Genomic DNA, 57,671 nt, shown 5'->3' on the forward strand with positions numbered 1-57,671 from the left:
GCCTGTTTGTTTGTGACAATAGTGTATAATTCTCCATTAGACAAGGCTGTTTCATCAATACTCAAATGGCTACCTACATTATCACAGAATAGCATCCAATCTTCTGCATGTTCTTTTTGAGGCCATCCGCTATAATCACTAATGTGTTCTTTGTACTGGTGTTGAAGCTGTTTACCATCAACTTGGAAATACTCACCAAGATGATAACAGCTGATGGGATAATTATCCAAATATCCCTTTTAAAAAAAGACCGAATTCCGTAGTCATTCGAGCTCCTTTTATTACTAAATCCCAGTCCCTGCTGATGATATCACCTGTCTTCTTAACTGTCCAGCGACGCCTCTTAATCCGTAAAGCGACTTTTTGCCCACGGATTGGAAAGTCTTGGATGCTTACCTCTGGAAAGAAACCCTTGGATTCAAGGTCTTCTTTCTGATAACCCGAGGGTACAGTATTCTTTTCTTCAAGATAAATCTGAAGTTCTTTCTGCACCTTTTCAACTTTGGTCAATTCGAAATATTCCAGAATACCTTCTGGTAAGAAAAAACTAAGGAGACTTTGTTCTGATGGATTCAAGGGAAATCAGTATTGGTTTACAATGCAAAGAAAAGAAATTATTCGATGCCCCCAAATATTTGACTTGAGCCAAAATATATGCTTGAAATTTTTATCCCCCAAAAAATCCGCTTGAGCCATATAAACCCCGATAAATTTAAAAAAGTTTTCTGGATATTCATTCAAAATAAAAGACCTGTGACATTTAAATTTCACAGGTCTTTGAAATAATCTTTGTAAAGTTACTTATTTCGCTGCCAAAACAGCTTTGGTCAGTCTCGGTAAAATATCAAAAACATCTCCAACGATACCATAATCTGCTGCTTTGAAGAAAGGGGCTTCTGGGTCTTTATTAATCACCACAATTACTTTTGATGAGTTAACACCTGCTAAATGTTGGATAGCTCCAGAAATACCAGCAGCAATGTACAAATTAGGAGAAACCTTTATACCCGTCTGTCCAACGTGCTCATGGTGAGGTCTCCAATCTAAATCAGAAACTGGTTTTGAACAAGCCGTAGCTGCCCCTAAAGCATTCGCTAAGTCCTCGACAATGCCCCAGTTTTCTGGGCCTTTCAATCCGCGTCCAGCCGATACAACTAAGTCGGCCTCTGGTAAAGAAATAGTGCTTGATGCTTTATGAGTTTCAATTAATTTCACGCCAAAGTCGGCATCATTTAATGCTGGTGCGAACACTTCAACGGTAGCTGAATCATTTGTTTCAACAGGGCTCACCGCATTTTTCTTAATCGCTATGATTTTTTTATCACTTTTCAGTGACACACTAGCAAAAGCCTTACCTGTATAAATGCTCCTAGTTACCACAAAACCATTGGTTAAATTTGGCAACGCCGTTACATTAGAAACGATTGAAGCCTTTAATTTGCCTGCTACCCTAGCAGCAACAGCATCTCCCAACGATGATTTTGCCAGCACAACAATATCAGCACCATCGGTATTAACAGCTTCAGTCAATACAGAGGCATAAGCTTGAATATTTGAAACGGCTAAACGAGCATCACTAGCATGAAGCACTTTGGTTGCACCAAAATTACCAGCCTTCGCTAGTTCGCTTTCAGAAGCTTCGCCAATGGCTAATACCGTAGCAGAAGTGCCTTGCAACTTAGCAAGTTCTGAGCCATAAAAAACGGCTTCGAGCGAAGATTTTTTTATCGCTCCATTATCTAATTCTGTGAATATTAAAACAGACATTTTATTTCAGATTTTAATGATAAGAAGATAAATTCACTAAGCACAATATCGCTTACAGTACCTTCGCTTCAGTTTTCAATAGCGTGATAAGTTCTTCAGCATTTTCGGCAGGAATCATTTTGCAAGCTCCTTTTGGTGCAGGTAATTGATATTTATCTGTACTTGTTAAGCCTTCACCTACTGGCTCTACTACTTTCAAAGGCTTGGTTCTTGCCGTCATGATACCTCTCATGTTCGGAATCTTCCATTCTGCAATAGGCTCCTGACAGCCCAATACTAAGGGCAAGCTAGCTTCTAAATCTTCTTTCCCTCCTTCTATTTCACGGGTGATTTTTGCAGTAGTACCTTCAATATTGAGTTTCATCACAGGTGATAAAGAAGGAATTCCTAACATTTCTGCTACCAGTCCATGCACTACGCCGCTATTGAAGTCGATTGATTCACGTCCCATCAAAATTAAATCGTATTTTTCCTGAGCAGCAATACTAGCAATTTGGCTCGCTACAAAATAAGAATCAGTAGCCTCGCTGTTCACACGAATAGCATCATCTGCACCAATTGCCAAACATTTACGGATTACAGGCTCAGCATCTGCTTCGCCCACATTCAGCACGGTTACAGTGCCTCCATGTTGTTCTTTTAATTCTACTGCACGCGAAAGTGCATAATCGTCATAGGGTCCAGTAATATAGGTTACGCCCGCTTTATTGAATTTTGTATCTCCGTCCGTGAACGAAATTTTCGCTGTGGTGTCGGGTACACTTGTTACACAAACTAAAATTTTCATTGTATATCGTTTATTTTGTTAATCTTTTGAGTTTTGTTTCAAGAATTACATGATAAATTTAACTTTTAAAGGTTTAATTTGTAGTATTCCTTATTTCATCACAATAATAACGAAAAGTTTTAATAATAGTATGCAAGCATACTATTATTTATAAATATTTTATCAAATGTCATTTAACAGATTAGCTTTACTAAAACAGTTTCTGGAAGAAGAACCCGAAAACCCTTTTAATCACTATGCATTGGCAACTGAATTGTTGAAATCAGATGCTATAAAAGCAGGTAATATTTATTTGTTTCTCTTGAAAAACCATCCAGACTACCTGCCTACTTATTATCATGCAGGGGCTTTATTTTCTGAATTTGGAGAAACGGATTTAGCTGAAAAGATTTATACTGATGGGATAGTCTTAGCTCAAAAAGTAGGTAATGAAAAAGCCTTGAAAGAATTGAAAGGGGCTTATCAGTTATTTTTAGATGAATTAGAGATGTAATAGAGATTGTCTGAAAATGAAAATAGCTTACTTTCTATTAGCGGGTGACTTAAGTCCTACTGATTACCCACATCTTTTAAAAAGTTGAAATAGAAATGTTATTATTGATCAAATTAGCTTAAATGTACATAAATAGTCTTTAAAACCAAGCGTTGAAGCCCTCATCTCTAGCGAGGGGCTTAAGCCCCTCGCTAGAGATAATCATCTGATTATTAATAATTTATAAACTTATGGGTAATCAGTAGGACTTAAGTCACCCGCTAATAGAAAAGGTCGGAAATATTCCATTATTCATGGCATGACTTTTAAACTAAATCCGTGGTCTGTGTGCCAAAGACCACAGATTTAGTTTTAGGATTCTTTGATTAATGCACTGATTATCTTAGTCATCATCGGCTCTGATTTACTAGCAGCAGCAATAATTTTATCTAAACTTGCTTTTTGTAAGGTTTCAGGAATACCCATGTCTGTGATAATAGACATCCCAAAACATTTTATACCCATTTGATGTGCCACGATAATTTCAGGAACGGTTGACATTCCCACGGCATCGGCACCTAACATTCTCAGTAATTTATATTCTGCACGGGTTTCTAGTTGTGGTCCAGAAGCCATCACATAAACGCCCTTTTGAACGGTTATGTTCAATGATTGTGCGATAGCTTCGGCTTTGCTGATTAAAGATAAATCATATGGGTCGCACATATCAGGGAAACGATCACCAAAGGTGGAGATATGTTTGCCTGTCAAAGGGTTTTCAGGCATGAACAAACTGATATGGTCTTGGATAATCATCAAGTCGCCAACTTTGAAGGCTGGATTCATTCCACCCGAAGCATTTGAAACGATTAGCTGACGTACACCCAATTGTTGCATTATTCTCACAGGCAAAGTAACTTCCTTCATAGAATAGCCCTCATAAAAATGAAAGCGTCCTTGCATACAAATTACATGCTTCGTGCCTATTTTACCAAAAATCAATTTGCCTTGGTGAAACTCAACTGTTGATACAGGAAAATGTGGAATATCCGCATAGTTAATGCTTTTTATGATGTCTATCTCGTTCACCAAAGCCCCTAAACCTGTGCCAAGAATAATACCAAAATCAGGATTAAAATCAGGTACTTGTTGCTGAATAAATTCAGCAGTTTTTACTATTTGTTGATAATACATTTCGGTATAAATTAGCTGATTTTGAAATAAGTATTTATTCTTTTACAATCGACCTCCCTACATATTTTTGCCTGCCACAAAGCCCGTCGTCCAAGCAGCTTGAAAATTAAAGCCTCCTGTTACGGCATCAATATCCAAGACTTCCCCAGCAAAGAATAGGTTTTTGATGTATTTACTTTCCATCGTCTGCTGATTAACCTCTGCCAAATTTATTCCTCCACAAGTAACAAATTCTTCTTTGAAAGTCGTTTTTCCTTTCACCTTCTGTGGGCAATTCAGCAAATATTCAATTAATTTATTGGTTGATTTATTAGCAATATCTATCCAGCGAAGGGTTTCATCAATATCGGAAAGCTCACAAAGTTTTTTCCAAAGGCGTGATGGTATTGAAAACTGAGGGTTCGATTGAATAATTTTCTTCGGACTTACCTTTTTTTGTAATAAAAAGTTTTCTCTCATTTGGTTCTCTGAAAACTCAGGATTCCAATTAATCAGTACTGTAAAATCATAATTCGCTTCGGCTAATTCTCTAGCGCCCCATGCCGAAAGTTTTAAAATAGCTGGCCCTGAAAAACCCCAATGGGTAATCAATAAAGCACCTTCTTGTTGCATCTTTTTTCCTGCTATTCTTACAGATGCGTTCTGAACACTCACCCCCGAAAGTTCAGTAAAAAGAGAATCTGGGACATTGAAAGTGAATAAAGAAGGAACAGGTTCGATAATTTGATGTCCTAAATCAGCTAGCCATTGATAAGCAGTTTTTTGCGGATTTCCACCCGTAGTTATCAATAGTGCCTCACAGGGCAATGTTTCGCCACTAAGCAATTCGACACCTGTGACTGTTTTTTCATTTGTTAATATAGCTTTCACACCTGTAGAGGTAATTACTTTTACACCTACCTTTTTAGCTTTTTCTTCCAAGCAACTAGCAATTGTTTCAGAACTATCAGTATCTGGAAACATCCTACCATCTGGCTCTGTCTTTAGCGTAACACCTTGTTTTTCAAACCACTCAACAGTATTTTTAGCATTAAACTGAGTAAACAAATTTTTCAGAAAGCTCCCTCCTCTCGGATAAAACTTAGCGAGCTGTTTATTATCAAAACAAGCGTGTGTAACATTACAACGCCCACCACCAGAGATACGAACTTTATTTAAAACAGTCCTATTTTTTTCTAAAAGTGTTATTTTCGCATCAGGATTACTTTCAGCGGCCGAGATTGCACCGAAATAACCTGCGGCACCAGCCCCAATCACTATTATATTTTTTTTTGACATTGATTCTTATCGAAGCCACCTTTATGTACTTCCTTGAAAAACAAAATTACTAAAAATGTAATGGTAAATTTCATTTGAGCGTTTTCAAAAATCTATTAATAATCTAAAACGGTGCTTAACAATACCTAAAATCATGGGCAAAATCAAATTTCTTTTTTTCCTACTCCTACTTGGCATTGTTTTATATTATCTAGGAAAGCCTGCCCCCTTAAAGTCGCTACAAAAAGATTTTGAGAAAATAACCACTCAAAAAAAATCATCCGAAAAAGAAAAATCCATACCAGAGGAAACTGAGGAAGAAACAGACAAAGAGTCGGGTGGTATTAGTGATAATTTATCTAAAAAAATAGAAGATAAAATAGAAAGTTCGGTCTTAGAAACCATCAAAGAAAAGCTTTTTGGCGACAATAAGAGTAAGCCCCAAAATAGCGACGGCGGTAGTTTAGACGATTATATTCCTTCTTCAAAATTCAATCAAGAGATTGTTCGTCATACAGCCTTTATTTTAAATTATCGTGAAGAATATGAGCAAGCTTCTTGGGTTTTACATCGTTTGATTAAAGAAGCTGTGGATGGCAACGCAACACGCTCTAATGAATTTATCGAAGACCCCCTCGTTGAAACAGGTTCGGCTCAGACACGAGATTATTCACGTTCTGGCTACGACCGTGGGCACTTATGCCCTGCGGCAGATTTTAAATATGATAAGGCATTGGAAGACGAAACTTTCTATATGTCGAACATGTCCCCACAAACCCCCGATTTTAATCGAGGAATTTGGAGTAATTTAGAAAGCAAAATTCGTCAGTGGGTGATTCGTAGAAATGAATTGATTATCATCACAGGGCCAGTATTGAAAAAAGGGCTCAAAACAATTGGAAAAATCAATTTAGTGGCTGTTCCGACACATTTTTATAAAATAGTTTACGACCCTTACAACGAAAAAGCCATTGCATTTGTCATTCCAAACGAGGGTTCTGTAAAATCTATCAATTCGTTTTCTGTCAGTATTGATTCCATTGAAGTATTAACTGGTATTGATTTTTTTGAGAAACTGCCTGATAGTTTAGAGCAAAAAATTGAAACAAAAAATAGACCCGAAGATTGGTTCTAAGTTATTTTATTGACCATCTTAAAGATATTTCAAGTCTGTTTAATGATAATGTTGTAACTTTATTTTCGAAAATATTATCTTTTTGAATAGCATTATAATGTTATTTGTGATAAAATATTAGAAAAATTAAGTTTATTCCACAAAAAACACACTTATTCTTACTTTTAAATTAACCCTAAACTTTATTACCATAGTAGTAGCTTAAATAAAAAAAAACTATGACGTTAGCCTTTACAATTTGTTCCATAAATTATCTTGCCCAAGCCCAAACACTGGGGCAGTCTCTACAAAAAACTAACCCTGATATAGAATATGTAATTGGATTAGTGGATAGGCTTGATCAAGTAAATTTAGATAGTGAAAAAACTCCTCCTTTTCAGCTACTAGAGATTGATAAGATTGGTATTGATTGTTTGGATGCTATGTGCGAAAATTATGACATTACTGAACTTAATACTGCTGTTAAACCATTTTACTTTGACTACTTTTTCAAGCATAGAAAAGATATCAAGAATGTTATTTACTTTGACCCTGATATTATAGTTTATCAAAAATTAAGTAAATTAATAGAAAGCTTACATACAAAAAGTATTGTAGTTACTCCACACATCACATCGCCGATTCTCGACGATTATGATACTAAAGAAATTGCACATCTAAACACTGGTATTTATAATTTAGGCTTTATTGCTGTTGCTAGAAGCAAGGAAAGTTTGGAGATGATTGACTGGTGGAAAGAGCGCCTTACAAATGACTGTAGAATAGATTTGTGCAATGGCTTGTTTGTAGACCAACTCTGGATAAATTTCGTTCCTATTTATTATAAAAATGCTGTATTGATTGAAAAACACCCTGGCTATAATGTTGCTTATTGGAATCTTCACGAGCGGCAAATTACTAAACATGAAGACGATTTCTATAGTAACAATGAGCCTTTAATCTTTTTCCATTATAGTGGTTATCAATTAAGTAAACCCGATAGTGTTTCAAAATATCAGGATCGTTCAACTTTTGAAAAAAGACCTGATATCGTTCCTCTTTTTAAAGACTATGCCCATAAATTAAAAGAAAACTTTAATGACTATTATATCAAGATTCCTTGCTTTTATATTAAACCGCCAAAAGTAAAACGCTATAAAAGAGTACGAAAAGCATTACAATTGCCTTTTAGGAAAGTAGTAGAATTAATCAATTCGGACAAATAAGTACTATTCGGTAGTAATCTAACCCCTGTTCATAAAACATTATGCTAAAAAGAGAGTATTGTGGAAATAGACCAACTAAGCTAAGACTAAGAGTATTAGACTTATTTGTTGATTTCTTTGTTTTTATTTTCCGAAAAACTAAACATAATAAGTATATAGTACCCAACAAAATTTTACTTTTTAATTTTGGTCACCTTGGCGATATGCTGATGATGAGTTATATGATAAATGCGCTGAAGAATAAGCATCCACATATTGAAATTCACATAGTAGCAGGTAGTTGGTGTAAAAATTTAATTGTAAATAATCCTCTATACGATAAAGTATTTTTTATTAATCATTACCGCACCAACAGAAGCGCCATTTCTATTTTCGCAAAATTCAAATTATATGTAAATGATATCAAGACATTTTTAGCTGAACATAAAAATTTATATTATTCTCATTCTTTCGACTTTAGGTATTCTGGTTATAATGCTAATTTACTGTTACCATTTTTAAATGCTGAACAGAAAATAGGCTTTGGTACACGAGGAATGGGTAGTTTACTAGATATTGAATATTATATGCTTCCTACACCCTTCCATTCGATTGATCAGCAGATTCAAAGTTTAAGAAGCTTAGGAGTTGCACAAACGGGTAAAAACATTGAACCTATTTTATTAATGCCTGCTGACGAGAAAAATACACTCGACATCCAAAAAGATTATTTTATCATTTTCCCAGAAGCTGGCACAAAAAACAGAATGTTTTCAAATGCATTTTGGATAACAATCAGCGATTATATCCTTGAAAAAAGACCAGACGTTCAAATTATGATATGTGGTCTTACAGAATATTCTAGCAAGCTAAATGTTGAACTTGAAAAAAAATATCCTGAAAAAATTATTGATGCAGTGGGTAAACTATCCATTTTACAAATGATTCCTGTGCTGAAAGAATCAATCGGCGCCCTTACGCTAGATTCTTTCCCTGCTCATATTGCCTCCACCTTAACAACTACGCTATGTTTGTTTAAAGAAGGCACGGGTTTAGAGTATTTCCCGATTAATGCCAAACCTACTTATATCATTCATGACCATAAGTATTCAAAAGACGTTAAATCATTCAGAGAGCAAATGACGATTCATTATATTACCTCTTTAAACGAGCGAATTTTACAAAAAATAGTCCCTCAAGCAATGGACGAATTATTTAAGTTTAAAAAATCTTAACATAACAAACTTAATTTAGTTATATATGAATATTAGATGAAAGTAGTTTGCAAAACACCTTTATTGGCATTATTTTTGCTTAAATTTCCTGACAACCAATATAATTTATCAGCGTATTATTTTCAGCTTTGAACACTGTTCCCTTTTATAAAAAGATATTTTGAGTTTTTTATAAGTTTTTATTGAATGGATAACAAAATCATGACAAATCCTTCTAATCCTTCTGAATTAAATGAATCGGATAAAACTTATCGGGCTTTGGAAAACTCTATTTTAAAAATACAGAGATCCCTTAATAAATTAGCCAAAAAGTCAAATCCAAGCCACGAACTTCAAGCTTTCTGGGAACTCGGAGACCTTTCTCTCATTAACTGGATTAGTGATACAAATTGTTATATCAGTCGCAGGGGTCAAAAATTACAATATTTAGCCAAACCTGCTAAATTAGAAATGATTACCTTTCACTTAGAAGAAGGGGATAAAATATTAATCTGCGGAGAATCGCTGATTAACAAAATCTCTGAGGATGAGATTGACGAAATTCTTCATAACAGTACAGGTGTTAAAGATTCTTGTTTGAATTTATTGAAAATCGCTAATATCGATACTCCTTATAGCGTATATAATGTACACAATGTAATAGTGTTGGAAGTAATAGATCAGAAAAAGGTAGTAACGCCCGTCATCACTAATGACAATAATCCATTCATTACTAAATCAAATGATAAATACTTATTTATTCCAATTGTTTTAGTAATAGCCAGTCTGTTAGCTTATTCTTATGGCAGGAAAAACACTTTTGATATTTCAATGATGTTTAATCGTCAAGAAAATAAAGTAGTTGTTGAAGATACTGTTAATATAACACCCAAAGATTCATTGCAACCTATCCAAAACAATCAGGCTGTAGTTGATGATTTTGAAGATAATAAACCAACTGAAACAGCTAAAAATTCGACAAATAATTTTGAAGAATCAAATCCTAAACAAAGCACAAATAAATTAGAAACATCAAAGTCTGATTTTTCAACCTTTGATGAGCCTAAAAGTACTGGGCCTACTGAAGGTTCCAAATCAAAAGCACAGCCTTTCAGTTATTCGAAAGAACAACATAACTACACTGCTTTATTGGAACAAAAAGACAAATGGACAGCTATCAGAAAAGACTTACAGGACAAATACAATAGCGGAGATTTGTCAGTGAGTGATCAATTAGAGAATAGTAAAAAAGTGCTAGATAGAATTGGACAAAAGATAAAAGAAAGCACTAAAAAACTAAATCAAGACTAAGCTTTAAATGCTTCTTCTGTCTCTGGTTTTTCAGTTTCAACTTCCGATTTAGTCTGTTTTTGTAGCTTCAATAAACGCTTTTGGTTATTTGTTTTTAGTAAATGTGCTACTGTCATATAAACTACAAACAATAAACATAACAAGTAAAGGGAAGTAGTATTTTCGGCGTTCTTGCTAATAAAAACAAATAGTAACGTAGAAATAATGGTAAAACACCAAAGTACCAACGACGCTTGAAAATGACTTAAACCACTATCAATCAAAAGGTGGTGAAGGTGGTTTCTGTCCGCTACAAAAGGAGATTTCTTATTTTTCAATCGAATAATGAACACTCTTAGTGTATCAAAAATTGGCACTACCAATACGATAATTGCTAGTATGGGTGCTGCAAAAGTACTGTTAGGGTCGAAGCGATATTGAACATTTAACTGAATAAATCTCACGGCGAAAAGAGCCAAAATAAAGCCTACAATCAATGAGCCAGTATCACCCATAAAGATTTTGGATGTCTTTGAAAAGTTAAATCTTAAGAACCCTAATAATGCCCCAGCCATTGAGGCTGCTAAACAAGCCAAAGCATAATGTTCATTTAAATAAAACCAAATTCCAAACAATCCCCCTGCTATCATACCAATTCCCCCCATTAGTCCATCGATACCATCAATTAGGTTTACGGCATTAATCAACGCAATAAAGACAAAAACTGTAAGCGGTAAACTGATGATATAAGGAACGGAGTAAATGCCAAAAATACCAAAAAGGTTTTCTATTCTTAAATCTCCAAGCACTACTACTAATAACGAAGCACCAATCTGTACATACATCTTTTTCTTTGGAGCCAAAATCAGAATATCATCTTTTACGCCTAAAAAGAACAAAATAACGATAGAAGAAATAGAGAGGTGTATTAACTGACCTTCGTCAGGGTTTTCCCATAGAAAGTAACTAATTAACATCGAAGCAAATACTGCTACGCCTCCTAAAGTAGGAGTAGCTTGTTGATGGGAACTCCTTTCTATCGGACTTGCCATTAAGTTTTTAAGTGTCGAAATATTAATAATAACAGGAATGGCTGTAATTGATGTAGCACAAGCAACCACTGTTGAAACAATGACATGAAAAAGGTTACTATTGTAAAATGTCCAAAAAGAATTATTCATTGCTATTATACATTCAAAATTATTCAAGCCTATTAAGCGTTATACTAATAGAATCTACGTTGGAGGGTTTAATGCCAGTCAAATTACAATTAAAATACAAAAGCACCAAACGGTTTAATCGTTGATGTGTCGTTGTCTTATTTCTTTCGCAGGATTTCCCTGATATATCATATAAGGTTGCATCTCTTTAGTAGCAACAGAGTTTACAGATAAAACAGAATGCGATTTTGCTACTACACCCGGACATACAACAGATTTTGCTCCTATCCAAACGCCATCTTCTAAATGTATTTCAGCTACTTTTAAATCAAAGGTACTCTTGGTATAATCATGATTCCCTGTTAACAACATGGAGCCTTGCGACAAACAAACATGATTTCCTAAGCTTATTTTGGTTAGATTATCAATCCAAACCATTTCGCCAATCCACACAAAATCACCAATTTCTAAAAACCAAGGATATTTTATACATACCTGAGGTTTTATCATTACACCTTTGCCAATTTTTGCTCCAAACAATTTTAGGACAGAAATCTTTAACGATACAGGAAAAGGTATGTTAGAATTAATGAGTATTGAACCTACTATATGCCAGAGCGTTCTTAGTAAAAAATTGCCCGGTTTGTACCAAGAATTATCGTACTTAGATAAGTCGGTTGTTTTCATTTTGTTAAATCTTTATTAAACTCATCTTTAAAGAATTTTTCAATCGCTTTTTTATCTTTTCCGACACGATGATACACTTCGTACACTTTAGCATCCACTAAAAATCTATACCAGAACCCCTGTAAAAAATGCCAAATAAATCCTTGTTTGCCATCTAAAAACCCAAATCTAACAATGTATCGATAGATAAAGTAAATGATAGGGCGAATAAACAGGGGAATAGAAGCATACTTCACTTTCAAGAATCTTGTTCTTTGTTCCTGAGAACCAAAAAATTTAGGTTCAACCGATTCGAAGTTGCGGAAATTGTATTTGATATTTAACAAGTCAATTACTTCTCTGATGGCATATAAATTATGTTTTTGAGTCCACCACGTAAGGTTATTCAAATTATGATCTACAATATCATTTTCCATTTGAATAGTTTTCCCGCTAGTCAGCGTAATGTGTTCATCCATCCAGCTTTCCTCACAAGCCCCTTGTCCGCTTCGCCAGATTCTCAGTAACCAGATAGGATAATATGCACCATGACGAATCCATTTATCAAAAAATATCACCCTCCTTTTAATATACATCCCTCCTATCTCTGGAGCAGTCCCTGATAATTTTTGGTTGATTTCCTCCGCCAAAGCCGGCAACACATACTCGTCAGCATCCATCCTCATCAACCACGTAGTATTGTATGGATTATGCTGAATACCATAATTGAACTGAATAGCATAATTCACCCACGGACGCTGTACTACTTTCGCTCCTAGTGATTCTGCAATCTCAACAGTTTTATCAGTCGACCCTGAATCTACAATGAATATTTTATCTGTAAATGCCAACAAAGATTCTACACATCGTTTGATGTGTTTTTCTTCATTAAAAGTTAGGATGATGACGGAAATATCTTGCATTAATTTTTGTTAGCAATTTTCTTAAACTCTTCAAATAAATTTTTAGCAACCAATGCTATATCATATTTTTCTTTGACCAAAGCTTTTCCATTATTGGCCAGATACTCACGATATTTTTCATCATCAAGCATCTTATTCAATCCCTCCACAATACTTCGGGTATTGAGCTCTACTAAATGAGCGGCATTTGTTTCACGAATACTCTCTCCAAAGCCTACTCTATCAGATAATAACGAAGGAATGCCAGAAACTAAAGCTTCGAGCGTAGCAATCGAAAATCCTTCAGAATGTGATGGTAACGTAAAAATATCAGCATCAGCAAAAGCAGCCAACTTATCGTCGCCCACTAGCATTCCTACTAGTTTTATATTTTCTTGTAAAGACTCTGTTTCAATAAATTTTTGTGTTTCAGCCAAATAGCCGTCGTCTGGCCCCGCTAATACTAATATACAATCGTTTCTTGTAGCCAAAACTTCTTTGAAAGCTGGCAGAAGCAAATCTAACCCTTTTTTAATATTTATTCTGCTTAAAAACAATATCAGTTTTTTATCATGCTGAAGCTGATACTTTTTTCTAAAAACTCCTTTCTTTGGCAATTCTTTGAAATTACTCAAATTCATCCCATTCGGTACAATTTTCACATTTGGGTGAGTATGCCCTAAAAAGTTTTTTAAATCTTCTTGTTCATCTAGGTTGTTAATCTGAATCAGTTCGGTATTATCCAATACTCTTTTTTGAAAAAGTACCCCAAAAAGCTTTTTCTTCCAATAGCCATTTGCCAAAGCCCAACGGTCTAATAAACCATGAATCGTAATACATTTTGCGGTAGTAACTCCTGCTAAATAAGGCGCTAGCCCTGCAAAATGCCAAAGTCCATGAATATGGATAACATCGTATTCATTACCATGTTTTTTAATCCAAAAAAACAATTCAGGAGAAAACTCTGCCCAAAATTTAGCCAACCAGTGTCTTTTACAAACTACTATTTTAGCACCCTCGGGTAATTCATATAGTTTTTGTCCTTCGGTAAATGGCGTCAAAATTGTTACCTCTGCCCCTAGCTTTATTTGTTCTACGGCGTGGTCATAAATAATTTTTGGGGGGCCTCCGATGTCCCAAGAATATGCACAGATATTTAAAATCTTCACAGGTTTTATCATTTTGATAAATTCATCAAGTATTTAGAAAGTGGCTTTTCTATCATTTTATGCATCACAATACTCGCTAAGATAATCATGATGCCTATTAAATAATTATAATAAACAGTTTGGTTGACAGATAAAGTGCTTCCAATAATTGATGGAATTTTATTCAACAAAAGTAACATAGGAAAATGTATCAGATACAAAACATAGGATGCATCGCCCAATAAAATAGTAAATTTAGGGATTATGATAGCCTTATTAGCTTCCAAGTTTAGCAAAGCTATCAGGATTAGCCCTGAGGGGAATCCAAATACCAAAACACGTTTCCAGTAGTCGTAATCACTAATTTCGAAACCCAAGCTAACGATTATGATAAGAGCGAAAATTAAAATAAATATTGAGACAATATTATTCAATTTGAATCTTTCATAATATCCACAAATCAAGAATCCAAAGAAAAATTCAAGGTTATAACTGCTAAAAACAAAATTGAAATATCTACTATCGAAGTTATTACCGACTATCATATTGATGATAGAACCCAGCAAAATAGCTACTGGAATAAACCAAAGCCTTTTAGAAAGTATTAATAATGAAAAGCATAAGTAAAAGAAAAGCTCGAAACTGAGTGTCCAAGTAACAGGATTAATAGCAAAGTGAAAAGGGACGAGGAAATAGGTTTGGAAATAGGCTGAAAATGTATGTGGATAAGCGGTACTAAAAACATCTTTATTCAAAACATTGCTGATGAGCCATCCTAATAAAAATAGCCCCGTCATTACAACCCAGTAAATCGGGAATACTCTTAGAAACCTCTTTTTTAAGTATTCAGTAAAGTAGGCTGGTTGGTCTAAATATTGTTTGCTCGTGAAATGAATAATAAAACCACTTATTACGAAGAATAAATCGACACCTGCAAAGCCAAAACCAAAAAAATCTCCTAAAAAACTAACAGGAAAATTCTTTTTTATGTAGCCTCCAATATGATAAAATACTACCACAAAAGCCGCAAAACCTCTTAAAAATTGTATTGAATTAATTACTTTTTTGGATGACATAATCTTTTATATCCATGAAACATTTCTTGGGCAACATTACTGGGTGAATACGTCTGAATAATATCTTGAGAGGCCTCTCCCATTTTTAATAAATCCAGTTCGGTATTCATAAACTTTATCAATGTTTCAGATATTTCGTTTACACTACTTGGATTAAAGGTAAATCCATTGACAGATTCTTTTACTAATTCATTAGCACAACCGCATTTCTTTGAAACTGCTACGGGTAAACCACAAGCCATAGCTTCGTTGACTACTAATCCCCACGGCTCTGAATAACTTGGCAGGACTAATACATCACTCAGGGCTAGATAAGCGGGTACTTTTTGCCAATTTACACCTTCAAAAAAGAAAACTTTATCAATGGTTTCTTCTTGTACATATTGTTGTAAAGGAGATTTCAAGTCACCATCGCCTAGTATTATTAAACCCCAATCTTGGTCTGCTGCATTTCCCATAGCAACTTTAAAAGCATCTAATAGCTTGAATAAGTTTTTAAATTCTATCAGTCGCCCAACAAAAATAAAGTTGTGCTTTGGTAAATTTAAGATGGTCTTTTGTTTATCGCTGTCTTTATGATTTTCTAGGTAAATTTTTCGGAGCAATTGATTATCCACACAATTCCTATTCACAAGCATTTGTGCGGGTTTAGCGCCTAAAGCTAACATATAATCTTTTGATAATTGCCCAAAATTAAAGAACCCATCAAATTGTTTGATGATGAACGATTTAAACGATTCTTTCAAAAAACTCCGCTGATGGTCGCCTCCTGTAGATTCATTTGAAAGCACCGTTTTGATACCTTTTAACTTGCAATACAATAAGATAAACCACGACGCTATATCATAATAACCAGTCAGGTTGACAATATCTGGCTTAAAAGTCTTAACTGTCTTTAAAATGCCTACTATTCGCTGTTTTAAGCCCAATTCTTCAAGCACGCCATCATGAAGTAGTTCATAATTATATTCATGCTTAAACAAGCTAGTATCATCAAACTTCAAACGGCTTTTTTCAATTTTAGCTAACTGCAAAACTAATAGTTCAAAATCATTTTCCTGATTTGAAATTAATTGCAATTCATTAAAAATAATCGCTTTGTAGTGAGCCCAAAGTTGATTATGAACAATTAAAACCTTCATTTTTTAAGAAGCAAATTAGCTTTATGAATCTCATCCACGATGCTATAAGCCTTGTTTGCTGGCGATTATTAATAGAAATTAATGATGTTACTTAACGGCTGGTTCTAAAGGAGCAAGCTCATTTTCTTTCAAGTCGTCTTCAGGTTCTTCTTTTATGTATTTTATTCCCAAGAAGCGAATGGCGACAATGAATATAAACCAATAGGAAGTTCCGTAGGGTTCTCCACCTGTAAAAATCCCGACGAAGTAGGTCATATAGAAATAGGCTACAAAACAAGCAAATGGATTTATTTTCCTTTTTAATGTATAAACAGCTTCTTTAAAAATCATATAGTTCATCAAACAAAATGATACTACGCCAGCAATTCCTAAATCTACAAAGGTTTCAATAACAGGTACATCTACATAAAAAAACCTAAACCCACCACCCAGAATAAAGGCATAGGGAATTTCGGAAAAGAGAAAAATAATTAAATCGATATTATTAACCCTACCCATCGCCGACATATCGACGTTTTTTTCACCCCCAAGTCCAAAAGCTGTTAGTAATGCTTTTGAAAAAGTCTCCAAGAAGGTATTATAGTATAAATCAATAATATCTATTATCCGCTGTTGCGTACTGATAAAATAAAGCAATCCAGCAAAAAACAGACAGATATAAATTAAATTTAGCGGCTTGAATAAGGCCCTTAAAAATACTTTAACAGTATCTTTCCCAACATTGAAGTACACAAATAACGCTACTGAAAATAAGAAAGCAAGTAAAATAGATCTTGCTTGGGCTAGAATCAATACTACTAATGAAAGAATAAGGTTAAAAAAAGCAAATAGCTTCCACAGAATATTTTTAGACTTTAAGAAGAAATAAGAAGCAAACACGCCTGCAAAAGCATTTCGTGCATACACGTGGGGGTTTCCACTGGCTGTGCTTGTTCCATCTCCAAACACTACCGTTGCTCTTTGTCCAATAATAAATAAAGGGTTGGTAGCCATTGAATAGATTAAACAAACACTTCCGAAAAAAGTAAATAGCAGCGCTATAGGCAGAAAATAATTGGCTACTTCATTAGATACGCCTACTATCAAGAAATAAAAAGCGAAAATAAAAATAAAGTTTCCTATATCTCGGGTAAAGGCAGTACGGTCGTTATCGTATCCAAAAAAGGGATTATAGAATAAACACGCTAACAACGAGATGATTAGGAAAAACATTGCGACCCTCGTAATAGGAATATTAGGTTTATAAAATTTCCTAAAGAGGTCGCCTGGGGAAATCAATAATACTAAGCCTATAAATAAGCTCCCGATAGTGAAAGTAGAACTACCCCCAAAGCCTAAGTATTCTTTAAAAAAGAAAATCAATGGGTTTCCCATAAATACTATGAACAAACCTAAAGATTGACGACTATATTTAAAATTGAAGTACTCTTTCATATTACAAAAATAATAAATCTAAGCTGTTACTCAGCTAGTACTTTCTTAAAACCTTTATTTTCATACACCCAATATTTTGCACCTCCATCTTTTTCAAATGCTTTAATGGGTTGGTATTGATTCAACTTTTTGGTGGTGATGATATAATGGTACTGGTTTTGTTCAAATTGCTGATATGCTTTTTCACGGAGCATACAGTGGCTCATCATACTGCTTGTATCGAAAAAATAGTATGTATTAAAACGCTTTGAAGTATCAGATTGAATGTTTTTCAACAATACTTGATATTCTACATCCATCAACTTTTCATCTTCGCTCGCAAAAGCCTGAGCTATAACTGGCATGGCTTGTACTCTTTGCAAAGAATCAGTAATAGATACTTTCAACAGTTTGCTAAGTTTATCAATTTTATAGGCTTCGCTAATATTCGCTTTTTTCTCTCTTTCTAAACAGGCTAAATTTTTTGGAATAAATCCATCAAAATCTAATTCTAACGCAATTGTCTCGTTGTTATCTAAAGATTTTACCCAACTGATGGCATCAGAAAGGTTTTTTTCTTCTGCATTCATCTTTTTGTTATTGTAATATACGCCATAGCTTGAATTTATTACTAATAACATACAAAAGATAAGCACTAATTTGTTTTTGATAGCTTCTTTTTGCTTGTGAATAATACCTATAAAACCAAAGCCTATTAAAATTACAGACATCATGGTGGCAGGGAAAAGATGAGAATAATATAGTTGTGCTGATTTTAAAGAGGTGAATAGGAACAACAATAAATTACCAACGTATAAAAGAATAATTATTTTAGAAGGATAAACCTTTAATAAAAACCATGTTCCGATAATAGTGCAGATAGTAAAAAACACATTTACAGGACTTGACAAAAAGTCCATAATAAATGAATAATTAAAATACGTTTGCATCGGGCTTTGGTGCATTTTGATGAAAATTACCCCAAAAAATGACTTCAATATTACAAATGTATCTGTAATGATAAAGGGTATTAAAGTAAATACAGCAAATAATATTACTAAAAAATAGTTGCGGTAGGTTCTAAAAGAGATTTTCTGTGCACGTAAATGAACGATTAAACTTCCGATGATAAACGGAGTCATGAATAAAAAAATCAATCGCTGAGCCACAGTGGCAATAAAAAGTATAAATATGGTCGTAGCAATTTGAGGTGTAATTTTTTCTGTAAATAAAATTCTCAGTATTAAGTAAATAAACAAGCTCCCTGAAATAGCCTCTGGGCGAATAACAGCCATTGAAACCCAGATTGTTTCTATGCAGATGCATAAAAATACGATGACAATTTTGGTTTCTTTGGTTAATAAAAAATGTGATGCCTTAATAATGAAGCGAACAGTCTTAAAAAAGATAATGCCTACTATTACTATTTGTGCGGCACGCTCCCAAAGGATAAATTCTTCACGATGATTCAAATAGTAGTACGCATTATCATCAAATACTTTTAAAATATCGGTAAGCTGATGTATCTCTGAAAAATGGGTAATAATGTGTATGATACACTGAAAAATAAATAAGAAGTAGGCAATAAAGATACTCGGTATACCTGCCCATTCTAACGTTCGGGGAGTGCAACCGTACCAAAGAAAAACGCCTGATTCACTAATGAAATTTTCGTCGGTAGTATAAGTGACTAATGGCGGAGGAGAAATGATTCCGTAATAAATACTTAATATTGAAAATAACAGCAAAATTACTGTAGCGACAATCAGTAGGTTTTTATAAAGAATCATAGGACTAATTTGCGTTATCGAAAGTATTTCTTAACAAAAAAAAACCGCTTAGAAAGCGAATCTAAGCGGTTTTTTTTTGTAATTAAGTGATTCCATCAGGATTCGAACCTGAGACCTACTGCTTAGAAGGCAGTTGCTCTATCCAGCTGAGCTATGGAACCGAAAAAAAATGTGTTAATCTGAGATTATTTAAAGTTGAAAATCAAGGAAATGTAATTTTCAAATTTTCAAATCTTCAAACTAACACATTTAAAAGTCGGGGTGGCAGGATTCGAACCTACGACCTCTTGGTCCCAAACCAAGCGCGATACCGGGCTACGCTACACCCCGAAAATATTCCCTTGCTTAAAATTAATATTTCTAAGCGGAGAGTGAGGGATTCGAACCCTCGGTACCCTTGTGAGGTACGGCAGTTTAGCAAACGGCTCCTTTCGGCCTCTCAGGCAACTCTCCTTAACACATTTTGTATCGCTTGTGATACTGTCGTTGTGTTTAGGTGATGCAAAGGTACGCCTATTTTTTTTAATAAAACAAGCCTGTTTGCAAAAAAAATTGAAATAATTTTAACCTTTTATGCTAACTTTCTGGTACAGAATTGAGAATCAGAAGGTTATTTACACCCTTATAAGTCTAAAAAATTTTAATATTTTTTTCATTTTCTTACTCTCTCTACAACATTTCTATAAAAACTCATCTTTGGCAATAGGGGAAAACTTTATTTTGTCTGTCAATGTTCTGTAAATAACATTTAAAATTTTGCTTTAAAAATGAACAAATACCTCATCATACTACTATCTGCCTGTTTATTTACTTCATGTTCATCAGTAAATATCATGAAAATGCGTCCTATCGAACAAGAAAGTATTGTTGACGGAGGCAAAGAAATCGTCAAACAAGAAAATAATGGCGTAAAAATAGTAGCCTCTTATGACGGCCGCTATCAGAAATACATGGTTTTTGATGTCGAACTATTTAATAATACAGACGAGCCCCTGACAATTTCACCAAAAGACTTTACTGCGCTGCCTCTTGATATAAATAAACAACAACTTGTTTCAACCGACGGACAGTATACTTATAGCTACCAAGCCGTAGAACCAGAAGAAGAACTTGGGAAAGTGCGTGCGGAAATGAATTATGAGGAAACAAAAATCAAAAGGGCTAAAACAGTCAATACCGTTTTATTTATTGGGGGAATTATAGCAATGATAGCAAGTTCTTCTAATAAAACTCCTGAAAGAGCTTGGCGATCTGCTAATATTGGTGAAACGATGGTTCAGGTAGCACAAATTAAACGTATCGCAGACCACGAGCATTATTATTCACGAATGGACAAACTGAGTAATGAACAGCATACGTGGATAAACGAAAACTTTAAAGCTACTACGTTGGCACCGCATACTTCTATCAGAGGAGGAGTATTTCTGGAAGCAAACTCACAAGCAAAATTTGTTCAGCTCAATTATACCTCTGACAAAACTAACCTTAGCTTTTTGTTTGAACAATGGTTTGAAAAACGGTAAAATAATACAAAAAACATCTTTTCATAAAGGTTTATTGAAACAACTTAGCTTTCAATAAACCTTTTTTGATTTTCAAGTAAGTGTATTTGCTTATTTTTTATCACCTTTGCAAACTTAAAATTGGAAACCAGACAATTGTAACCTTAATAATTAATTGAATGGTTTTCAATCAACAATGAAACAATAATATTGCATGGAAATCTTAAAAAGTAGTCGCCTTGATTCGCTACGCTACGATATTCGTGGGCCAGTTTACGAAAAAGCTCTTCAACTACAACGTGAAGGCTATAAAATCACTTCGTTGAATATTGGCAATCCGGCGGCATTTGGTTTTGAAACCCCTGAGGAAATTATTCATGACATTATCATGAATATTCGCAACGCACAAGGCTATGCCGATTCTCGAGGACTTTTCGCCGCCAGAAAGGCCGTTATGCAATATTATCAAAGTCGTGGTGTAAAAGGTATTGAAATCGAAGATGTATATATTGGTAATGGTGTAAGCGAGCTGATTAGTTTAGTGATGACTGCCCTGTTGAATCCGAATGATGAAATATTGATACCGTCACCTGATTATCCTCTTTGGACAACCTCTGTAGGGCTTGCTGGGGGTACTCCTGTGCATTATGTTTGTGATGAAGCGTCAGACTGGAATCCTGATTTAAAAGATATTGAATCCAAAATCACTAAAAAGACTCGTGGAATTGTTTTGATTAATCCGAACAATCCGACTGGAGCTGTTTATGACAAAGAAATTGTCGAAGGAATTGTTCGATTGGCAGAAAAACATAAACTTATTGTTTTTGCTGATGAGATTTACGACAAAATCCTTTTTGATGGCACTATCCATCATTCTACTGCGGGGATGTCTGAAGATACTTTGATTGTAACAATGGGCGGAATGTCTAAAAATTACCGTGCTGCGGGTTTCCGTGGAGGTTGGATGATTCTGACAGGGGCAAAACATAAGGCAAAATCGTATGTGGAAGGGCTTACCTTCTTGGCTTCTATGCGTTTGTGTGCCAATGTGATTACGCAATATGGTATTCAAACTGCTTTAGGAGGCTATCAATCTATTAATGATTTGGTGATTCCTACAGGGAGGTTATACAAGCAAATGAATTTGGCACATGAAAAACTAGTATCCATTCCAGGCATTAGTTGTGTGCGTCCGAAGGGAGCCATGTATTTGTTTCCTAAAATAGATTTGAAACAATTCGATTTCAAAAATGATGGCGATTTCGTATTGAGTTTGTTAGAAGACCAACGCATTTTGGTAGTAGGTGGACGTGGTTTTAACTTTAAAGAACCTGACCATTTCCGCATTGTCTTTTTACCTCATTTGGAACAACTTGAAATAGCGATGAACAAAATTGCACTTCATTTTGAAAATCACCGTAAAAAGTAATGATGTAGAAGTAGATTCCCAACAATTTTTGACATAATTTGTTATCTTCGTAAAGAGGTTAGGTGCTTCAAACATCTAGCCTCTTTTTGCATTAAAGGCTTTCAATATTAAAAAAAATATTCATTCGTATCAAAATGAACTCTAAAACACCCGTCCTTAGCTCTAAGAGAAACAAACTATTTATTTTCCTTTTTGGTATCTTCTTGACCAATGCTATCGTAGCAGAAATTATAGGGGTAAAAATATTTTCAGTAGAAGCTACTTTTGGTTTTCAACCACTTCATTTACAAACCTTTTTGGGCACATGGGATATTAATCAAACAGCGGGCGCATTAAACTGGCCTTTTGTTTTTATTACTTCTGATATTATCAATGAATATTTCGGGAAAAGAGGCGTAAAGCGTGTATCATATCTGGCTGCTGGTTTTATAGCCTATAGTTTCATTATCATTTATGGAGCTACGCTGCTCTCTCCTGCTCCTTTTTGGCTTGATGTCAATAAAGGCAACGATAATTTTAATATTGATTATGCCTTTGGGAAAATTTTCAGACAAGGGCTAGGAATTATTACTGGCTCGCTGACGGCATTTTTGATTAGTCAATTGTTAGATGCTTATATTTTCCATGCGATTAGAAAAGTAACGGATGGCAAAAAAATCTGGCTCCGTGCTACAGGCTCAACGCTGGTATCTCAATTGATTGATAGTTTTGTAGTAATCGGTATCGCTTTTGTATTGTTTGGGAACTGGACTATAGAACAATGGCTTTCTACTTCTTTAAATACCTATTTGTATAAATTCATTGTGGCTATTTTATTAACCCCATTGATTTATCTAGCGCATACTTTAATTGATAAATACTTGGGAGATGATTTAACGGATAGATTACAAGACCAAGCAGCACATCAGGAATAGCTTTACTTGAAGACTTTAGGACTAGAAGACTGTAGGACTAAAGGATATTGGATAAATACAGGACTAAATGATATTTAAGCGATATAGCAATCTCCTTTAGTCCAATATTTAATAAATTAACATCTAATATTTATAGTTCTATATCTTTTAGTTGAATGCCAACATCTTCAAGTCTTAAAGTCCATAATCCTAAAGTCTAGCATCTAGCGTCTAATACCTAAAGTCTTATGTCTTCAAGTCTTACATCTATAAATAAAGCTGCACCATTTTTCTCCAATATTTTGCTTTATGTGCTTCCTCATCCCATATATACAATTTGTTCACAATTCCTTTTCTCCACAAAATATCGCTGAAGTATTTGTTGTTTTCAAGAAAGGCATCATCTTGACCAATGGCTAAAATAAACTCCATTCGTCTCAATTCAGTGAGTATTTTTTCATCATTCAGATTCGGAATAAATTGAACAGGATTGTTGTAGTAAATATTTTCGTCGTGATAGCCATCAAATAAATCTTTGAAAACTCCCACCTGCCATGTAAGGTCAAAACGGCCACTCATTCCAACAACCCTTGTAAAAAACTGAGGGTATTTTGTCGCCACATTCATGGCATGATAAGCCCCTAAACTACAGCCTGCCGAAATCATGGTCATGTCTGGATTGAGTTCCCGTGTAAAAGGTAATACTTCCTTAATGATGTAGTCTTCGTATTGCATGTGCCTTTGAATACGATAACTCGGCGAACTTTCTGAACTATAAAGACTTTCAGCATCTACACTATCTACACAAAAGATTTGTAAATAACCTGCTTCAATTTTATCCTTAATAGCATCAATCACACGCCAATCTTCATAATCATAAAAACGAGCACCCCGTGTTGGAAAAAACAAAACCCTTGCCCCTGCATGACCAAAGACTAGCATTTCCATATCTTTTTGTAAATAATTACTAAACCATTTATGATATTGTCTTTTCATTATTTTCTAAAATTTAGGTTTAGAAATTATATTTGATTCAGAAGGATTATATGATAATATATTGATAGTCATAAGGAATAAATGATGTGATGGTCAGAATTCATTATTTTCTTATTGTAAAACAAGCGCTGAAAGATGTTCAACTAGCTTATCTCTGAGGATATCATGCCCCATCTTATTGAAATGTAATCCATCTGACTGAAAGAATTTTGAATCAGGGCGATGATCATCATCCAAATATTGGTCGTAAATATCTATGTAGTAAAGCTGGTCTCCTCGTTTTTTGATTTCTTTCTCAATAATCATATTGGTATATTTTACCTGATCATTCAAATACCAACGTTGTGGGCTAGGCTTAATCGATACATACGTGCAATCAATCGTTCCATAACGTTTTTGAATGACATCAAATAATTGAAAAAGAAAAAGATATATTTCTTCAGGATGGCGATTATTACTTAAATCATTATCACCAGCATAAATAATAACAGAATTAATTTCATTAAATTCAGCAAAGATTCTCTCAAAATACCAAGCACATGCAGCCAATGTTGACCCCCCGAAACCTAAATTAACAGGAGAAAAATCTTTGAAATCTTCATATAAACTTTCCCATAGCGTAATCGTTGAGCTTCCATAAAAAGCCGTTTTAGGTTGATATGGTAATTTCGAACGCTCCTGCTCTAATCTTTTTACTTCGTCTTCGTACCAAAACATAGCCTTAAAGTTTATATAAATGCAAAAAAAACAAAAATGATTTTTTTCGTGGTTAGTAAATAATTAATAAATCGTTACCTATTCTATCATCCTTTAAATTTAAATAAAATATTGAAAATCAACCGATTAAACTACATAAATTCATAAAAAAACCTCTGATTTTAATATTTCTATCGTCTAAGATTATCACAAATAACGGCGGTTGCTATTCCTGCATTCAAAGACTCCGCTCCCCCAAAGCGTGGAATGGTGATTTTATCAGTTACCAAGCGTTCTACTTCAGCCGAAATACCATTAGCTTCGTTGCCAATAATAATATAACCAGCCTCCGCAAATTGTATTGTATGAACGTTAGCCGAATTCAAAAAAGTACCATATACCTTCAGGGAGGTATTACTCAGATAACTTACCAAATCGGTATAATAAATACCTACTCTTGTAAATGAACCCATCGTTGAGGATATTACCTTAGGACCATAAAAATCAACCGTTTCTTTAGAGCAAACAATCTTTGTGATACCATACCAATCAGCCACACGGACAATCGTTCCGAGATTACCGGGGTCTCGGATATCATCCAAGATTAATACATATTCATTTGCTTGGGCAAATAATTCTTGATTCCCCTTCGTTTTGACAGTAGCCAAGGCGGCATTGTTGGAGCTGAACGAACCTACTCGCTCTAATTCGGCCTGACTAACAATTTCTGCCCGAAGTGGTTGTTTCTCTAAAAGGCTTTCGTTTTCTTTGTAGAAATCATCGGTAACAAAAAGTGATTCTACTTCAAAATCAGATTGAATAAGTTCGAGTACGCTTTTTGCTCCTTCTACAATAAAAGATTGATGCTCTTGTCTAAACTTTTTTTGTTGCAGAGAATTAATGTATTTAATTTGATTTTTTGATAGCATCAGTCTAAAAATTATTGATTATTTATAAAATCTATTTATCGTTATTATCCTTGAAAAAAACGCTTTTCCATATCTCATTATTTTCGTTAATCATCTATTTATCAGGATGTTCACCCAAAGGTACTTTTACCGAACCTTTGTTGTATTCACAGACTTTTAAAGGAAACAAAATTGTTACTACCGAAAAACTAGAAGCTTTACTCCCACAAAGACCTAACAAAAGAATCCTTAAAACTCCCCTTACCCTTGGTCTGTATTTTCATCAACTTTTTGCTCAAAATTACCCTAAACAGAAGATAAAATGGCAAAACGAACTGACAAAGTTAAACGAGGAATTCGACCGTGAGGCAAATAAGATAGATAATAATTCTGTAGAGTTTTTGCAATTATCAAAAAAGAAGGAAAGTAAAGCACAAAAACTAACTAAAAAAATCAACGAAGGAAACTGGGGTATGCGTACTTTTGGCGAGCCTCCTTCTTATTTTTATGAAGAAGACGCCAAAAAAAATGTAGAAAAAGTAAAAACTTATTACAAAAACCACGGTTTTTTCAACTATTCGGTGAGTTATAAGGCTGATAGTCTTTTTTTTAAGAAAAGAAGTATTGCGGTTACTTATCTGGTAAACGAAGGAAACTATTATCCTTTTTATAAAACAGATTCGTTGATTACACCCGACAAAGCGATTTATGCTATTTTGAAGGAAAATCAAAAACAAAGTCTGTTGAAAAATGGGAATCGCCTTGAAGTAGAAACCTATAACGCTGAAAAAGCCAGAATAGAGGAATTGTTAAAAAATAATGGATATTACCATTTCACAAAAGATAATATAAGCATTAGAATCAATGATTTGGATACGGCCATTACCAAAGGAATAGCGGCTATTACGTTTATTCCAAATCCTGACCGACCTCCTCAAAATCTGAATTATAATAAATCTTATCTCTTAAATAAAGTTACTTTTATTTCAGATGGTACGTCTCCGAATATTCCCAATTCAAAAGTCGATACCGTCGTTTTTAATAATATCAAGTATCTGTTTGTAAATAAAAGATTCTCTGAAAAACTTTTAGATACCAAAATAGACATTCGCCCGAATGAACACTACAGTCTTCAAAAGGTATTATTGACTCAGAAGAAATTATATGGACTCGACCAATTTCAGTTTACCAGAGTAAACTTTGATACAACAAAAGGCGTATTGGACGCCACCATTTATGCCAAACCATTGGATAAATACCAGTTTACGGCAGAAACGGGCGGAAGTATCTATAAGCTGGTGTTAGGCCCATTCTTTAATACATCATTCAAACTAAGGAATCTTAGAGGAAGTGCGAGTTCATTAGAAACCAACTTTCGTTTCGGATTTGAGGCGCAAGCTGGTTTTATTCGTCCTGATATTGTAAGTAGAAATCTGGAATTAGGGTTTAACTCATCCATTATTATTCCTAAAATTTTAGCCCCTAATTTTATAGCTCAACGTTTGAATGACTATACGCCACAAACTCGTTTAGGGGGTGGTGTAGAGTTTGTAGGAAGGCAAGAATACAACCGACTAAATTTCAAAATCAACGAAACGTATTTATGGCGACCTTCGCCTAATAAGTTTTGGCAGGTTTCGCTGATTGACTTAAACTTACTCTCTACTTCGTATCCGAATAATCAGCAGGCTCGGGATTTTAAAAACTTTTTGGATAGCCTTCAACGATATGCAGGAAACAATTTAGGACGAAGCTTTAACAAATCTTTTGTATCGAGTATCAGTGCTTCTTATACTTATACCGATAATCCTTATGGCCAAATTACCAAAGGTAATTACCTAAGACTATTGTTAGAGTCTGGTGGAACTACACTTAATTTTTTCCCAAAGGGCAAAATAGGTTTTGTTTCTGATATTTTTGGAGATAGTTTGCAGTTTTACAGGTTCTTGAAAATCAACGTCGATTATCGTAAATACTTCACCCTTAATCCTACAGGAAACGCTATTTTCGTTTATAAAATCAACACGGGGCTAGCCTATGCTTATGGTACTGAAAGGGGACTTCCTTATGAAAAAAACTTTTTTGTGGGTGGACCAAACAGCTTGCGTGCTTGGAAACCTAGAGGTTTAGGGCCAGGGTCGGCACAGGGGAATTTTGATCAGCCTGGCAGTATTTTGTTAGAAGCCAGTGCTGAATATCGCTTTAAAATTTTAAGATTTTATGGCGATTACAATATCAATGGAGCTTTTTTTGTGGATGCGGGTAACGTTTGGCGCTTTAAAGGGCAAAATACCGAAGGGGTTTCAGGAAGTGATTTTCAGTTTAATAGATTTTACAAAGAAATTGCAGTAGGTACAGGTTTTGGTATCCGTGTGGATTTATCATTTTTTGTATTACGCCTAGACTGGGCGGTAAGAATGCTGGATCCATCTTTACCAGAAAACAATCGTTGGGTTTTGTTTAAACCAAGCGAAAAATTGCCTTCAACGTATCGAAATCCGTTGGTTTTAAACTTTGGAATTGGTTATCCTTTTTAATTACAACAATTTACTGACATTCTGTCAGACATAACAATATTTCTTCGTAATTTTGCCCTTCATCACAGATTGTGATTCCATTAGTCCAAAAATAATATTCACGTTTGCTCAATCATTTTTAGCAAAGCTTGTGAACAAAAAGATATGAGAAATTTAGAAATACTTACTGAAGAAGATAAAGAAACCCTAGATCTTCCACGCACTACCATTGATGAAATAGGAAAACAAAACAAAAAAAAACTTTATATTGAAAGTTACGGTTGCCAAATGAATTTCTCAGATAGCGAAATTGTAACGTCAATTCTACAAGAAAATGGTTATGCAACTACCTCTCAGTTTGAAGAAGCGGATGTAATTCTGGTAAATACTTGTGCTATTCGTGAAAATGCTGAGCAAAAAGTAAGAAATCGTTTAAAGAATTTTACGCACATCAAAAGAAAACGCCCTAACCTAGTAGTAGGTGTATTGGGTTGTATGGCTGAACGCCTCAAAACGAAGTTTTTGGAAGAAGAAAAAATAGTTGATATCGTAGCTGGTCCAGATTCTTATCGTGATTTGCCCAATTTATTTGAAGAAGTGGAAGAAGGCAACAAAGCCATCAATGTTTTCTTATCAAAAGAAGAAACTTATGCTGATATATCGCCTGTTCGTTTGAACTCAAACGGAGTAACAGCCTTTGTCTCTATCATGCGTGGTTGCGATAATATGTGTTCTTTCTGTGTGGTACCCTTTACGCGTGGTCGCGAGCGTTCACGTGATGTGTATTCTATCTTGAAAGAATGTCAAGATTTGCTAGACAATGGTTATAAAGAAGTAACATTATTGGGACAAAATGTAGATTCATACAAATGGGCTTCGGCAGACGGCACTGAAACAGTAAACTTCGCTCAATTATTAGAAAGAGTCGCCTTAATCAATCCATTGCTAAGAGTTCGTTTCTCGACTTCACACCCAAAAGATATTACCGACGAAGTACTTTATACCATCAAAAAACACGAAAACGTTTGTAATTATATTCACTTGCCAGCACAAAGCGGCAGCAGTAGAATATTGAAATTGATGAATCGTACCTACGACCGTGCTTGGTATATCAATCGTGTAGACAAAATTCGTGAAATACTTGGAGAAGAATGTGGTATTTCACAAGATATCATCGCAGGATTCTGTTCGGAAACAGAGGAGGAACACCAAGAAACGCTTTCGTTGATAGAATACGTTCGTTATGACTACGGCTATATGTTTTCTTATTCAGAGCGTCCGGGTACGCCTGCTGCTAAAAAATTAGTAGATGATATTTCAGAAGATGTAAAACAAAGACGTCTGGCTGAAATCATCGCTCTTCAACGTCAGATTTCACTTGAACGCAACCAGATGTCGGTAGGTACTATTCAAAAAGTATTGATTGAAGGTGATTCGAAACGTTCAGAAGATTTCTTACAGGGACGCAACGACCAAAATAAAATGGTGATTTTACCAAAAGGCAATCACAAAAAAGGTGATTATGTCCATGTAAAAATCACTTCTTGTTCGTCGGCTACTTTGTTTGGAGATGTAGTGTAAAAAGTAAAAGCTATACAGAGAAACACCTAAAATCTATATCAATGAGTAAATTAAACAAAATAAGTCTTTCAATCTGTATTCTAGCAATAGTTGGAGCTGTAAGCTTTATTAGTTTATTAGGTAAAAGTGACAGAACTCTAATTAATATTCTTTCCATTACCGGAACACTAGCTTCTTTAGTAGGGTTAGCAATAACTTACATTCAAGTAAAAGAGATAAAAAGCATTTCAGAAGCTAACAAAGAGGTCATTACAGAAACTAAAGAATCTATCAACTTTGTTTTATTATTAGCTGATTCAGTTCATGTATCACACTTAATAGAGGAAATTCAAAGATATCTAAGGGAAGACAAGCTTGATTTAGCCCTTGTGAGAATGAAGGATTTGAAGAAATATTTAATCAGTTTTAAGCTTACTGAAAGGTTCAAAAAAAATATCTCTATGCCTAAAATCAATTCTAAGTTGATAAGCTTAACTACACACATCAATAATATTTCTGATGTTGTCAGTAAAACGGTGTCTGATATACAAATAGATACGCAAGCTATAAACCAAGATTTAGAATTACTATTGGAGTTGATTATTGAATTTGAACAAAAAACAAAACATGAGAAATTAAAACAATAAAGATTATGAACGCTACAATAGACTTATATAATATCATTGAATTAATTAACAAATTAATATCAAAAACAGATAGAAGTGAAGTAAAATGGGAAGCTACCAGCCGCACTAATCAATTTTTGTTAAAAATGAATAGCGGAGCATTTATAATTGAAAAAAACACTTACTTAACTTCTCGTGATAAGCCATTTTATTCATTTAAAATTCTCAATGAAATTGGAGATGAAATTGAACGTGTGGAACAAACGCTCCCTTCGTCATTCGGAAAAGATAAAGACTTATCGACACTAGAAAAATTGGACAAGTTACTCTATGAACTTTACTTTTTAGCAGAAACAAATGTTCAAAAGCCAATCAACGATTCTCTTAAAAAAATATTAAATGAATTAGACACTTTCTCTAATTCTAAGTAATGATACAATCCGAACTACAATCCATAAAAGCCCGATTTGGTATTATCGGCAATTCGCCTGCTTTAAATCATGCTATAGAGGTGGCGTCGCAGGTGGCACCAACCGATATGACAGTGCTGATTACAGGTGAGAGCGGTTCTGGGAAGGAATCATTTTCTAAGATAATTCATAATTTATCTGCCCGTAAACATGGACAATTTATCGCCTTAAACTGTGGGGCTATTCCAGAAGGCACCATCGATTCAGAGCTTTTTGGTCATGAAAAAGGAGCGTTTACTGGAGCTATAGATGCCCGAAAAGGATATTTTGAAGTAACTGATGGCGGTACTATTTTCTTGGATGAAATCGCTGAAATGCCCTTGGGGACACAAGCACGCTTGCTAAGGGTACTTGAAAACGGGGAGTTTATCAGAGTAGGTTCATCTAAAGTCCAGAAAACGAATGTACGTGTAGTAGCTGCTACCAACATTAATTTGATGACTGCCGTTGAGCGTGGAAAATTCAGAGAAGACTTGTACTATCGTTTGAATACTGTTCCGATTTTTGTACCACCCTTGCGTGATAGAGGAATGGATATTGAATTGTTGTTCAGAAAATTCAGTAGCGATTTTGCGGAAAAATATAGAATCAAACCGATTCAACTTACCTCTGATGCGCAACAAATTTTGTTAACTCAGCGTTTCCCGGGGAATATCAGACAACTTAAAAACCTTGCCGAACAAATATCAATTCTTGAAACAGATGATAGAACGGTGGATGGTGAAAAGTTATCGCATTATCTTCAGATGAACAACGGCAAGATGATGGGGAATAATGGTTTGGTTAGACGAGATTTTGAAGCCCAACAAAATGATAATTTCACAGAAAGAGAGTTGTTGTATAAGATTCTCTTTGATATGCGTAAGGATGTTACTGAATTAAAAAAGATGTTTTTAGAGGTGCTTCAAAATGGTGAAGTGAGTCCTGATATACTAAAACAAAATGAAAGCCTTTTTCAGAATATCGACAAAGAGCGTTCTTTCCCTTATCAGCCCGATTTTGCAACGCCTAGAACATTACCATCGGTCAATAATTTTTCGAACAATCAGCCCGATAACGAATTAACAATTATTAACTTAGGAAATAACAATCCTGAGAATAAAAATGCGTTCATAGACGTTACCCATGAAGCCGAGGAGGTATCTTTTTCCCTAGAAAAACAAGAAAAAGACATGATTATCAAGGCTTTACAGAAAAATAAAAACAAGCGTAAATATGCCGCACAAGATTTGGGAATTTCAGAAAGAACATTGTACCGAAAAATCAAACAATATGACATCGAAGAAGAGTAAACTATATTTTTCAAAGGCCTTCTCGAAAATCAGTATCGTAGCACTTTTATCATTAAACATTGTGTTACTGAGTGGTTGTTATTCTTTTAAAGGTAACAGTATTGACGCTACTTTAAAAACGATTCAAATTCAAAACTTTGCCTTTCAAACGGCTGGTGGTCCTGCCAATTTGAGTTTGACTTTCAACGAAAAAATCAAAGAGTATTTTCAACGAAATACTTCTTTGAAAATGACAAATGCTAATCCTGACTTGATGTTTGAAGGAGCTATCACAGGCTTTGAAGTAGAAGCACAAGCACCTACTGCCAATGATAAAGGAGGATTAAACAGATTGACTATTAGAATTCAAGTGAAGTTTACTAATGCAAAGGATGAAAACAAAAACTATGACCAAGAGTTTTCGTTTTATCAAGACTTTCCGCAAACGCAAACAATTACGGCTGTTCAGGGAACTTTAATCCCAAAGATTCTTGACCAGATTGTACTAGATATTTTTAATAAGACCGCAGGGGAATGGTAGGTTTAGGCTTTGGACTATAGGACTTTAAGATTGTTGGACTGTAGGACTTAAAGACGCTATACTCTAAGACGCTAGATACTTGACTTCAGACGCTAGATGTTAGACTTAAAGGCTTTAGGTATAAGATTTATCGACTGTAGGCTTTTTTTGACTCTTTGATTGTAGGGTCATAATAAGCCAGTCTTGATATAAACTTAAAGTCCTATAGTCAAAATTCCAATAATCCTAAAGTCCTAAAATATAGTGTCTTTAAGTCTAACAACATCTAGCGTCTAAAATCTTAAAGTCCTACAGTCCAAAGTCCTAAAGTCTAAAAACCCTAAAGTCTTAAAAAAGAAAAATGACCAAAGAAACCTTTACATATCTTGTTGCCAATCCGTCTGAGGTTTCAGCACTTGAAATTAATGGACTTGAAGAAACCATTAAGAATTATCCTTATTGCCAGCTTGCCTATACATTATTAGCCAAAGCTTATGACGACAATGATGTTGAGAAACAAGCGAAACTGAGAAAAGCTGCTGCTTATACTATTAGCAGAAATGCCCTACGTCGTATTATGAATGGTACTTTTGTGAACCATTCAAATGTACCTACTATTACTAAATTTGATTCAGATTATATCCGCAAACTGGAAAATATTATTGAAGCAAAAGAAGACGAGGAAAAACGCAAACAACAAGAGTATCAGCAAGAAGTGCTTTCAGACAAAGAATTTTTGAGCTATTCGACCGTTGCTGAAGACATATTGCTAAATGAAATTGCCCAGAAACAACAATTACAAAACAGCATTATTGATAGCTTCTTATTGAAAGACCCGGGGCTGATAAGATCAAGTAAAAGTCAATTAGAAGCAATGGGTAAACAAGAAGATTTATCATCGAATAGTGTAAAGCTAGATAAAGGCATAATTACAGAGAGCTATGCAAAAATTCTGACGATGCAAGGTAGAAAAGAAAAAGCAATAGGAGTTTATGAGAAATTAATTTTGAAATTCCCAGAAAAAAAGGCGTACTTTGCATCCAAAATTCAGGAGCTATCAGAATTTTAAATTTACAGGAATCATTTAAGCCTTGTAATCTCGTTTAAAAGCATAAAAACAATATTTAGAATTTCAAATTTTCAAATTAAATAAAAGATGTTCGGAGCAATTATCGTAGTTATTTGCATCATTGCAGTGTTATTAGTATTTGTAGTATTAGTTCAAAACCCTAAAGGTGGTGGTTTATCTGGAGAATTCGGAACTGCTGGTGCAAGCCAGATGTTTGGTGTTCAACGTACAGGAGACCTTTTGGAACAAATTACTTGGGGAGGTGCCATTTCTATTGCACTATTGGTTTTAGCTACAAAATTCATCACTCCTACAGAAAGTACTGAAGCTTATAAATCAGTAAACACTGAAGCGGCTTCTAAAAAAGCAGGTATTCCAGCAGCAGCACCTGCATTAGGAACAAACCCAACTGATACTTCAAAAAAATAATATTATAGTTACGAACTAAAAAGGGGAAATTCAGCTGAATTTCCCCTTTTTAGTTCGTAACCACTTCTACTACTTTCTTCTTAGCAATTGGCAAAAAGGTTTCTTCCAGCGGTAGTACATATTTTGATTCTACTAAATACGTAGCAGGATTAGGAAGGTGTTTGTACCGTTTCACTAAATCTAGCTTGATGTTCTCGAAAGTACTTAGCGTACTTTTTTTGATGGTCTCTACATAAAAAGTTTTTAGTCCTCTCAAACGCTCGTGTTTGTTTTCAAAAATGGTTAGGTTGTATTGATACACCCGTGTTTCATTGATACATGGCTCATGCAATAACAAATAGCCATCATTTTTGTAAAGTGGCAATATTCCAATCGGAGCAATCTGAATATCCTTCTGTACTTCCTCTACAATTTTTTCACCTTCGCTTAACGCATTTTTAAAGCGAGGTAAGGCATATTCCATGATAGATTGTATCTCGGACAGATACTCACTCTCTGGTTGGTGAGATGACTCATATTCCAAATTTAAATTTTCAGGATTAACGCCCTTGATTCTCTTTGGGAACTGAATGCTCATCTGAGTGATACCATCCTTGAAATACATAGAATAATCGTAATGATACTGTAAGTCTCGTAAGTCAGGGTATAACTTCTTACTTTTAAAATTACTTTTAACCTGTTGCAAATATGCCAGTAAAACATACTTTTTGTACTCAAAATCAATGAGTCCAGTGGTTAGCCAATCTTTCTCTAAGCTTTTCATAGGCGACATCATTTAGTGAAGGATTATTAATTAAGCAATATTCTAAAAAAGTAAATACAGACGGCACTTTATTAGAATGAAGCTGTTTAAACTTTCCGTTTCTGAGGTGAAAGTATTGTATTTTTGAATTGATTTTTTCAAAATTTGCAAAGCATAGCATCGCTACGTTGAGTAAATTTTGGAACAAGCTATTCTAAAAGACTTAGTTTAATCCGAAAGGGAAAGTTTAAACAGCTTCAATACTTAAAGTTAATAGTTTTCATGAAAATGCCAAGATTTCTGAAAAATATTTTAAAGTCTGTCAAATAGTAATGCGTCTATCCTAAAAATTCTTATTTAGTCTCAAAACCTGACAATTTTACCGTTTTTCAGACAATGGCACAAAATATGATTAAATTTGAGAAGTTGAAGCTCGAATTGGTTTGATTAAGAGTTCATTAACGTACTCAGAAAATCAAATCTAACTTCAACAATTACCTAAAAAATCAAATACAAAAAATAACTTATCAAAAAAACAATGTCAACAGTTAGTATCAAGCCTTTGGCTGACAGAGTTCTGGTAGAACCAGCAGCCGCAGAAGAAAAAACATCATTTGGAATTATCATTCCTGACACTGCTAAAGAAAAACCACAAAGAGGAATTGTTGTAGCAGTAGGTTCTGGTAAAAAAGATGAGCCATTGACAGTTGCAGTTGGCGACACTGTTTTGTACGGTAAATACTCAGGAACTGAAATTGCAGTAGAAGGTAAAGATTACCTTATCATGCGTGAAAGCGATATTTTCGCAATTTTGTAAGAAAGTGATTGATAAATAGTGATTAGTGATTAGACACTATCATCATTTATCCTCAATTTCAACTCAAAAATTTACTATTAAAATATTTTTTGAAAAAGACTATGATTAGTAATTGTGAATTTCCTCTTAGCTATTCACCAATCACTAATCACTAATAACTAAACAAAAATGGCAAAAGAATTATTTTTTGACACAGACGCTAGAGATAAATTGAAAAGAGGCGTCGATACTTTAGCTAACGCTGTTAAAGTAACTTTAGGACCAAAAGGTCGTAACGTAATCATTGACAAGAAATTTGGTTCACCTTCAATCACGAAAGATGGTGTTTCAGTAGCGAAAGAAATCGAATTAGAAGACGCCGTTGAAAATATGGGTGCTCAGTTAGTGAAAGAAGTAGCTTCTAAAACTGCTGATCAAGCTGGTGACGGTACTACTACTGCTACTGTATTGGCTCAAGCTATCTACACTATCGGTTCAAAAAACGTTGCTGCGGGTGCTAACCCAATGGATTTGAAACGTGGTGTTGACAAAGCTGTTACGGCTGTTGTTGCTTCGTTGAAATCTCAATCAAAAGCAATCGAAACTTCACAACAAATTGCTCAAGTTGCTACTATCTCTGCTAACTCGGATGCTACAATCGGTACAATGATTGCTGACGCGATGGACAAAGTTGGTCGTGAAGGTGTTATTACTGTTGAAGAAGCTCGTGGTACTGAAACTGAAGTTAAAACAGTAGAAGGTATGCAGTTCGACCGTGGATATTTATCTCCATATTTCGTAACTAATACTGAGAAAATGGAAGCTGAATTAGAGCGTCCGTTCATCTTGATTTCTGAGAAGAAAGTATCTTCAATGAAAGAATTATTACCAGTATTAGAAGGAGTTGCTCAAACTGGTCGCCCTTTGTTAATCATTGCTGAAGATGTAGACGGAGAAGCTTTAGCTACTTTAGTAGTTAACAAAATCCGTGGTGCGCTGAAAGTTGCTGCTGTTAAAGCGCCAGGTTTCGGTGACCGTCGTAAGGCTATGTTAGAAGATATCGCAGTATTAACAGGTGGTACTGTAATTTCTGAAGAACGTGGTTTCAAATTAGAAAATGCTACAATTGAATATTTAGGACAAGCTGAAAAAATCATCATCGACAAAGACAACACTACTGTTGTAAACGGAGTTGGTGCGAAAGATGGTATCGAAGCTCGTGTTAACCAAATCAAAGCGCAAATCGAAAATACTACTTCTGATTACGACCGTGAGAAATTGCAAGAACGTTTGGCTAAATTGTCAGGTGGTGTTGCTATTCTTTACATCGGTGCTGCTACTGAAGTAGAAATGAAAGAAAAGAAAGACCGTGTTGACGATGCTCTTCACGCTACTCGTGCCGCTGTTGAAGAAGGTATCGTAGCTGGTGGTGGTGTTGCTTTAATCCGCGCTATCAAAGCATTAGACGGTTTAACTGGTGACAACGAAGACCAAACAACTGGTATCAACATTATCCGTCAAGCAATTGAGTCTCCATTGAGAACTATCGTTGCTAACGCTGGTGGTGAAGGTTCAGTAGTTGTTAACGCTGTTAAAGCTGGCGAAGGTGACTTCGGTTATAACGCTCGTGAAGACAAATACGAAGACATGATTGCTGCGGGTATCATCGACCCTACTAAAGTAACTCGTTTAGCATTAGAAAACGCTGCTTCTATCGCAGGTTTATTATTGACTACTGAATGTGTTATTGCTGACAAACCAGCTGCTGAAGCTCCACACGCACACGGTGGTGGCGGCGGAATGGGTGGAATGATGTAAAATCAGTTTTGAGTTAAGAGTTTAGAGTGAGGAGTTGAATATTTTACGCTACATTCTAAACTTTTAACTCAACACTCAAAAATATTAGTTTGGAAATTTGAGTTTGAAGATGGAATTAAATATCAATAATATATTTTCATTCCGCATTCGAAACTCAACACCCCACACTTAAAAAAGCTCCTTCAAGACCAATGGTTTTGAGGGAGTTTTTGTTTATTGCAGGAATATTCAAAATCAAGCGGTTTATTTTATGGGAATCACCAAACATTGGGCAATATTTTTATCAAACAGTGCCAATAAACAAGTATTTATTCAACAGTTATTATCTCAAAAAGCAAAGGATATTTTTGCTGAATTGAATTCATTAGAAGGGATGCTGTTTTCAAGCCTTACAGTTAATGAATACATTGATGAAGAAAACAGGCATGGATTTACGGTGGTGACAAAACACTTGAACAGAAGTTTAAAGTCGATGTCTAGTGGTGAGCAGAAGAAAGCATTATTGAATTTTCTAGTCTCTCAAAAACCTGATTACCTTATTTTAGATAACCCTTTTGATAATTTAGACGTTGAAGCACAAGCATCTTTATTAGCAATGTTGTGTGAAATCAGTAGCCATACATCTTTGATACAATTGGTAAATCGTGAAAGAGATTTATTACCATTTATCAAAACTGTGGTAAGTATCGAGCAAAATAATCAATTGGTTTTGCACGAACACCTTCCAACATTTCTTGAATCATATAGAAATACACAGACTTATTCTTTTTCAGGAGAAATCCCTCCTCCTATCAAGCATTATGATTTAGCCAATCCTGAATTGATTAAGTTCAATAAAGTAGATGTAAGTTATGGCGAAAAACATATCCTAAAAGACATTACTTGGACAATCCATAAGAATGAATTTTGGCATTTAATTGGGCCCAATGGCTCTGGAAAAACCACCATGCTATCGATGATTACGGGTGATAATCCAAAAGGATACGGGCAAGACTTAACCCTTTTTGGTAGAAGAAAAGGCACAGGTGAAACAGTTTGGTCTATTAAAAATAATATTGGTTATGTTACTCCTGCCATGACGGATTTGTTTACTGCTAGTCATACGTTAGAACAAATGTTGATGTCTGGCTTTTATGATTCGATTGGTTTGTATAATAAACCTTCTGATTTGCAAATCAAGCTCGCTAAACAATGGCTTACATTGATTGAGATGGATAAGCTCAAGAAGAAACCTTTCTTTATGCTTTCAGCGGGTCAACAACGCATGGCTTTGGTGGCTAGAGCCATGGTAAAACATCCACCATTATTGATTTTGGATGAAGCCATCGCTGGTTTAGATGACCATAATGCTTCATTAGTTATTTCCTTAATCAACAAATTTGCCAACGAAAGTGAAACGACAATTCTATACGTTTCGCATCGCACCGAAGAAGGGCTTTTTCCAAGAAATATATTTCAGTTATTTCCTTCTGAGGAAGGGTCTAGTGGGGTGGTGATGAAGTGATTAAAGTATTTGATATATTTATTAAACGTAAAAAAGCCCATCGATAACCGACGGGCTTTAAGTCTTTCACTTAATTACGTTTCTTAATATTAACTTTAAGAAAGAGGCTTGATTAAGCATTACATTGTAAATATAATACTAACTTTATAAAAATGCAAGCCACCTTTGAAATATGAATATTAATAAACTTGAACAATATCTATCACCGACAAGATTCAATCGTTTTCTACAAGCGACCAATCATTCAGCCCTGAAAGCTGAAGAATTATATGGAGCCAATTTAAACGTTGCAAAATCTTTTTATCCAGTATTAAATCTCTTTGAAATAGTATTACGGAACAGCATTGATATAAGTATATCGACTCATTTTGGTGATTCTGATTGGATAATAAATCAAAAAAATGGTTTTATGAGCGATAAAAGTTTAATGGCATCTAATTTCTACCTAAAAAAATCAATAGAAAAAGCACAGAAAACAATTACAAATAAAAAAGTAACTGTAACATCAGGAAAAATAATAGCGGAACAATCTTTTGGTTTTTGGACAAGTCTTTTTGAAACACATCACTTCAAACTTATAGGTGGATGTGTAATTCAGATATTTAATAACAAACCTAAACATATAAATAGGAATATTATCACTAAAAAACTAACTAAAATTAGAGAATTTAGGAATAGAATTTATCACAACGAACCAATTTGCTTTAATGGTACAAATATTGACTTTACAGAAGCCAATCAGGTAAAAAATGAGATTTATAATTTACTAAAATGGATTGATACAGATTTAGCAACTTATGTTCAAAATTTCGATTCAATTGATGATGAAATTTTACTTGCTATGAATATATAAGATAAGCATAATCTATATAAAAAACTCATTAAACCCATTCTAGCAATAATTATATTGATCCTAATACTTTTAAAAATACACTAAATAAAGGAGATAAAACCATTGTTAATCATATTGTAAAGAAACTGAAATAGGTATAATAAAAAAGGAAGCCCGAAAGCCTCCTTTTTATTATACCTATTTCAAATTCTTATTTCACCTCATTCTTAGCATCAATCCAAAGCCTTGCATTTACAAATGCCTCTAACCAAGGGCTTACTTCGTCATTTTTACGATTAGCTGGATAGTTTGCCCAGTTCCAAGGAAAAGTTGAGCGTTCAATGTGTGGCATGGTTACTAAGTGACGACCTGTGGCATCACACATCATGGCTGTATTGAAATCTGAACCGTTTGGATTGGCTGGATAGGCTTCATAACCATATTTACCTACTATGTTATAACGCTCTTCTCCGTAAGGTAACACATATTTCCCTTCTCCATGCGATACCCAAACGCCTAAAGTAGTTCCTTCTAAAGTAGAAAGCATTACAGAATTGTTTTGCTGGATAGTCACCGACGTAAAAATACTTTCGTGTTTATGCGATTCGTTGTGGTGCATTTTGCCGTGTACTTCATGGTCTGGATTAATCAATTCCAATTCCATAAATAACTGGCAACCATTACAAATCCCTACTGAAAGTGTATCTTCTCGCGCAAAGAATTTCTTAAGAGCCGTATTGGCTTTTTCGTTATATAAGAAAGCACCAGCCCAACCTTTTGCAGAACCTAATACATCTGAGTTAGAAAACCCTCCTACTGCACCAATAAACTGAATGTCTTCTAATGTCTCACGACCAGCAATTAAGTCGGTCATGTGTACATCTTTTACGTCAAAACCAGCTAAGTACATGGCATTGGCCATTTCACGCTCAGAGTTTGAACCTTTCTCACGAATGATTGCCGCTTTTGGGCGAGTAGCAAGCGTACGATTATCAGTTAACTTTCCAGTAAATTGTGTTGGTAGCGTATACGTTAGTGGTTGGTTTTTGTAATTTGTATAACGTGCTAAAGCAGTACCATTTTTTGATTGTTTTGAGTCTAATAAGAACGAGGTTTTGTACCAAACATCTCTTAATTCAGACACAGCGAAATCGAATGATACTTCATTGTTTTTCACTGCCAAAGTATTGCCTTCTACTACTTCACCAATTTTAATGATATTGATATTGTTTTCAGCAAAAACAGCTTCCACAGAAGCATCTGCTTGGAATACCAAAGCAATATTTTCGTTGAACAAAGTTTTTACCGTATCAGCTTCTCCTAAACCAGAAAGGTCGATATTTGCCCCAAGGTTTACATCTGCAAAACACATTTCTAATAAAGTAGTAATCAACCCTCCGCTACCAATATCATGACCTGCTTCTATTTTACCCGCTTTAATCAAGTCTTGGAAAGTATTAAAGGCTGTTTTGAAATAAGCCGAATCTTGAATGGTTGGTACATCAGTACCAATTTTATTCAAAATTTGTCCAAAAGAGCTACCTCCTAATTTAAAGCTATCTTTCGATAAGTTCAAATAGTAAATCGCACCACCATTTCTTTGTAATACTGGCTCAACTATTTTGGTAATATCTGAACAATTTGCTCCTGCTGAGATAATCACCGTACCCGGTGCAATTACTTCATCATTAGGATATTTTTGTTTCATCGAAAGTGAATCTTTCCCAGTTGGAATATTGATTCCTAATTCGATAGCAAAATCAGAACAACCTTTTACGGCTTCATACAAACGTGCATCTTCCCCTGCGTTTTTACAAGCCCACATCCAGTTAGCCGAAAGCGAAACTGATTTTAAACCGTCTTTCAACGGAGCAAAGACAATGTTTGATAATGCCTCAGCGATGGCATTACGAGAACCAGCCACAGGGTCAATCAAAGCCGTTACTGGCGAATGACCAATAGTGGTTGCAATACCTTCTTTTCCTTTGAAATCTAAGGCCATTACTCCAACATTGTTCAAAGGCAATTGTAAAGGCCCTGTACATTGTTGTTTTGCCACACGTCCGCCTACACAACGGTCAACTTTGTTGGTCAACCAATCTTTACAAGCGACAGCTTCTAATTGCAACACTTGCTCAAGATAAGCAGGAATTTCTGCTTCTGAATAAGCTAAATCTGCGTAATTACGTATTACGTTTTTATCTGCCATCACCACTTTTGGCGAGCTACCAAACATATCATCAATCGCAAAATCCATTGGTTTAGCACCAGTCGATTTCGATTCAAAAGTAAAGCGATGATTGCCCGTAATATCTCCAACAGTGTACATTGGCGAACGCTCACGGTCGGCTACTCTTTGAAGAATTTCTAAATCTTTCTCTCCAATCACCAAGCCCATACGTTCTTGCGATTCGTTTCCGATAATTTCTTTTGCCGAAAGTGTAGGGTCGCCTACTGGTAATTTATCTAAGTCAATCAATCCTCCTGTTTCTTCTACTAATTCCGACAAACAGTTTAGGTGTCCACCTGCACCGTGGTCGTGAATAGAAACGATTGGATTATGTTCTGATTCTACTAAACCTCTAATAGCATTGGCAGCACGTTTCTGCATTTCTGGGTTTGAACGTTGGATAGCATTCAATTCGATACCTGAGCCAAATGCACCTGTATCTGCTGAAGATACTGCTGCACCACCCATACCAATGCGGTAGTTTTCACCACCCAATACCACTACTTTATCTCCTATTGTTGGCTTTTGTTTTTTCGCTTGGCTTTCTTTACCATAACCAATACCACCAGCCAACATGATTACTTTATCAAAGCCTAATTTGCGGGCTTCTTCTTCATGCTCAAAAGTAAGCACAGAACCTGTAATCAATGGTTGTCCGAATTTATTTCCAAAATCAGACGCACCATTTGAAGCTTTAATCAGAATATCCATTGGTGTTTGGTACAACCATTCACGTTCGTTCATCGCATTTTCCCAAGGACGATTTTCGTCTAAACGAGAATACGAAGTCATATAAACCGCTGTACCAGCCAAAGGCAACGAACCTTGTCCACCTGCCAAACGGTCACGAATCTCACCACCTGAGCCTGTTGCTGCCCCATTGAAAGGCTCTACAGTAGTTGGGAAGTTATGTGTTTCTGCTTTTACAGAAATAACAGAATCAAATTCTTTTTCTTCGTAAAAATCAGGCTTATCCGCTGATTTTGGCGCGAACTGTGTAACACGCGGTCCTTTAATAAAGGCTACGTTATCTTTATAGGCCGAAACGATGTCGTTCGGATTAGTCTCAGATGTTTTCTTAATTAATTTGAATAACGAAGTTGGTTTTTCTTCTCCATCAATCACAAAAGTACCGTTGAATATTTTATGGCGACAGTGTTCAGAGTTTACTTGTGAGAATCCAAATACTTCCGAGTCTGTTAATTTACGACCTAAACGTTCTGCTAAACCATTCAGATACCCTACTTCTTCTTCGCTTAAAGCTAGTCCTTCTTGTTTGTTATAGACAGCAATATCATCAATTTCTATAATCGGCTCAGGCTGCACATTAATCGTATATATCGACTGATGCAATTGCGTATATTTTTGCGACAACATCGGGTCGAATTCCGTAAAATCTTCGTCAACTGCTTTAAACTCTTCAATACGGATAATCCCTTCGATACCCATATTCTGAGTAATTTCAACAGCATTGGTACTCCACGGCGTAATCATTGCTGCACGTGGACCTACAAAAACGGCTTCCAAAGTAGCATTTTCTTGGTTTACTACAGTAAAAGCATGGTCTTTTTTACTATTGAAAAGCCAAAAGAGTTTTTGAATATCCTCATCTGAAATAATGGCATACGTTTGCACGGCATAAACTGTGCTGGAGTGACTCCCGAAGAAATGAATCATGGTGATAGCAGATTGATAGTTGTTTGTCAGCTATTTTCACAAAAAGTGATAACAAAATAGCTGAATTACTAAAGAAAGTGCAAATTTAGGGGTTTTGAGAAAGAATACCTACTAAAATTTAGTTGATTCAAGGATGGCTATTAATACAACTGATAATCGTTGTGGATGATTAATTCAATGTGAAGTATTTTTATATGACGAGCGTGACGCTCTTTTGTCTTTGGAGTCGTAGGTGAACCTACGACTAGAGGAAAGCCTTTTTCGTTACTTTCTTAATTCATACCAATTATCAATAATTTTTTTCCAATTACCCTTTATCTTCTCTGGATTTGTAATACGTGCTAACTGCGGAGGATTTTCTTCAAACATTACATTTATAAAAACATCTAAATTTTTATCTACTTCTAAATAATTAATATTGTACTTTAAAAAACTCAGTGTAAGCATTTCTTTTTGCGTTGTATTTATGTTACAAGTATCTATTTGTAGGTGCTTACTTGTTTTTAAAATTGTATTCGTTTGGCTATTTACAGTTATTACAAGGGGGTGTTTACACTCGTCAGAATAAACGAAGACGATAGGGTTCCCTTTATCAAAGCCTCTCACAAAAAATGAATTTCCACTAAATTTTGTAAAATCGTCATTTTTGAACTTTTTAAGAAAATTATCATTTGGATTTTTTTCATCATTAGAGCAACTAGCCATTATAAATATTAACAGTATTTTCTTAAATATCATCATAACTTAAACTTTGTTAATTACGGTCAGCTTGATGTAGTATTACGCTTAATATCGTCAACTTAAGTTAAGACAACCGCCGCTGGTCGTAGGTTCACCTACGACCAGTAGTAGAAGAAACTATTGAAACGTCAGCTTAAAGAACTTAGTGGGGTAACTATAATCCTCTTCATCTGTCCATATATGTACCTTCATAATAACACTTGAATTATCAATCCACTTAAGTGCTATTGGTCCCCAGCTTCCTCCTTCAATAGTAAATTTTTTTATAAACTTTTCATTCTTTATTTCAAACATTTGTAAACCATTACTTGAATATCCTGCTTCCATATCTTCACTGATAGCAATAAATTTTTGATTTTGAGGGTCTGCATAAATTTCGCCTATTGTATATTTTTCTTCCCCAGTATTTCTATTTATAATCATATAGCAGTTGCCTTCATAAAATTGACCTCTAACCAAATAGGTGTTTATATTAGGAAAAAAATGCTCATAAGTATACAGAATATCATCGTAATTATCCTTTGAAATATCTTTTAATTCTTTTGTTTTCCCATTTGCTAGCGATAGCGTCAGAGTTTTTCCATTTCGCTTAAAATACATTGACTGCGTTTTTTCAAGATACTGTTCTACCCCTTTAAATGCCTTATAGGAATTATCATAATTATTCAAAATATTCTCTCGGACAGCTGCATCACTATACAAATTAGGAATCTCTAAGCTATCAACAGTTTCTACATTAACGCTATAAGTTGAAAAATGAAAAGTTGTATCTTTCAGATCAATAATAGTATCTACCTTTTCTTGGGGAAGCTCAATTTCGTTGCTAATAGAAGCCAGCGTATCGGTCTTAACTTTACTATTACTATTGTCTTTGGTAGTAGAGGTGCAAGCCACCACTAAAAGAAGAAAAACTATAATTGGGAGTACATGTTTCATGAAACTATTTTAATATTTTGGGGGGATTTTATTTATTCTCAATGGTGCTGTTCAATTATTTGACGTATTGTTTTGTACTCTGAACTAATCAACTATTTCCTCCAAGTCTTTATAAACTAAATATGCACCAGACGGACTTGGAATAATAGCTAATTCAAGTCCTTTTAATTCTGCTCCATCATACCCTAGTCCATTCGTACTTTTTATTTCTTCAAGCTTATTCCAGCTATTTACTAATACAAGTCCTGTTGCTTCAAAAGCCTCACCTTTTATTTGAATATCAAGATATTCTTTACCATCTTTTTCGATGAATTTATTAAAAGTATAATGAAGTTCTTCAGGATTTGATTTAACTATTGATGCTAGTTCATTTTTGTATTCCATGGTAGTAGGAGCAAACTTGTCAAAAACAGCATTAGATGTATTCTTACTATTGTTGCAAGCAGTCAGCAACGTTAGACAGCCGAGAAGAGTGGTGGTGATTGTCGAAATTTTCATTTTTTATGAGGTTTAACTATTTGATAACTTATATAGCGGATTGCAAATCAGGAAGTGCGTTTTTTGGTGTTAAATCTATTGGTGCAAAACCATGTATTAGCTTTACACAAACATAATGTAATACTGGTAACAAAAAAAGAGGGGAATTACTTATTTTCTAAAATAAATAATTCCCCTCTAAATACTCAAAATGGTAAAGAGTTTCACGCTCGTATGTTCAATTATTCCATAGCATACAAACGCTAAAACAAACTCAAAAACTTTTTAGGCACTTCGGTCTCAAAATACATCTCTTCATCAGTAATCGGATGTACAAATGATAATACCCAAGCATGAAGCCCTAAACGACCAATTGGGTCGGTCTTAGCACCATATTTTTCATCTCCTACTATCGGATGCCCGATATCTTTCATGTGTACCCTGATTTGATTTTTTCTGCCCGTTTCTAAATTCACTTTTACTAGCGTATTAAATTCACTAGTATTTATGGTATCATAATGTGTAACAGCTTCTTTTCCAATAGCTGGATTGGAAGTAGAATAAACCGTCAATGCCTTGCTTTCTACTAAATACGAGCGAATAGTACCCAATGGATATTCAATAATCCCTTCTGTAACAGCTAAATATGTACGTTGTTGAATAGTTTCATTCCAAGATTCTTGTAACAGTTTTTGTATTCTTTCACTTTTAGCAAACATCATCAAACCAGACGTTTCGCGGTCGAGGCGATGTACTACAAAAATTCTATTCGCTGGGTCTTGTTTTTTTACGTGGTCACTCAGCGTACTATAAGCATTATAAAGCTTTTGCTTTTCAGTGGCAATTGATAGGAACCCTTCCTGTTTTTCAATGATGATTAAATATTGGTCTTCATAAATAATAGTAAGGCCTTTATACTTTTGTATTTCTGGTGCTTTAGAGCTTTTAATATTAACAATTTGCCCTACTTTCAGTACATAATTATATTGTGTTACGGCTTTATTATCAACCAACACTTGCTTGTCTTTTAAAAAAGATTTTATATTATGACGACTTTTATTTGGCATCTTGTCCAACAAAAAAGTCAACAATTCTCCTGATTCACTTACCTCAAAATGGCGTTCTGTTTTTTTTGTATCTTTTGGATTTCGTTCATTTGTTCTTCTATCCGTTTCTTTCATCTTCTAAAACTGTTTACTGTTTTCCAAAAGTCTATATCGTTTGGTTTTGCAAAGGTACAAAAATTAGGAGCTTATTTCTAATAATAGCATCTAGCTATCGTTGTAAGTATTGCCCAAATGTCGGTTTTAAATATTTGTATCAAATTGATAATTTAGTTAAGTTTAATTATTCAATTGAAAATTCCACCACACAATGAAAAAAATACTTTTTGTAATACTCATTCTCTGTAAAGTACTTTCGGTAAATGCTCAGGGTCTAAATGCATCTGGTAATTTCCTACAAGATGTTAATGGCAAACCTGTTTTATCAAACAATTCTGTTGAAATAGAAGGGAATCCTTATTTCCCTGAAGAATGGGCTGCTGGTAGTATAAAACTAAAAAATGGTGCTACTGTTACCTACAATGCACTGAGGTTAAATACTGCTACGGGTGCCCTTGAGTTTTTAAGAAATGACCAACCTTTTGTAGTGACGAATGCATTTGATGAGTTTACCATTTTCAATGTTACTTTCAGAAAAGGATTTCCAGCTGTTGATAGCCAAACAAATAACACTTTTTATGAAGTATTGTATGATGGTAAAGTTAAATTACTGTGCTATAAAAATGCAGTGATGTATGAAGAAAAGCTTTATAATTCCGCTACCAAAACCAAGAAATTCTTACATAATACTTATTATTATATCTTGAAAGCAGATGGCACGATGGCTAAAGCAAAAAAAGATAAAAAAGCTATTTTGGCTATTCTGAATGATAAAACTGCTCAGATAGAAGAGTACTTAAAAAAAGAAAAGATCAAAGAATGGAGTGATGTCGCTAATACTTTAGCATATTACGAAAAAGCATAAATCGAAGCAAAGCTTTAATTATCGGAGTTTTTTTGTATATTTATTGGAGGATTTGCTAATATAGCATTAGTACTTTTTATAACAAATAGTTTAAAAATTAGTTATTGATTCAATAGCGTATTTTACCCATATTGTTTTATAAGTACTTTCCCATTAATTATGCCTAAGCTTTCGATTGACGATAAATTTATTGACTTCTCAGACTACGGACGCCCCATTGCTACGTTTTTAGCTCATCATTTATCGAATTTAAAAGTAAATGCAATTCAAGTCACTTTTGTTTTCTTATTGGCTGGTATCATTTGTGTTTATTGTATCCAGACCAATCATTATATTTTGGCAGCTATTTTCTTGATGCTCAAAAATATTTTGGATGCTGTCGACGGTGAAATTGCTAGAATTACCAAACATCCATCCATTATTGGTAGGTATCTTGATTCAATTTTTGATTTTATTATTAATCTACTTATTCTAATTAGTATTCTTACTATTGAAAGTTCTTCTAAGGTAATATTCCTAATGGCTTTCTTTGGGATTGAGTTTCAATGTTCGATTTATAACTATTATTATGTAATTTTGAGGAGAAGCTTGAACAACCATGAAACTAGCCGTATCCTTGAATTTAGGAAACCTGTTAGTTATCATTATGAAAGTCAGCGGTTAACAAATATTTTACATATCGCATTTCTGTGTTTGTATTTAGTTTTTGATGCATTGGTTTATGTATTAGACAAACCTGCTCTTTCTGTAAAGAAGTTTCCAAAATGGTTTATGAGTTTGCTTTCTTTACTAGGGCTGGGGTTTCAATTATTAATAATTTGTGGTTTGCTTTGTTTAGGATTAACCAAAATGATTTTACCTTTTTTTGCTTGGTACAGTATTTTCGGTTTATTTGTAATTTTAATCAGAAAATTACTAGTGAGGTAAACGACAATTATCTTTTTACTTCCTTATAAAATGAATGTAAACACAGGGCTAGGCAAAACTGAATATTGGTTTATCGCTATATTTTTTATATTGTACTTAATTTATTTAGGGCGTGTCTTTTGGATAGCAAGGCGACTCAAAACTACAGCACGTTCAAGTATTTTGAAGTTTTTTTTAAGATCAGCCTACTTCGGTTTAATGATACTTGCGTTGCTTAATCCTTCATTTGGAGAGTTGAATGAAGCCGTAAAAGCAGAAAACAGAGAAATATTTTTCGTTGTAGATGTCTCCAAATCAATGGATGCAACTGATATACAACCTAGTAGAGTTGAAAAAGCAAAATTTGAAATAAACAGAGTAATTAGTCAATTCCCTTATGACAGAATTGGCATTATTGTTTTTTCAGAAGAACCATTTTTATTATCACCACTTACCTTTGATAAAAATGCAATAAGCCTATTTGTACCCAAAATCAATACTAATTTATTGATGGGTGGAGGTTCGTTGATTAATCCAGCCCTTGAAATGGCTTTTAATAGATTGCAAAAATCAAAATCAAAGAATAAATCAAAGACAATAGTGTTGATGAGTGATGGCGAGTTTTCGGATGAATATGACAGAAACATTATTGGGCAAATTAAACAAAATGGTATCAATTTCTTTTCCGTTGGCATCGGTACAACCAAAGGGACAACGATAAAAGATGGAAATTCTTTCAAAAAAGATAAGGATGGGAATATAGTTATTACAAAATTAGACAATACTTCGTTGAAAAAAATCACCAATGAAGCCAAAGGTAAATACTTAGAAATAAGCAGTATATCTAATAGTTTGACAGCATTAATTACTGAAATCAGCCAAATAAAAAGTACTTTTTCAAATAATCAGCAAATTAATGTTGTTGTAAATAAATATTTTTATTTTCTAATCATTGCATTATTTTTGCTAGGAATTGACGTTTTCTTTACTGTTAGAACATTTCAATTATAATTTTTCTGTTAATACCTTTTTTAAAAAACTAATGCCGATTATACTTTATGCTATTAATTAAGTTTAATCTATTATTATCACATAAAATTATTAAAATCAATCAACCTTGTTAAATCAATTTGTTTTATATATTTTTCTTTGGATACTTGACAATGGCTCATTCTCGAAAGTAAATACAAGAAATAGAGCAAAAGTCGAAGCAATGATTGCATTTAGAAAAAAAGATTATCGTGAAGCGGCAAATCAATATCTTATTTTATCTAAACAATCTATTTTTACACCACCTGAAGTATCGTTAAATTATGCACACGCTCTTTTTGAGGCTAAAGACACGCTAGCTGCGCGTCAAATATATGCTCGATTAAGCGGTTTAAAAGAAGCCAAACTTACTTCTACTACGTTAGTACAATTGGGTTTGATATTCTGTAATCAGCAAGACACTGCCAAAGCACTGACTCTTTTTAAAAAAGCTTTAGTGATGATGCCAGAAAATAATATCGCTAGGTTTAATTACGAATTATTGAAAAGAAGATTTAAGCCAAAACAAGAGTCAACATCTAAGCCTCCGCCGCCAAGTACCCAAAAAATACCTCCTAAACCTCCTACTCAGGAAAATGTTGAAGTCGCCAAAAATGAAAGTCAACAAGAACTACTGAAAACATTGAAAAATTATGGCTTAACTGTTGATAAAGCTAAGGCCATATTGGATGCTATGAAAAGTAGCGAAATCCAATATATTCAGCAACGCCAAGTAAATACTAAAAACCCTAATAAATTAATAACAAAACAAAACTGGTAAGAACCAATTTTATGAATACGCAAGAAGTTTACATTATGTCGGCTGTAAGAACACCGATTGGAAGTTTTGGAGGAGTACTATCGAGTCTCTCGGCTACTCAACTTGGAAGTATCGCAATTAAGGCTGCTGTTGAAAAAGCAAAGATTAAACCCGAGAGCGTGGAGGAAGTATTAATGGGAAATGTAGTTTCTGCTAATATTGGTCAAGCGCCTGCTCGTCAAGCGGCTTTGGGTGCGGGCTTATCGCCACAGGCTAGATGTACTACTATTAACAAGGTGTGTGCTTCAGGAACAAAATCTATTATGTTGGCTGCACAAAGTATTATGCTTGGGCAAGCTGATATTGTAGTAGCAGGAGGAATGGAAAGTATGTCAAATGCACCTTTTTATGTTCCCAATGCAAGATTTGGCTATAAATATGGTTCATCAGTATTGGTAGATGGTCTTGAAAAAGATGGATTGACTGATGCTTATGAAAACTGTGCGATGGGATTTTTTGCAGATAGAACTGCCCGTAAATATGGCATAAGTCGTGAAGCTCAGGATGGATACACTATTGACTCATACAAACGCTCCGCTCAAGCATCAGAAAATGGATTATTCAAAGACGAAATCATTCCTGTAGAAGTAAAAACAAAACAAGGCAGTATTTTTATTACGGAAGACGAAGAATACAAAAAGGTTAAATTTGAAAAAATCCCTGATTTAAAACCTATTTTTGAAAAAAGAGGTACTGTAACGGCTGCGAGTTCTTCAAATTTAAGTGATGGTGCATCGGCATTGGTGTTAATGTCGAAAAAGAAAGCTGACAAACTGGGCTTATTACCGATTGCAAAAATCATCGGAATGGCTGATGCAGAGCAAGAACCTGAATTCTTTACTACTACGCCAACAGTGGCACTGCCAAAGGCTATCAAAATGGCTAATTTAATTAAAGAAGAAATTGACTATTTTGAAGTAAATGAAGCTTTTTCAGTTGTACCTTTGGCATTCGAAAAAATATTGGATATTCCACACAAAAAAGTAAACATTAATGGTGGTGCTGTATCGTTAGGACATCCGCTAGGAGCATCGGGTGCCAGAATAGTAACTACGTTGATTTGGATTTTAAAACAAAAAAATGCACGATACGGAGCCGCGGGTATCTGTAATGGTGGCGGTGGGGCTTCATCAATTGTGATTGAAAGGATGTAATCTCTAAAAGTTTGTGGTAATTTTGTAAAAAATTATTTAACGACACAGACTTTAAATAAGCGTGATTAAACACGCAAAACAACATAATGAAAGTAATTAAAAACACTAATTTTAATTTTCCGAACCAAACAGGTTTCTACAAAGGAAAAGTACGTGATGTATATTCTTTTGAAAACTTGTTGGTAATGGTTGCCTCAGACCGTATCTCAGCTTTTGACGTAGTTTTACCTAAAGCGATTCCATTTAAAGGACAAGTACTTAATCAGATTGCAGAACACTTTTTGAATGCAACCAGAGATGTAGTACCAAATTGGCTAGTGGCAAGTCCTGACCCTAACGTAAGTGTGGGCTTGAAGTGTGAAACTTATCCTGTAGAAATGGTCGTAAGAGGCTACTTAGCTGGTCATGCTTGGCGTACTTATAAATCAGGCTTACGTACTTTATGCGGTGTTACTTTGCCAGAAGGCTTGAAGGAAAACGACAAACTACCTACGCCAATTATTACGCCAACTACGAAAGCGCATGAAGGGCACGATGAGGATATTTCAAGAGAGGAAATTTTAGCCCAAGGCTTAGTGTCCGAAGAAGAATATAGCCAGCTTGAAAAATATACCCTTGCCCTGTTTGCGAAAGGAACAGCAATGGCAGCCGAACAAAAATTAATTTTGGTGGATACTAAATATGAATTTGGGAAAAAGGATAATCAAATCACTTTAATTGATGAGATTCACACACCAGATTCTTCTCGCTATTTTTATGCCGAAGGTTACGAAGAACGCCAAAACAATAATGAAGCCCAAAAGCAACTTTCTAAAGAATTTGTACGTGAATGGTTAATTGCGAATGGTTTTCAAGGGAAAGATGGTCAAGTCATTCCTGAAATGACGGACGAATGGGTAAATCAAGTTTCAGAACGCTACATTGAACTTTTTGAACAAGTAACAGGCAAAAGATTCATTAAAGATGACTCTGAAGATGTTTTGGTTAGAGTTGAGGAAAATGTGAACAATTATTTAAAGTCTTTGTAGGAAGTAAAACAAGAAATTACAACAATTTATGGAATTTAAGGTAGAAAAAAATGAGCAGTATGCTCTAATCGAACTTAAAGAAACTGCTTTAACGCAGGAAAATCATACTGATTTAGAGAACATCGTTCGCCAGCTTTTCAGAGAAGGCTATGGTAATATCATTATTGAATTTAATCAAATTATTGAGCTAGACGGTCATGGTATTTCTGTTATTCGTAAAGCCAATAAAATCTGCCTGAACGAATTAGGCTTATTAATTATCGTAACAAAGAATGATGAAATAATTGACCAGTTAGATGCCGCTAAAATTGAAGAATTAACCGTAATGCCTACGGTTCAAGAAGCAATCGATGCAGTATATTTGAATGAATTGGAAAATGATTTCCAATCAGACGAAGATGATGAATACGATCACGGTGAATACAGTGAAGGCGGTTCAGATGATGATTATTAACATCAAAAAAAAGAGGTCATTTCTAGGAATGACCTCTTGCATACAAATCAATAGGTTGGAGTTATAAAACTAGTATTGATTTCAATATTTACACAATCAGCAAATAATTTGAGTTTTCAACTAACCATTTTAGGCACAGGCTCTGCCACACCCGTTTTAGCGAGAAACCCAACGGCTCATCACTTACAGATTGAGCAGGATGGTTATTTGATTGACTGTGGAGAAGGCACTCAAAATCAGCTACTTCACTATAAAATCAGGACTACAAAACTCAAGTATATTTTTATTACCCATCTCCACGGTGATCATTTCTTTGGTTTAATCGGACTTTTATCTACGCTAAATATGCATCGTAGAATAGAAGATTTATGGATTTTTGCACCGAAAGGCTTAGCAGAAATCATTACTATCCAATTAAAGTATTCTGATACTCGCTTAAATTTCAAAATACATTTTACCGAAACTCAAACAGAAAAATCGTACTTACTTTTTACGAATGAACACGTAAAAATTACTACTATCCCCTTAATCCATCGGGTGCCTTGCTGTGGTTTCTTGTTTCAAGAAAGAAGGAAAAAAAGAAAAATTATTAAGACTAGCAGACCCACAGATTTAACTTTTGAGCAAATCAAAAGATTGAAAGATGGCGAAGATATTTTGAATGATGATGGTAGTATAAAATATAAAAATGAAGACTATACGATCCCTTCTTTAAAAAGTGGTAGTTATGCATTTTGTTCTGATACACTTTATAACGAAGCCATTATTGACATCATTAAAAATGTAGATTTGTTGTATCATGAAGCTACTTTCCTTGATGAATTGTTACCGAGGGCCATCCAAACCAATCATTCTACGACCAAACAAGCTGCCTTGATTGCCCAAAAAGCACACGTAGGCAAGCTTATTATCGGTCATTATTCTTCACGATACAAAGAATTGGATACCCATCTTGCAGAAGCTCGTGAGGTATTTGTCAATACCTATTTGGCAGTAGAAGGTGAAACCCATAAAATAAGGGATATTAAATTATAATCACCTAATTAGATTGACCCATCCTTTGAACTCTCGTTTAGTGAATTTTAATAGGTAATAATATTCTGAGGAAGCGTGCTCACCACCAGACCACTTGAAATCCCTCTCTTTAGATTCATAAATCATCGTCCCCCAACGATTAAAAATTTGGATGTATTCAAATTTTTCAAAACAATTATTCTCAGGTAAATCTGTCAGGGTAAAGTATTCATTCTTTCCATCACCGTTGGGTGTAAAGACATTTACTGGCTTAAAAGTCTGGTAATCAACTATTTTACTTTTCAACACTATATTCACAGATACCGTATCAAATCTATTAGGGCTACAAGAATTATCTTCTGTAATAAAATTAATCACAAAACTTGCCTGATCTTTCCCATTCAATAAACTACAGTCTATTTTCCATGCAAAGGGGTTAACTATTTTTGCTACACCATTTTTATCAGTCCATACCGCTCCTATTTTCGATAAATCAAAGCCTTTTCCTACAGCATACAATTTTATCGGGTCAGCATCAGGGTCTTGCGAAATAACATCAAAATTAATAGGCTGAACATCGGTTCCATCCAATATAATTTCAATTTCATTTTTCGCTAAAGAAGTCACAACGTTGGGTGGTCGGCTATCAATTGGTAAAGCCTTTAAATTAACAGAGATACTATCCTTTAAATTTCTACCACACCTATTATCAATTATATAGAAATCTACGATATAATCAGTTGTCCTAACGGTGCTACAAGGGGGTGTCCAAGTAAAAGGAGAACTAACTGTTCCTAATCCAGAAATAGAACCAAAATTCATTCCAACATCTGCTAAATTAAAGCCTCTTCCTTTGGCGGTAATCGTGATATTGTCATTATCAATATCTTTCCCAAATAAATTAAATTTCATTAGGCTATTAACTACAGTTTCTCCCTTTCTATTTAATAAATCTGTAGAAATAATGGGTTTATTATTCAAAGCTGGTTCAATAATTACCTTTACTTTTAAGGTGCTTATTAGGGGCTGCGGACAACCATCATCTGAAGCTATTACATCAAAGAGTAATGGCTTGCCATCAAAACTAGCTGTACATTCATCAAAACATAATCCAGCCCTTAACGTATCTTTATAAGTACTTGTACGAATGGATGTGGGGGATAATGTAAACGACCCTGTAAAATTAGTCGGCTGAATCTTTAAGTTTAATGTCTGATTCGGATCTAAATCTGTCACTAAAAAATCTAGGCATTTTTTTTCGTTTGCCTTAATAGTGATGGTCTGAGTAACATCTGTAAAAACACCTTTCCCTTTTTCTCTTAAAAAACTTTGCGGAGGGTTATTCGTAGGACAATCGATTACCTTTAGTTGAAAGTCCCTTCGCACCTCTCCTATCTTCTTGCCATTTCTGTATTCTTCTGTTAGCACACAAAACACATATAGCCCTAATAAATCCGTCGTTACTGTCAGTTGTCCCGTTCTGGCATTTACTCGCAGAGGCTGTGGTCCTGGAATCATGTTATTAACACCAAAACCAGTTTGCCAGCGCACAAGTGGATAATTGCTACTAGGAGTTGGCAAGTCTGGTTTAGGAGCCAATGTGCTTGAATAGCCATTATAGGGCGTCACTAAAGAATAAACTAGGCTGTCTCCATCTGCATCAGTAGCGCCAAATTCAAAAACAAAGGGGCGTCCTCTACAAATATAATCACCAGTGAGTTTTCCGAATTTGGGAGATGAATTAGTGAATGCATTTCCATTTTGCTTCTGAGCAGGAAAAGCCAAATAGAATACTGAACCGGCAGCCTCAGGGTTTTGAATATTCGTGATAATATTATTCCTACAACAACGCTCCCATGCAACATAATACCCCCCAGCATCATCAAAAACATCAGGGTCTAGATATATTAAATTACTGTAGCGTATTAGGCGAGTTCTGACAGAATTATTCTCGACGCAGCTTGGATTAGAATAGCTAATTAAACTATCGCTGATAATAAATAATTCCGCACGTCCCATGTACAAGTTATCTTTTTTTCTAAAAAAGCCTAAAATGATAGTTGCGTCTTTTGCTCCTGCATTGCCATTGATATCATCAAAATACAAATTAAGGCTTACCCTATGCGATACATTAGGCTGGTTTTTAATCACCTGCAAATCTACTTCGCCACCAACGATATGGGTGGCTTGCACTTGAAAAAACGAGAAGAGCGTAATTATAATTAAGAGTATAGTTTTTTTCATATTATTTTAAACAGGAGGTTTACAAAATCATTGATTAACAAAGTATTTTATAATACTACTGACAGCATTAAAGTGTTAAAGGTTGTTCTTAATCACTTCAATTTTTGTTAAATTCAGTTATATTATTGTAATAAGTTTGTCAATGACTTCTAAACGAATTATAGCTACCTTAAATATATACATAATAAAGCTTTTTATTATTAAAAGCCTAAACAAACAGAAAAGACACTTCGGAAATAGGTTAAAAATTAAATATCTTTATATCGTTTTAAACATTTCTATATCATTTTAACACTATAGAATTAATAGGCTAATAGCCAAGCAATTAGGACAAAATATTCGGATATAATATGCAACTTTTTGAGTTTTTGAAGCTTTTTGAGTGATTAATGGATAAAAAAGTAATTTTTTTTACAAAAAACTTATAAATTAAACAAAAATGAAATTTTGATATATTTTCAATTAAATTTCAACGTATAAATGATTCAAAATTGTAAAAACATAAAATTTAAGATTAAAAAAGCCTTATTTTTATGAAAATAATAATCATATTCAAAAAATAATGTTTTGAGGAAAGCTTTTTAAAAATTGCATCTAACTAAGATTAAATTTTACGAATTCTTGAAATTATATCATTCAGATGATTATTCGGCAAAATGCTATTTTTTCCAAAGAATTTCTTGTATATCTTTGTAATAGCGAAACAGATAACAATACATTCTTCATTTTCCATAAAGTTTTAGTAAATATTATATCTTA

General features: G+C 34.5%; 51 protein-coding genes, 3 tRNA genes and 1 pseudogene. 28 read left to right on the forward strand and 27 right to left on the reverse strand.

Going from position 1 to position 57,671, the window contains the following annotated elements; genetic code table 11:
- The 4 genes and pseudogenes from VB264_RS14190 to VB264_RS14205 form a co-directional block, all read right to left on the reverse strand.
- Positions 1-230, reverse strand: a pseudogene (locus VB264_RS14190) (ISAon1 family transposase); the annotation flags it as partial.
- On the reverse strand, positions 223-576 hold the full coding sequence (locus VB264_RS14195) for an ISAon1 family transposase N-terminal region protein (RefSeq protein ID WP_323250407.1): 354 nt from the start codon (positions 574-576) through the stop codon (positions 223-225). The pseudogene VB264_RS14190 and the gene VB264_RS14195, both read right to left, overlap by 8 nt.
- A 225-nt stretch (positions 577-801) precedes the next feature.
- Complete coding sequence (locus VB264_RS14200) at positions 802-1,767, reverse strand: electron transfer flavoprotein subunit alpha/FixB family protein (RefSeq protein WP_323250408.1); 966 nt, start codon at positions 1,765-1,767, stop codon at positions 802-804.
- A gap of 52 nt (positions 1,768-1,819) precedes the next feature.
- Positions 1,820-2,554, reverse strand: a complete 735-nt coding sequence (locus VB264_RS14205; RefSeq protein ID WP_323250410.1) for an electron transfer flavoprotein subunit beta/FixA family protein — start codon at positions 2,552-2,554, stop codon at positions 1,820-1,822.
- A gap of 166 nt (positions 2,555-2,720) precedes the next feature.
- On the opposite strand from VB264_RS14205, the gene VB264_RS14210 reads away from it, so the two are divergent.
- Positions 2,721-3,047 (forward strand): tetratricopeptide repeat protein, encoded by a 327-nt coding sequence (locus tag VB264_RS14210; protein ID WP_323250412.1) that lies wholly within the window; start codon positions 2,721-2,723, stop codon positions 3,045-3,047.
- 351 nt (positions 3,048-3,398) lie between these two features.
- On the opposite strand, the gene VB264_RS14215 is transcribed toward VB264_RS14210, so the two are convergent.
- Together VB264_RS14215 and VB264_RS14220 are read right to left on the reverse strand one after the other, a co-directional pair.
- Positions 3,399-4,220, reverse strand: coding sequence for a purine-nucleoside phosphorylase (locus tag VB264_RS14215; RefSeq protein WP_323250413.1), 822 nt, complete (start codon positions 4,218-4,220; stop codon positions 3,399-3,401).
- A gap of 57 nt (positions 4,221-4,277) precedes the next feature.
- Positions 4,278-5,498, reverse strand: coding sequence for a BaiN/RdsA family NAD(P)/FAD-dependent oxidoreductase (locus tag VB264_RS14220; protein ID WP_323250415.1), 1,221 nt, complete (start codon positions 5,496-5,498; stop codon positions 4,278-4,280).
- A gap of 133 nt (positions 5,499-5,631) precedes the next feature.
- Here VB264_RS14220 and VB264_RS14225 point away from each other — a divergent pair, with 133 nt between their 5' ends.
- From VB264_RS14225 to VB264_RS14240, 4 genes are all read left to right on the forward strand, one after another.
- Complete coding sequence (locus tag VB264_RS14225) at positions 5,632-6,612, forward strand: DNA/RNA non-specific endonuclease (protein WP_323250417.1); 981 nt, start codon at positions 5,632-5,634, stop codon at positions 6,610-6,612.
- A 218-nt stretch (positions 6,613-6,830) separates the two neighbouring features.
- The gene (locus VB264_RS14230) at positions 6,831-7,817 is read left to right on the forward strand and encodes a glycosyl transferase (protein ID WP_323250419.1); all 987 of its coding nucleotides are present in this window, start codon (positions 6,831-6,833) and stop codon (positions 7,815-7,817) included.
- Positions 7,818-7,858: 41 nt separating this feature from the next.
- A complete protein-coding gene (locus tag VB264_RS14235; RefSeq protein WP_323250421.1) occupies positions 7,859-9,031 on the forward strand; it encodes a glycosyltransferase family 9 protein in 1,173 nt (390 codons plus the stop codon).
- A gap of 201 nt (positions 9,032-9,232) precedes the next feature.
- Complete coding sequence (locus tag VB264_RS14240) at positions 9,233-10,321, forward strand: hypothetical protein (protein ID WP_323250423.1); 1,089 nt, start codon at positions 9,233-9,235, stop codon at positions 10,319-10,321.
- Here the strand turns inward: VB264_RS14240 and VB264_RS14245 are convergent.
- The 11 genes from VB264_RS14245 to VB264_RS14295 all read right to left on the reverse strand — a co-directional run bounded on the left by VB264_RS14245 (position 10,318) and on the right by VB264_RS14295 (position 20,050).
- Positions 10,318-11,481, reverse strand: a complete 1,164-nt coding sequence (locus VB264_RS14245) for a glycosyltransferase family 4 protein (protein WP_323250425.1) — start codon at positions 11,479-11,481, stop codon at positions 10,318-10,320. The two genes, VB264_RS14240 and VB264_RS14245, sit on opposite strands and share 4 nt — an antisense overlap.
- 114 nt (positions 11,482-11,595) lie before the next feature.
- Positions 11,596-12,147, reverse strand: coding sequence for a WcaF family extracellular polysaccharide biosynthesis acetyltransferase (locus VB264_RS14250; RefSeq protein WP_323250427.1), 552 nt, complete (start codon positions 12,145-12,147; stop codon positions 11,596-11,598).
- A complete protein-coding gene (locus VB264_RS14255; protein WP_323250429.1) occupies positions 12,144-13,049 on the reverse strand; it encodes a glycosyltransferase family 2 protein in 906 nt (301 codons plus the stop codon). The genes VB264_RS14250 and VB264_RS14255 overlap by 4 nt, the downstream gene beginning before the upstream one ends.
- Complete coding sequence (locus VB264_RS14260) at positions 13,049-14,197, reverse strand: glycosyltransferase (protein ID WP_323250431.1); 1,149 nt, start codon at positions 14,195-14,197, stop codon at positions 13,049-13,051. Before VB264_RS14260 ends, VB264_RS14255 begins: the two co-directional genes overlap by 1 nt.
- 8 nt (positions 14,198-14,205) lie before the next feature.
- Complete coding sequence (locus VB264_RS14265) at positions 14,206-15,252, reverse strand: acyltransferase family protein (protein ID WP_323250433.1); 1,047 nt, start codon at positions 15,250-15,252, stop codon at positions 14,206-14,208.
- Positions 15,234-16,394, reverse strand: a complete 1,161-nt coding sequence (locus VB264_RS14270) for a glycosyltransferase family 4 protein (RefSeq protein ID WP_323250435.1) — start codon at positions 16,392-16,394, stop codon at positions 15,234-15,236. Before VB264_RS14270 ends, VB264_RS14265 begins: the two co-directional genes overlap by 19 nt.
- Before the next feature lie 87 nt (positions 16,395-16,481).
- Entirely contained in the window at positions 16,482-17,828 is a 1,347-nt protein-coding gene (locus tag VB264_RS14275) for a hypothetical protein (RefSeq protein ID WP_323250437.1), read from the reverse strand.
- A gap of 26 nt (positions 17,829-17,854) precedes the next feature.
- Positions 17,855-19,597, reverse strand: a complete 1,743-nt coding sequence (locus tag VB264_RS14280; RefSeq protein ID WP_323250439.1) for a hypothetical protein — start codon at positions 19,595-19,597, stop codon at positions 17,855-17,857.
- An 87-nt stretch (positions 19,598-19,684) separates the two neighbouring features.
- A tRNA-Arg gene (locus VB264_RS14285) sits at positions 19,685-19,758 on the reverse strand.
- A 95-nt stretch (positions 19,759-19,853) separates the two neighbouring features.
- Positions 19,854-19,927 (reverse strand) — tRNA-Pro (locus VB264_RS14290).
- Positions 19,928-19,962: 35 nt separating this feature from the next.
- A tRNA-Ser gene (locus VB264_RS14295) sits at positions 19,963-20,050 on the reverse strand.
- Positions 20,051-20,364: 314 nt separating this feature from the next.
- Between VB264_RS14295 and VB264_RS14300 the strand changes: the two genes are divergently transcribed.
- The 3 genes from VB264_RS14300 (at position 20,365) to VB264_RS14310 (ending at position 23,442) form a co-directional block, all read left to right on the forward strand.
- Positions 20,365-21,120, forward strand: a complete 756-nt coding sequence (locus tag VB264_RS14300; RefSeq protein WP_323250441.1) for a putative periplasmic lipoprotein — start codon at positions 20,365-20,367, stop codon at positions 21,118-21,120.
- Positions 21,121-21,313: 193 nt separating this feature from the next.
- On the forward strand, positions 21,314-22,528 hold the full coding sequence (locus VB264_RS14305) for a pyridoxal phosphate-dependent aminotransferase (RefSeq protein ID WP_323250443.1): 1,215 nt from the start codon (positions 21,314-21,316) through the stop codon (positions 22,526-22,528).
- 134 nt (positions 22,529-22,662) lie between these two features.
- On the forward strand, positions 22,663-23,442 hold the full coding sequence (locus VB264_RS14310; RefSeq protein ID WP_323250445.1) for a queuosine precursor transporter: 780 nt from the start codon (positions 22,663-22,665) through the stop codon (positions 23,440-23,442).
- A 246-nt stretch (positions 23,443-23,688) separates the two neighbouring features.
- On the opposite strand, the gene VB264_RS14315 is transcribed toward VB264_RS14310, so the two are convergent.
- From VB264_RS14315 to VB264_RS14325, 3 genes are all read right to left on the reverse strand, one after another.
- Positions 23,689-24,417 carry an esterase family protein gene (locus VB264_RS14315; protein WP_309918894.1) on the reverse strand — a complete coding sequence of 243 codons (729 nt, stop codon included), beginning with the start codon at positions 24,415-24,417 and terminating at the stop codon, positions 23,689-23,691.
- A 111-nt stretch (positions 24,418-24,528) separates the two neighbouring features.
- Positions 24,529-25,134: a GDSL-type esterase/lipase family protein gene (locus VB264_RS14320; RefSeq protein ID WP_323250447.1), complete on the reverse strand. Its 606-nt coding sequence runs from the start codon at positions 25,132-25,134 to the stop codon at positions 24,529-24,531.
- Between the two features lie 170 nt (positions 25,135-25,304).
- A complete protein-coding gene (locus VB264_RS14325; protein WP_323250450.1) occupies positions 25,305-26,042 on the reverse strand; it encodes a TrmH family RNA methyltransferase in 738 nt (245 codons plus the stop codon).
- A 50-nt stretch (positions 26,043-26,092) separates the two neighbouring features.
- Between VB264_RS14325 and tamL the strand changes: the two genes are divergently transcribed.
- From tamL to secG, 8 genes are all read left to right on the forward strand, one after another.
- Entirely contained in the window at positions 26,093-28,558 is a 2,466-nt protein-coding gene (tamL, locus tag VB264_RS14330; RefSeq protein WP_323250452.1) for a translocation and assembly module lipoprotein TamL, read from the forward strand.
- A 144-nt stretch (positions 28,559-28,702) separates the two neighbouring features.
- A complete protein-coding gene (miaB, locus tag VB264_RS14335) occupies positions 28,703-30,118 on the forward strand; it encodes a tRNA (N6-isopentenyl adenosine(37)-C2)-methylthiotransferase MiaB (RefSeq protein ID WP_323250454.1) in 1,416 nt (471 codons plus the stop codon).
- Between the two features lie 41 nt (positions 30,119-30,159).
- Positions 30,160-30,744: a hypothetical protein gene (locus VB264_RS14340; protein WP_323250456.1), complete on the forward strand. Its 585-nt coding sequence runs from the start codon at positions 30,160-30,162 to the stop codon at positions 30,742-30,744.
- 5 nt (positions 30,745-30,749) lie between these two features.
- Positions 30,750-31,154, forward strand: coding sequence for a hypothetical protein (locus tag VB264_RS14345; RefSeq protein WP_323250458.1), 405 nt, complete (start codon positions 30,750-30,752; stop codon positions 31,152-31,154).
- On the forward strand, positions 31,154-32,485 hold the full coding sequence (locus VB264_RS14350; RefSeq protein ID WP_323250460.1) for a sigma-54 interaction domain-containing protein: 1,332 nt from the start codon (positions 31,154-31,156) through the stop codon (positions 32,483-32,485). The genes VB264_RS14345 and VB264_RS14350 overlap by 1 nt, the downstream gene beginning before the upstream one ends.
- The gene (gene lptE, locus VB264_RS14355) at positions 32,466-33,005 is read left to right on the forward strand and encodes an LptE family protein (RefSeq protein ID WP_323250461.1); all 540 of its coding nucleotides are present in this window, start codon (positions 32,466-32,468) and stop codon (positions 33,003-33,005) included. Before VB264_RS14350 ends, lptE begins: the two co-directional genes overlap by 20 nt.
- A gap of 340 nt (positions 33,006-33,345) precedes the next feature.
- Positions 33,346-34,053, forward strand: a complete 708-nt coding sequence (locus VB264_RS14360; RefSeq protein ID WP_309918871.1) for a hypothetical protein — start codon at positions 33,346-33,348, stop codon at positions 34,051-34,053.
- An 87-nt stretch (positions 34,054-34,140) separates the two neighbouring features.
- A complete protein-coding gene (gene secG / locus VB264_RS14365; protein WP_323250464.1) occupies positions 34,141-34,482 on the forward strand; it encodes a preprotein translocase subunit SecG in 342 nt (113 codons plus the stop codon).
- Positions 34,483-34,531: 49 nt separating this feature from the next.
- Here the strand turns inward: secG and VB264_RS14370 are convergent, their stop codons facing one another.
- Entirely contained in the window at positions 34,532-35,245 is a 714-nt protein-coding gene (locus tag VB264_RS14370) for a hypothetical protein (protein ID WP_309918865.1), read from the reverse strand.
- A gap of 517 nt (positions 35,246-35,762) precedes the next feature.
- Between VB264_RS14370 and VB264_RS14375 the strand changes: the two genes are divergently transcribed.
- From VB264_RS14375 to VB264_RS14390, 4 genes are all read left to right on the forward strand, one after another.
- Positions 35,763-36,041 carry a co-chaperone GroES gene (locus VB264_RS14375; RefSeq protein ID WP_184135555.1) on the forward strand — a complete coding sequence of 93 codons (279 nt, stop codon included), beginning with the start codon at positions 35,763-35,765 and terminating at the stop codon, positions 36,039-36,041.
- 168 nt (positions 36,042-36,209) lie between these two features.
- Positions 36,210-37,838: a chaperonin GroEL gene (gene groL, locus VB264_RS14380; protein WP_323250467.1), complete on the forward strand. Its 1,629-nt coding sequence runs from the start codon at positions 36,210-36,212 to the stop codon at positions 37,836-37,838.
- A gap of 250 nt (positions 37,839-38,088) precedes the next feature.
- Positions 38,089-39,342 carry an ATP-binding cassette domain-containing protein gene (locus tag VB264_RS14385; RefSeq protein ID WP_323250469.1) on the forward strand — a complete coding sequence of 418 codons (1,254 nt, stop codon included), beginning with the start codon at positions 38,089-38,091 and terminating at the stop codon, positions 39,340-39,342.
- Between the two features lie 172 nt (positions 39,343-39,514).
- On the forward strand, positions 39,515-40,195 hold the full coding sequence (locus VB264_RS14390; RefSeq protein WP_323250471.1) for a hypothetical protein: 681 nt from the start codon (positions 39,515-39,517) through the stop codon (positions 40,193-40,195).
- A gap of 190 nt (positions 40,196-40,385) precedes the next feature.
- On the opposite strand, the gene purL is transcribed toward VB264_RS14390, so the two are convergent.
- The 5 genes from purL to VB264_RS14415 all read right to left on the reverse strand — a co-directional run bounded on the left by purL (position 40,386) and on the right by VB264_RS14415 (position 47,416).
- Positions 40,386-44,081, reverse strand: coding sequence for a phosphoribosylformylglycinamidine synthase (gene purL / locus VB264_RS14395; RefSeq protein WP_323250473.1), 3,696 nt, complete (start codon positions 44,079-44,081; stop codon positions 40,386-40,388).
- A gap of 264 nt (positions 44,082-44,345) precedes the next feature.
- Positions 44,346-44,786 carry a hypothetical protein gene (locus tag VB264_RS14400; protein ID WP_323250475.1) on the reverse strand — a complete coding sequence of 147 codons (441 nt, stop codon included), beginning with the start codon at positions 44,784-44,786 and terminating at the stop codon, positions 44,346-44,348.
- A gap of 153 nt (positions 44,787-44,939) precedes the next feature.
- A complete protein-coding gene (locus VB264_RS14405) occupies positions 44,940-45,758 on the reverse strand; it encodes a hypothetical protein (protein WP_323250477.1) in 819 nt (272 codons plus the stop codon).
- A gap of 84 nt (positions 45,759-45,842) precedes the next feature.
- Positions 45,843-46,256 carry a hypothetical protein gene (locus tag VB264_RS14410; RefSeq protein ID WP_323250478.1) on the reverse strand — a complete coding sequence of 138 codons (414 nt, stop codon included), beginning with the start codon at positions 46,254-46,256 and terminating at the stop codon, positions 45,843-45,845.
- Positions 46,257-46,498: 242 nt separating this feature from the next.
- Entirely contained in the window at positions 46,499-47,416 is a 918-nt protein-coding gene (locus VB264_RS14415; RefSeq protein ID WP_323250480.1) for an RluA family pseudouridine synthase, read from the reverse strand.
- A 193-nt stretch (positions 47,417-47,609) separates the two neighbouring features.
- Here VB264_RS14415 and VB264_RS14420 point away from each other — a divergent pair, with 193 nt between their 5' ends.
- The 8 genes from VB264_RS14420 (at position 47,610) to VB264_RS14455 (ending at position 54,689) form a co-directional block, all read left to right on the forward strand.
- A complete protein-coding gene (locus tag VB264_RS14420; RefSeq protein ID WP_323250482.1) occupies positions 47,610-48,263 on the forward strand; it encodes a hypothetical protein in 654 nt (217 codons plus the stop codon).
- Between the two features lie 159 nt (positions 48,264-48,422).
- On the forward strand, positions 48,423-49,190 hold the full coding sequence (locus VB264_RS14425) for a CDP-alcohol phosphatidyltransferase family protein (protein ID WP_323250484.1): 768 nt from the start codon (positions 48,423-48,425) through the stop codon (positions 49,188-49,190).
- 30 nt (positions 49,191-49,220) lie between these two features.
- On the forward strand, positions 49,221-50,180 hold the full coding sequence (locus VB264_RS14430) for a vWA domain-containing protein (protein WP_323250485.1): 960 nt from the start codon (positions 49,221-49,223) through the stop codon (positions 50,178-50,180).
- 106 nt (positions 50,181-50,286) lie between these two features.
- Positions 50,287-50,979 carry a tetratricopeptide repeat protein gene (locus tag VB264_RS14435; protein ID WP_323250487.1) on the forward strand — a complete coding sequence of 231 codons (693 nt, stop codon included), beginning with the start codon at positions 50,287-50,289 and terminating at the stop codon, positions 50,977-50,979.
- An 11-nt stretch (positions 50,980-50,990) separates the two neighbouring features.
- Positions 50,991-52,172, forward strand: a complete 1,182-nt coding sequence (locus VB264_RS14440) for an acetyl-CoA C-acyltransferase (protein ID WP_323250489.1) — start codon at positions 50,991-50,993, stop codon at positions 52,170-52,172.
- An 86-nt stretch (positions 52,173-52,258) separates the two neighbouring features.
- Positions 52,259-53,200: a phosphoribosylaminoimidazolesuccinocarboxamide synthase gene (locus tag VB264_RS14445; RefSeq protein ID WP_323250491.1), complete on the forward strand. Its 942-nt coding sequence runs from the start codon at positions 52,259-52,261 to the stop codon at positions 53,198-53,200.
- Positions 53,201-53,228: 28 nt separating this feature from the next.
- Positions 53,229-53,654, forward strand: coding sequence for an STAS domain-containing protein (locus VB264_RS14450; protein ID WP_323250493.1), 426 nt, complete (start codon positions 53,229-53,231; stop codon positions 53,652-53,654).
- A 108-nt stretch (positions 53,655-53,762) separates the two neighbouring features.
- Positions 53,763-54,689, forward strand: coding sequence for a ribonuclease Z (locus VB264_RS14455; protein WP_323250495.1), 927 nt, complete (start codon positions 53,763-53,765; stop codon positions 54,687-54,689).
- On the opposite strand, the gene VB264_RS14460 is transcribed toward VB264_RS14455, so the two are convergent.
- A complete protein-coding gene (locus tag VB264_RS14460; RefSeq protein ID WP_323250497.1) occupies positions 54,690-56,912 on the reverse strand; it encodes a T9SS type B sorting domain-containing protein in 2,223 nt (740 codons plus the stop codon).
- Positions 56,913-57,671: the final 759 nt, after the last annotated feature.

Origin of the sequence: Arcicella aquatica (assembly GCF_034928825.1) — a bacterium.
In the GTDB taxonomy this organism is placed as follows: Bacteria; Bacteroidota; Bacteroidia; order Cytophagales; family Spirosomataceae; genus Arcicella; species Arcicella aquatica.

Bases quoted from the DNA above. Each gene is read 5' to 3' on its own strand.
- VB264_RS14240 (WP_323250423.1), top strand. From the start codon at position 9,233: ATGACAAATCCTTCTAATCCTTCTGAATTAAATGAATCGGATAAAACT.
- VB264_RS14350 (WP_323250460.1), top strand. From the start codon at position 31,154: ATGATACAATCCGAACTACAATCCATAAAAGCCCGATTTGGTATTATC.
- VB264_RS14420 (WP_323250482.1), top strand. From the start codon at position 47,610: ATGAAAAAAATACTTTTTGTAATACTCATTCTCTGTAAAGTACTTTCG.
- VB264_RS14325 (WP_323250450.1), bottom strand. From the start codon at position 26,042: ATGCTATCAAAAAATCAAATTAAATACATTAATTCTCTGCAACAAAAA.
- VB264_RS14440 (WP_323250489.1), top strand. From the start codon at position 50,991: ATGAATACGCAAGAAGTTTACATTATGTCGGCTGTAAGAACACCGATT.
- VB264_RS14230 (WP_323250419.1), top strand. From the start codon at position 6,831: ATGACGTTAGCCTTTACAATTTGTTCCATAAATTATCTTGCCCAAGCC.
- VB264_RS14270 (WP_323250435.1), bottom strand. From the start codon at position 16,394: ATGAAGGTTTTAATTGTTCATAATCAACTTTGGGCTCACTACAAAGCG.
- VB264_RS14390 (WP_323250471.1), top strand. From the start codon at position 39,515: ATGAATATTAATAAACTTGAACAATATCTATCACCGACAAGATTCAAT.
- VB264_RS14265 (WP_323250433.1), bottom strand. From the start codon at position 15,252: ATGTCATCCAAAAAAGTAATTAATTCAATACAATTTTTAAGAGGTTTT.
- groL (WP_323250467.1), top strand. From the start codon at position 36,210: ATGGCAAAAGAATTATTTTTTGACACAGACGCTAGAGATAAATTGAAA.
- VB264_RS14310 (WP_323250445.1), top strand. From the start codon at position 22,663: ATGAACTCTAAAACACCCGTCCTTAGCTCTAAGAGAAACAAACTATTT.
- miaB (WP_323250454.1), top strand. From the start codon at position 28,703: ATGAGAAATTTAGAAATACTTACTGAAGAAGATAAAGAAACCCTAGAT.
- VB264_RS14430 (WP_323250485.1), top strand. From the start codon at position 49,221: ATGAATGTAAACACAGGGCTAGGCAAAACTGAATATTGGTTTATCGCT.
- VB264_RS14460 (WP_323250497.1), bottom strand. From the start codon at position 56,912: ATGAAAAAAACTATACTCTTAATTATAATTACGCTCTTCTCGTTTTTT.
- VB264_RS14320 (WP_323250447.1), bottom strand. From the start codon at position 25,134: ATGTTTTGGTACGAAGACGAAGTAAAAAGATTAGAGCAGGAGCGTTCG.
- VB264_RS14275 (WP_323250437.1), bottom strand. From the start codon at position 17,828: ATGAAAGAGTACTTCAATTTTAAATATAGTCGTCAATCTTTAGGTTTG.
- VB264_RS14210 (WP_323250412.1), top strand. From the start codon at position 2,721: ATGTCATTTAACAGATTAGCTTTACTAAAACAGTTTCTGGAAGAAGAA.
- VB264_RS14205 (WP_323250410.1), bottom strand. From the start codon at position 2,554: ATGAAAATTTTAGTTTGTGTAACAAGTGTACCCGACACCACAGCGAAA.
- secG (WP_323250464.1), top strand. From the start codon at position 34,141: ATGTTCGGAGCAATTATCGTAGTTATTTGCATCATTGCAGTGTTATTA.
- VB264_RS14400 (WP_323250475.1), bottom strand. From the start codon at position 44,786: ATGGCTAGTTGCTCTAATGATGAAAAAAATCCAAATGATAATTTTCTT.
- VB264_RS14305 (WP_323250443.1), top strand. From the start codon at position 21,314: ATGGAAATCTTAAAAAGTAGTCGCCTTGATTCGCTACGCTACGATATT.
- VB264_RS14410 (WP_323250478.1), bottom strand. From the start codon at position 46,256: ATGAAAATTTCGACAATCACCACCACTCTTCTCGGCTGTCTAACGTTG.
- VB264_RS14360 (WP_309918871.1), top strand. From the start codon at position 33,346: ATGACCAAAGAAACCTTTACATATCTTGTTGCCAATCCGTCTGAGGTT.
- VB264_RS14315 (WP_309918894.1), bottom strand. From the start codon at position 24,417: ATGAAAAGACAATATCATAAATGGTTTAGTAATTATTTACAAAAAGAT.
- VB264_RS14450 (WP_323250493.1), top strand. From the start codon at position 53,229: ATGGAATTTAAGGTAGAAAAAAATGAGCAGTATGCTCTAATCGAACTT.
- VB264_RS14340 (WP_323250456.1), top strand. From the start codon at position 30,160: ATGAGTAAATTAAACAAAATAAGTCTTTCAATCTGTATTCTAGCAATA.
- VB264_RS14300 (WP_323250441.1), top strand. From the start codon at position 20,365: ATGAACAAATACCTCATCATACTACTATCTGCCTGTTTATTTACTTCA.
- VB264_RS14345 (WP_323250458.1), top strand. From the start codon at position 30,750: ATGAACGCTACAATAGACTTATATAATATCATTGAATTAATTAACAAA.
- VB264_RS14250 (WP_323250427.1), bottom strand. From the start codon at position 12,147: ATGAAAACAACCGACTTATCTAAGTACGATAATTCTTGGTACAAACCG.
- VB264_RS14385 (WP_323250469.1), top strand. From the start codon at position 38,089: ATGGGAATCACCAAACATTGGGCAATATTTTTATCAAACAGTGCCAAT.
- purL (WP_323250473.1), bottom strand. From the start codon at position 44,081: ATGATTCATTTCTTCGGGAGTCACTCCAGCACAGTTTATGCCGTGCAA.
- VB264_RS14425 (WP_323250484.1), top strand. From the start codon at position 48,423: ATGCCTAAGCTTTCGATTGACGATAAATTTATTGACTTCTCAGACTAC.
- VB264_RS14235 (WP_323250421.1), top strand. From the start codon at position 7,859: ATGCTAAAAAGAGAGTATTGTGGAAATAGACCAACTAAGCTAAGACTA.
- VB264_RS14375 (WP_184135555.1), top strand. From the start codon at position 35,763: ATGTCAACAGTTAGTATCAAGCCTTTGGCTGACAGAGTTCTGGTAGAA.
- VB264_RS14445 (WP_323250491.1), top strand. From the start codon at position 52,259: ATGAAAGTAATTAAAAACACTAATTTTAATTTTCCGAACCAAACAGGT.
- VB264_RS14220 (WP_323250415.1), bottom strand. From the start codon at position 5,498: ATGTCAAAAAAAAATATAATAGTGATTGGGGCTGGTGCCGCAGGTTAT.
- VB264_RS14245 (WP_323250425.1), bottom strand. From the start codon at position 11,481: ATGAATAATTCTTTTTGGACATTTTACAATAGTAACCTTTTTCATGTC.
- VB264_RS14255 (WP_323250429.1), bottom strand. From the start codon at position 13,049: ATGCAAGATATTTCCGTCATCATCCTAACTTTTAATGAAGAAAAACAC.
- VB264_RS14225 (WP_323250417.1), top strand. From the start codon at position 5,632: ATGGGCAAAATCAAATTTCTTTTTTTCCTACTCCTACTTGGCATTGTT.
- VB264_RS14370 (WP_309918865.1), bottom strand. From the start codon at position 35,245: ATGAAAAGCTTAGAGAAAGATTGGCTAACCACTGGACTCATTGATTTT.
- lptE (WP_323250461.1), top strand. From the start codon at position 32,466: ATGACATCGAAGAAGAGTAAACTATATTTTTCAAAGGCCTTCTCGAAA.
- VB264_RS14200 (WP_323250408.1), bottom strand. From the start codon at position 1,767: ATGTCTGTTTTAATATTCACAGAATTAGATAATGGAGCGATAAAAAAA.
- VB264_RS14215 (WP_323250413.1), bottom strand. From the start codon at position 4,220: ATGTATTATCAACAAATAGTAAAAACTGCTGAATTTATTCAGCAACAA.
- VB264_RS14415 (WP_323250480.1), bottom strand. From the start codon at position 47,416: ATGAAAGAAACGGATAGAAGAACAAATGAACGAAATCCAAAAGATACA.
- VB264_RS14405 (WP_323250477.1), bottom strand. From the start codon at position 45,758: ATGAAACATGTACTCCCAATTATAGTTTTTCTTCTTTTAGTGGTGGCT.
- VB264_RS14280 (WP_323250439.1), bottom strand. From the start codon at position 19,597: ATGATTCTTTATAAAAACCTACTGATTGTCGCTACAGTAATTTTGCTG.